General features: G+C 75.1%; 52 protein-coding genes and 1 pseudogene (2 of these 53 running past the window's edge). 21 read left to right on the top strand and 32 right to left on the bottom strand.

Features of this window, described 5'->3' with window-relative positions; all coding sequences use genetic code 11:
- The 3 genes from ACIQUQ_RS03950 to ACIQUQ_RS03940 all read right to left on the bottom strand — a co-directional run.
- A protein-coding gene (locus ACIQUQ_RS03950) for a MurR/RpiR family transcriptional regulator (RefSeq protein WP_403971018.1) crosses the window boundary here: on the bottom strand, positions 1-138 show its 5' portion. The gene continues 777 nt to the left of window position 1, outside the view; 138 of the gene's 915 nt are visible here — the first part of the coding sequence; the start codon lies at positions 136-138; the stop codon falls past the left edge of the window.
- 250 nt (positions 139-388) lie between these two features.
- Positions 389-592, bottom strand: coding sequence for a DUF4287 domain-containing protein (locus ACIQUQ_RS03945; protein WP_403971016.1), 204 nt, complete (start codon positions 590-592; stop codon positions 389-391).
- Positions 593-695: 103 nt separating this feature from the next.
- Positions 696-854 carry a DUF6126 family protein gene (locus tag ACIQUQ_RS03940; RefSeq protein WP_403971014.1) on the bottom strand — a complete coding sequence of 53 codons (159 nt, stop codon included), beginning with the start codon at positions 852-854 and terminating at the stop codon, positions 696-698.
- A gap of 191 nt (positions 855-1,045) precedes the next feature.
- On the opposite strand from ACIQUQ_RS03940, the gene ACIQUQ_RS03935 reads away from it, so the two are divergent.
- Entirely contained in the window at positions 1,046-3,793 is a 2,748-nt protein-coding gene (locus ACIQUQ_RS03935) for a serine hydrolase (RefSeq protein WP_403971012.1), read from the top strand.
- Between the two features lie 291 nt (positions 3,794-4,084).
- Here the strand turns inward: ACIQUQ_RS03935 and ACIQUQ_RS03930 are convergent, their stop codons facing one another.
- Together ACIQUQ_RS03930 and ACIQUQ_RS03925 are read right to left on the bottom strand one after the other, a co-directional pair.
- Positions 4,085-4,741 (bottom strand): hypothetical protein, encoded by a 657-nt coding sequence (locus ACIQUQ_RS03930; protein WP_403971010.1) that lies wholly within the window; start codon positions 4,739-4,741, stop codon positions 4,085-4,087.
- 136 nt (positions 4,742-4,877) lie between these two features.
- Positions 4,878-5,471, bottom strand: coding sequence for an MBL fold metallo-hydrolase (locus ACIQUQ_RS03925; protein WP_403971008.1), 594 nt, complete (start codon positions 5,469-5,471; stop codon positions 4,878-4,880).
- 100 nt (positions 5,472-5,571) lie between these two features.
- Between ACIQUQ_RS03925 and ACIQUQ_RS03920 the strand changes: the two genes are divergently transcribed.
- Positions 5,572-6,528 (top strand): GlxA family transcriptional regulator, encoded by a 957-nt coding sequence (locus ACIQUQ_RS03920; RefSeq protein WP_403971006.1) that lies wholly within the window; start codon positions 5,572-5,574, stop codon positions 6,526-6,528.
- A gap of 512 nt (positions 6,529-7,040) precedes the next feature.
- Here ACIQUQ_RS03920 and ACIQUQ_RS03915 read toward each other — a convergent pair.
- Positions 7,041-7,880 (bottom strand): PP2C family protein-serine/threonine phosphatase, encoded by an 840-nt coding sequence (locus ACIQUQ_RS03915; protein WP_403971004.1) that lies wholly within the window; start codon positions 7,878-7,880, stop codon positions 7,041-7,043.
- Positions 7,881-7,926: 46 nt separating this feature from the next.
- Here ACIQUQ_RS03915 and ACIQUQ_RS03910 point away from each other — a divergent pair, with 46 nt between their 5' ends.
- From ACIQUQ_RS03910 to ACIQUQ_RS03900, 3 genes are all read left to right on the top strand, one after another.
- Positions 7,927-8,142: a hypothetical protein gene (locus tag ACIQUQ_RS03910; RefSeq protein ID WP_403971002.1), complete on the top strand. Its 216-nt coding sequence runs from the start codon at positions 7,927-7,929 to the stop codon at positions 8,140-8,142.
- A 130-nt stretch (positions 8,143-8,272) separates the two neighbouring features.
- Positions 8,273-9,808 carry an SPFH domain-containing protein gene (locus ACIQUQ_RS03905; RefSeq protein ID WP_403971000.1) on the top strand — a complete coding sequence of 512 codons (1,536 nt, stop codon included), beginning with the start codon at positions 8,273-8,275 and terminating at the stop codon, positions 9,806-9,808.
- Between the two features lie 326 nt (positions 9,809-10,134).
- Positions 10,135-11,244, top strand: coding sequence for a hypothetical protein (locus tag ACIQUQ_RS03900; RefSeq protein WP_403970998.1), 1,110 nt, complete (start codon positions 10,135-10,137; stop codon positions 11,242-11,244).
- A gap of 85 nt (positions 11,245-11,329) precedes the next feature.
- On the opposite strand, the gene ACIQUQ_RS03895 is transcribed toward ACIQUQ_RS03900, so the two are convergent.
- A complete protein-coding gene (locus tag ACIQUQ_RS03895; RefSeq protein ID WP_403970996.1) occupies positions 11,330-12,700 on the bottom strand; it encodes a M64 family metallopeptidase in 1,371 nt (456 codons plus the stop codon).
- A gap of 152 nt (positions 12,701-12,852) precedes the next feature.
- On the opposite strand from ACIQUQ_RS03895, the gene ACIQUQ_RS03890 reads away from it, so the two are divergent.
- Complete coding sequence (locus ACIQUQ_RS03890; RefSeq protein ID WP_403970994.1) at positions 12,853-14,193, top strand: tetratricopeptide repeat protein; 1,341 nt, start codon at positions 12,853-12,855, stop codon at positions 14,191-14,193.
- A gap of 151 nt (positions 14,194-14,344) precedes the next feature.
- On the top strand, positions 14,345-15,067 hold the full coding sequence (locus tag ACIQUQ_RS03885; protein WP_403970992.1) for an NUDIX domain-containing protein: 723 nt from the start codon (positions 14,345-14,347) through the stop codon (positions 15,065-15,067).
- Positions 15,068-15,076: 9 nt separating this feature from the next.
- Here ACIQUQ_RS03885 and ACIQUQ_RS03880 read toward each other — a convergent pair whose 3' ends face one another.
- Positions 15,077-15,682 (bottom strand): putative glycolipid-binding domain-containing protein, encoded by a 606-nt coding sequence (locus tag ACIQUQ_RS03880; protein WP_403970990.1) that lies wholly within the window; start codon positions 15,680-15,682, stop codon positions 15,077-15,079.
- Positions 15,683-15,792: 110 nt separating this feature from the next.
- On the opposite strand from ACIQUQ_RS03880, the gene ACIQUQ_RS03875 reads away from it, so the two are divergent.
- From ACIQUQ_RS03875 to ACIQUQ_RS03855, 5 genes and pseudogenes are all read left to right on the top strand, one after another.
- A complete protein-coding gene (locus ACIQUQ_RS03875; protein WP_403970988.1) occupies positions 15,793-16,635 on the top strand; it encodes an alpha/beta fold hydrolase in 843 nt (280 codons plus the stop codon).
- A 266-nt stretch (positions 16,636-16,901) separates the two neighbouring features.
- On the top strand, positions 16,902-17,516 hold the full coding sequence (locus ACIQUQ_RS03870; RefSeq protein ID WP_403970986.1) for a dihydrofolate reductase family protein: 615 nt from the start codon (positions 16,902-16,904) through the stop codon (positions 17,514-17,516).
- A 111-nt stretch (positions 17,517-17,627) separates the two neighbouring features.
- Positions 17,628-18,311 (top strand): annotated as a pseudogene (locus tag ACIQUQ_RS03865) (SPFH domain-containing protein); the annotation flags it as partial.
- Positions 18,312-18,404: 93 nt separating this feature from the next.
- On the top strand, positions 18,405-19,232 hold the full coding sequence (locus ACIQUQ_RS03860; protein ID WP_403971790.1) for a serine/threonine-protein kinase: 828 nt from the start codon (positions 18,405-18,407) through the stop codon (positions 19,230-19,232).
- Positions 19,232-20,938, top strand: a complete 1,707-nt coding sequence (locus ACIQUQ_RS03855) for a GNAT family N-acetyltransferase (protein WP_403970984.1) — start codon at positions 19,232-19,234, stop codon at positions 20,936-20,938. Before ACIQUQ_RS03860 ends, ACIQUQ_RS03855 begins: the two co-directional genes overlap by 1 nt.
- 92 nt (positions 20,939-21,030) lie before the next feature.
- On the opposite strand, the gene ACIQUQ_RS03850 is transcribed toward ACIQUQ_RS03855, so the two are convergent.
- Both ACIQUQ_RS03850 and ACIQUQ_RS03845 read right to left on the bottom strand, forming a co-directional pair.
- Positions 21,031-22,980 carry an AMP-binding protein gene (locus tag ACIQUQ_RS03850; protein WP_403970982.1) on the bottom strand — a complete coding sequence of 650 codons (1,950 nt, stop codon included), beginning with the start codon at positions 22,978-22,980 and terminating at the stop codon, positions 21,031-21,033.
- Between the two features lie 153 nt (positions 22,981-23,133).
- On the bottom strand, positions 23,134-23,925 hold the full coding sequence (locus ACIQUQ_RS03845; protein WP_403970980.1) for an SDR family NAD(P)-dependent oxidoreductase: 792 nt from the start codon (positions 23,923-23,925) through the stop codon (positions 23,134-23,136).
- Between the two features lie 270 nt (positions 23,926-24,195).
- Between ACIQUQ_RS03845 and ACIQUQ_RS03840 the strand changes: the two genes are divergently transcribed.
- Positions 24,196-25,167 (top strand): SMP-30/gluconolactonase/LRE family protein, encoded by a 972-nt coding sequence (locus tag ACIQUQ_RS03840; RefSeq protein WP_403970978.1) that lies wholly within the window; start codon positions 24,196-24,198, stop codon positions 25,165-25,167.
- A 70-nt stretch (positions 25,168-25,237) separates the two neighbouring features.
- On the opposite strand, the gene ACIQUQ_RS03835 is transcribed toward ACIQUQ_RS03840, so the two are convergent.
- The 3 genes from ACIQUQ_RS03835 to ACIQUQ_RS03825 all read right to left on the bottom strand — a co-directional run bounded on the left by ACIQUQ_RS03835 (position 25,238) and on the right by ACIQUQ_RS03825 (position 28,087).
- Complete coding sequence (locus ACIQUQ_RS03835) at positions 25,238-26,044, bottom strand: glutamate ABC transporter substrate-binding protein (RefSeq protein ID WP_403970976.1); 807 nt, start codon at positions 26,042-26,044, stop codon at positions 25,238-25,240.
- 499 nt (positions 26,045-26,543) lie between these two features.
- On the bottom strand, positions 26,544-27,311 hold the full coding sequence (locus tag ACIQUQ_RS03830; protein WP_403970974.1) for a cache domain-containing protein: 768 nt from the start codon (positions 27,309-27,311) through the stop codon (positions 26,544-26,546).
- Positions 27,312-27,337: 26 nt separating this feature from the next.
- Positions 27,338-28,087, bottom strand: a complete 750-nt coding sequence (locus ACIQUQ_RS03825) for a FadR/GntR family transcriptional regulator (protein WP_403970972.1) — start codon at positions 28,085-28,087, stop codon at positions 27,338-27,340.
- 149 nt (positions 28,088-28,236) lie between these two features.
- Between ACIQUQ_RS03825 and ACIQUQ_RS03820 the strand changes: the two genes are divergently transcribed.
- The 5 genes from ACIQUQ_RS03820 (at position 28,237) to ACIQUQ_RS03800 (ending at position 35,281) form a co-directional block, all read left to right on the top strand.
- The gene (locus ACIQUQ_RS03820; protein WP_403970970.1) at positions 28,237-29,340 is read left to right on the top strand and encodes an ABC transporter ATP-binding protein; all 1,104 of its coding nucleotides are present in this window, start codon (positions 28,237-28,239) and stop codon (positions 29,338-29,340) included.
- Between the two features lie 124 nt (positions 29,341-29,464).
- Positions 29,465-30,673 (top strand): ABC transporter substrate-binding protein, encoded by a 1,209-nt coding sequence (locus tag ACIQUQ_RS03815; RefSeq protein WP_403970968.1) that lies wholly within the window; start codon positions 29,465-29,467, stop codon positions 30,671-30,673.
- A gap of 7 nt (positions 30,674-30,680) precedes the next feature.
- The gene (locus ACIQUQ_RS03810) at positions 30,681-31,604 is read left to right on the top strand and encodes an ABC transporter permease (RefSeq protein WP_403970966.1); all 924 of its coding nucleotides are present in this window, start codon (positions 30,681-30,683) and stop codon (positions 31,602-31,604) included.
- A 44-nt stretch (positions 31,605-31,648) separates the two neighbouring features.
- Positions 31,649-32,479 carry an ABC transporter permease gene (locus ACIQUQ_RS03805; protein ID WP_403970964.1) on the top strand — a complete coding sequence of 277 codons (831 nt, stop codon included), beginning with the start codon at positions 31,649-31,651 and terminating at the stop codon, positions 32,477-32,479.
- Between the two features lie 63 nt (positions 32,480-32,542).
- Positions 32,543-35,281: a DNRLRE domain-containing protein gene (locus tag ACIQUQ_RS03800; RefSeq protein WP_403970962.1), complete on the top strand. Its 2,739-nt coding sequence runs from the start codon at positions 32,543-32,545 to the stop codon at positions 35,279-35,281.
- Between the two features lie 150 nt (positions 35,282-35,431).
- On the opposite strand, the gene ACIQUQ_RS03795 is transcribed toward ACIQUQ_RS03800, so the two are convergent.
- Positions 35,432-36,370 (bottom strand): aldo/keto reductase, encoded by a 939-nt coding sequence (locus tag ACIQUQ_RS03795; protein WP_403970960.1) that lies wholly within the window; start codon positions 36,368-36,370, stop codon positions 35,432-35,434.
- Positions 36,371-36,464: 94 nt separating this feature from the next.
- On the bottom strand, positions 36,465-37,268 hold the full coding sequence (locus ACIQUQ_RS03790) for a beta-glucanase (RefSeq protein WP_403970958.1): 804 nt from the start codon (positions 37,266-37,268) through the stop codon (positions 36,465-36,467).
- A gap of 153 nt (positions 37,269-37,421) precedes the next feature.
- Here ACIQUQ_RS03790 and ACIQUQ_RS03785 point away from each other — a divergent pair, with 153 nt between their 5' ends.
- Entirely contained in the window at positions 37,422-38,999 is a 1,578-nt protein-coding gene (locus ACIQUQ_RS03785; protein WP_403970956.1) for an MFS transporter, read from the top strand.
- Positions 39,000-39,016: 17 nt separating this feature from the next.
- Here ACIQUQ_RS03785 and ACIQUQ_RS03780 read toward each other — a convergent pair whose 3' ends face one another.
- The 15 genes from ACIQUQ_RS03780 to ACIQUQ_RS03710 all read right to left on the bottom strand — a co-directional run bounded on the left by ACIQUQ_RS03780 (position 39,017) and on the right by ACIQUQ_RS03710 (position 50,738).
- Positions 39,017-39,676, bottom strand: coding sequence for a phosphoribosyltransferase (locus ACIQUQ_RS03780; RefSeq protein ID WP_399942514.1), 660 nt, complete (start codon positions 39,674-39,676; stop codon positions 39,017-39,019).
- Positions 39,677-39,688: 12 nt separating this feature from the next.
- Positions 39,689-40,351, bottom strand: a complete 663-nt coding sequence (locus tag ACIQUQ_RS03775; protein ID WP_403970954.1) for a dienelactone hydrolase family protein — start codon at positions 40,349-40,351, stop codon at positions 39,689-39,691.
- 75 nt (positions 40,352-40,426) lie between these two features.
- Complete coding sequence (locus ACIQUQ_RS03770; protein ID WP_403970952.1) at positions 40,427-41,431, bottom strand: RNA polymerase sigma-70 factor; 1,005 nt, start codon at positions 41,429-41,431, stop codon at positions 40,427-40,429.
- A 94-nt stretch (positions 41,432-41,525) separates the two neighbouring features.
- Complete coding sequence (locus ACIQUQ_RS03765) at positions 41,526-42,959, bottom strand: serine hydrolase domain-containing protein (protein ID WP_403970950.1); 1,434 nt, start codon at positions 42,957-42,959, stop codon at positions 41,526-41,528.
- A gap of 85 nt (positions 42,960-43,044) precedes the next feature.
- Positions 43,045-43,449 carry a hypothetical protein gene (locus ACIQUQ_RS03760; protein ID WP_403970948.1) on the bottom strand — a complete coding sequence of 135 codons (405 nt, stop codon included), beginning with the start codon at positions 43,447-43,449 and terminating at the stop codon, positions 43,045-43,047.
- A 49-nt stretch (positions 43,450-43,498) separates the two neighbouring features.
- Entirely contained in the window at positions 43,499-43,885 is a 387-nt protein-coding gene (locus ACIQUQ_RS03755) for a VOC family protein (RefSeq protein WP_403970946.1), read from the bottom strand.
- Between the two features lie 164 nt (positions 43,886-44,049).
- Positions 44,050-44,556, bottom strand: a complete 507-nt coding sequence (locus ACIQUQ_RS03750) for a GNAT family N-acetyltransferase (RefSeq protein ID WP_403970944.1) — start codon at positions 44,554-44,556, stop codon at positions 44,050-44,052.
- 70 nt (positions 44,557-44,626) lie between these two features.
- A complete protein-coding gene (locus tag ACIQUQ_RS03745; protein WP_403970942.1) occupies positions 44,627-45,193 on the bottom strand; it encodes a DJ-1/PfpI family protein in 567 nt (188 codons plus the stop codon).
- Positions 45,194-45,320: 127 nt separating this feature from the next.
- On the bottom strand, positions 45,321-45,962 hold the full coding sequence (locus ACIQUQ_RS03740) for a DUF305 domain-containing protein (protein ID WP_403970940.1): 642 nt from the start codon (positions 45,960-45,962) through the stop codon (positions 45,321-45,323).
- Positions 45,963-46,087: 125 nt separating this feature from the next.
- Positions 46,088-47,119: a DUF6153 family protein gene (locus tag ACIQUQ_RS03735; RefSeq protein ID WP_403970938.1), complete on the bottom strand. Its 1,032-nt coding sequence runs from the start codon at positions 47,117-47,119 to the stop codon at positions 46,088-46,090.
- Between the two features lie 535 nt (positions 47,120-47,654).
- The gene (locus ACIQUQ_RS03730; RefSeq protein ID WP_403970936.1) at positions 47,655-48,155 is read right to left on the bottom strand and encodes a GNAT family N-acetyltransferase; all 501 of its coding nucleotides are present in this window, start codon (positions 48,153-48,155) and stop codon (positions 47,655-47,657) included.
- 43 nt (positions 48,156-48,198) lie between these two features.
- On the bottom strand, positions 48,199-48,555 hold the full coding sequence (locus ACIQUQ_RS03725) for a hypothetical protein (protein ID WP_403970934.1): 357 nt from the start codon (positions 48,553-48,555) through the stop codon (positions 48,199-48,201).
- Positions 48,556-48,578: 23 nt separating this feature from the next.
- Entirely contained in the window at positions 48,579-49,475 is an 897-nt protein-coding gene (locus tag ACIQUQ_RS03720) for a DMT family transporter (RefSeq protein WP_403970932.1), read from the bottom strand.
- An 87-nt stretch (positions 49,476-49,562) separates the two neighbouring features.
- A complete protein-coding gene (locus tag ACIQUQ_RS03715) occupies positions 49,563-50,057 on the bottom strand; it encodes a DUF1772 domain-containing protein (protein ID WP_399942481.1) in 495 nt (164 codons plus the stop codon).
- A gap of 120 nt (positions 50,058-50,177) precedes the next feature.
- Positions 50,178-50,738: a dihydrofolate reductase family protein gene (locus ACIQUQ_RS03710; protein WP_403970930.1), complete on the bottom strand. Its 561-nt coding sequence runs from the start codon at positions 50,736-50,738 to the stop codon at positions 50,178-50,180.
- Between the two features lie 101 nt (positions 50,739-50,839).
- Here ACIQUQ_RS03710 and ACIQUQ_RS03705 point away from each other — a divergent pair, with 101 nt between their 5' ends.
- Positions 50,840-53,644: a Helicase associated domain protein gene (locus ACIQUQ_RS03705; RefSeq protein WP_403970928.1), complete on the top strand. Its 2,805-nt coding sequence runs from the start codon at positions 50,840-50,842 to the stop codon at positions 53,642-53,644.
- Between the two features lie 116 nt (positions 53,645-53,760).
- Here the strand turns inward: ACIQUQ_RS03705 and ACIQUQ_RS03700 are convergent, their stop codons facing one another.
- Together ACIQUQ_RS03700 and ACIQUQ_RS03695 are read right to left on the bottom strand one after the other, a co-directional pair.
- Positions 53,761-54,009 carry a helix-turn-helix domain-containing protein gene (locus tag ACIQUQ_RS03700; protein WP_403970926.1) on the bottom strand — a complete coding sequence of 83 codons (249 nt, stop codon included), beginning with the start codon at positions 54,007-54,009 and terminating at the stop codon, positions 53,761-53,763.
- A 404-nt stretch (positions 54,010-54,413) separates the two neighbouring features.
- Complete coding sequence (locus tag ACIQUQ_RS03695) at positions 54,414-54,968, bottom strand: TetR/AcrR family transcriptional regulator (RefSeq protein WP_403970924.1); 555 nt, start codon at positions 54,966-54,968, stop codon at positions 54,414-54,416.
- 155 nt (positions 54,969-55,123) lie between these two features.
- On the opposite strand from ACIQUQ_RS03695, the gene ACIQUQ_RS03690 reads away from it, so the two are divergent.
- Positions 55,124-55,439: the start of a PucR family transcriptional regulator gene (locus ACIQUQ_RS03690; protein WP_403970922.1), read on the top strand. 914 nt of this gene lie beyond the right edge of the window; only the first 316 of its 1,230 coding nucleotides appear in the window; it begins with the start codon at positions 55,124-55,126; its stop codon lies beyond the right edge, outside the window.

The following is a 55,439-nucleotide window of genomic DNA, read 5'->3' as shown; positions in this document are numbered from 1 at the left end:
CCGCCGCTGGCCCGGGGAGAGCCGCCGGCCGTCGAAGAGGCCACGGACGCGATCCGCCGGAGCGCGCTCGACGTCCACGGGCTGCCCGCCGGGAGTGATCGCGGCAGCCTGTGCGCGTTCCTGCTGGCCCGATGCCACCGTCCGCCTCCCTCTCGACCCACTGGGAGTTCAAACATAGCTCACTCACCGTGTCCGGCCGGGCGCGCTCGCGCCGCGCCGAAGGCGCTGACCAGCGGGAGTTGGGGTGGACGTGAAGGGTGCACGAGGGGGCGCGCGGCGGAGGCGTACGTTCCGTCCGGCGGCCGGACGGGGCGCGGGGCCCTGGCGCGGGGCCGGCTGCCGGGCGCGCCGGGGCGCGGGTGGGCCGCCGCCCCGGCGGGGGCGGCCGTCAGCGCTGGGCGAGGGTGTGCGCGACGAGGGCGTTGGCGTGGCCGTGGCCGAGGCCGTGCTCCGTCTTGAGCCAGGCGACCAGTTCCATGTGCCTGGTCAGCGGCGAGGCGTTGATCAGCTCCTGCCACTCGGCGATGGGGCGGCCGTACTTCTTCTCGATGGAGGGGAAGTAGCTCGCGGGGCCCTTGGCGGGTGCGGTCACGGCGGTCTCCTGTCTGCTGCGGCCGCTCGGTGCGGCCGGGTCTTCTCGTCAGGGCAGACCGGCACGGGATCGGGAACTCATCGGGGACCCGGCGTGACGTGCGTCACTTCTGGGCGTGCTGTCCCAGGTGGAAGAGCAGGTAGACGAAGCCGGCGAACAGGTGGGTGCCGAAGACGTAGAAGCCGACGCGGATGGCCACGCCGCGCTCCATCCAGCGTTCTTCGTCCTTCTCCCGCACCGTCTCCACGCGGTCGCTGTCCACGTCTGCCACCTCTCCGTCGTAGCGCCGCGCAAGTCTAGGCGAGCGGGCGGGAGCGGCCCGGCCGCCGGCCGGGATCAAGGCCCTGACCGGCAGGTTTTCCGGACCGGCTGGAGCCGTTCGGGAACCTTTCCGCCCCTTTCGGCCATCTAGTACGACGTACGTGCAGGACGGCGAGCGAGGCGGCGCGACGGATGACAGCGGTACCGGGAGCGAAGGACCCGGCGGGGCGGGGCAAGGACATGCTGCGGGGGCGGGAGCGGGAACGCGAAGGGGAGCCGGACGGCGCGGCCACCGGTGAGGGTGCCGGGGTGCCGGACGGGACGGCGGTACGGCCGGAGGCGGCGGACGGGGCCACCGAAACCGGGTCCGACGGGGTGGCGGCCGCCGGGGAAACGGAACCTGCCGGGAGGGCTTCTGGGCGTACGGGGCGGGAGGCCGGAGCGGAGTCTGCCGGCAGCACCGGCGCGGCCCGGGATGCGGCGCCGGACGCCGGGGAGGGCGACCGGGACGAAGAGGCCGGAACCGGGCCGGAAACCCCGGTGGAAGCCGAGGTGCCGCCCGGTGACCGGGCGGAGGACGGGGCCGCGGAACCCGCCGGAGCAGCGGCCGGGGGCGACGGAGGCGGTGCCGCGCTGCCCGAGTCCGGCGCGGACGACGACCGGGGGGCCGGGAGCGCCGCGGACGCCGAAGCGGAACCGCGGGTCACCGCGGAGGACCACGACGGTGGGGAACGCGCCGCAGCGGAACCCCGGGACGTCGCGGCGGGCGACGACCGGGAGGCCGAGGGCGCCGAGGGCGACGGCACGGAGCCGGCCTCTGCCCCGGTCACGGACCGGCGGTCCGACAGCGGCGACGAGGGCGAAGCGCTGCGGCAGACCGCTGAGGACGACGCTCCTGCAACGGCGCAGCCGTCCGGCGCCGGCAAGGACGACGTGGACGAAGCCCGGCCGGAGGACGCTGCGGGCGACGCCCCGGCGGCGGACCGGCCCTCCGACACCGACGAACGCGTCGAGGACGGGGCCCGGCCGGACACATCTGCAGGCGATGCCGCGGCAGCCGGCCAGCCGTCCGGCGCCGGCACGGACGAATCCGACGGAGCCCGGCCGGAGGCCCCGGAGCGTGACACCCAGGCGGCGGACCGGGCGTCCGACACCGACGTACACGACGGGGACGGCGCCCGGCCGGAGGCCTCGGAGAGCCACACCCCGGCCGCGGACCTGGTGTCTGACACCAACGAAGACGACGCGGACGGAGCCCGGCCGGGGACCACCAAGGGCGACGCCCCGGGTGCCGACGGCGCAGGGCAGGCCTCCGACGGCGGGGCGGCTCGGGTGCCCGCTTGGGCGCGGGGGGATGACGAGAGCGACAACGAGCGGACCAGTACGTTCGTACCCCTGAAGCCGCTGGAGCCCCGGGAGGCCGGGGAACCGCGGGCCGGGAAGGCGCCGGAGGGCCCGGAGCCCGGCCGGGGCGGGGGCGACCAGCGCACCGTCCACCTGCGCACCCCCACACCGCCGGAGGGCGAGGACCCGAAGCCGGAGGCGGGACACGCGCAGGCGCAGCCGAAGGCGCCCCGGCCCAAGGGGTCCCAGGCGGTCCCCGCCGAGCCCGCGCCCACCACCGAGCAGCCCCTGCCGCCGCTCGACCTGCTGGCGCAGCTCACCAACACCCCTCCCCCGCCGGAGACCACCACCCGCACCCTGGTGCGCCGCGTCAAGGTGTGGACGCCCGTCGTCCTGTTGCTGGCCGGCGTCTTCGCGGGCGTACAGGCGCTGCGCCCCGTGCCCGCCGCCACGCTCACCACCGACGGTGCGGCCTCCTCCGCCACCGTCGACGGGCGGCTGGACCTGCCCTGGCCGGCGGCCGGGCAGGGCGCCGTCCGCGTCCAGGGTGCCGGGGACGTCGGCACGTTCGGGATGCAGAAGCCCGTACCGACGGCCAGCGTCGCCAAGGTCATGACGGCGTACGTGATCCTCCGCGACCACCCGCTGAAGAAGAACGAGGACGGTCCGCGGATCGAGGTCGACGCCCAGGCCGTCCAGGACGGCACGGCCGAGCACGAGTCGCGCATCGAAGGCCTCACGGCGGGCAGCACGTTCTCACAGCAGGACATGCTGAAGATGCTGATGATCCCCTCGGGCAACAACGTCGCCCGGCTGCTGGCGCGTTGGGACGGCGGCGGCGACCAGGGCGCCTTCGTGGCCAAGATGAACGCGGCCGCGAAGGAGCTGGGCATGACCAGCACCCGGTACACCGACCCCAGCGGCCTGGACCCCAAGACCGTGAGCACCGCGACCGACCAGCTGAAGCTGGCGGAGGCGGTGATGAAGTTCGACGCGTTCCGGGCGATCGTCGCGCTGCCGAACGCGAGGATCGAGGGCCTGCCGGAGCCGATCAACAACAACAACGACAACCTGCTGCTGTCCGGCCTGAGCATCAAGGGCATCAAGACCGGATCCAGTTCGGCGGCCGGCGGTGCGCTGATGTGGGCGGCGTACAAGACGGTGGGCGACAAGACCCCGCTGATCATCGGCACGTTGATGGACCAGCACGTGGACGGGCCCGACCCGGACGCCATCCGGTCCCTGGGCCTGGTGAAGGACAACAGCAAGAAGATCATCGAGGCGGTGCGGAACGCGCTGACCGCCGCGACGGCCGTGAAGAAGGGCCAGGTCGTCGGGTACGTCGACGACCACCTGGGGACGCGGACGCCGCTGGTCGCCACCCAGGACGTCACGGCGGTGGCCGTGCCGGGCCAGAAGCTGTCCCTCGCCCTCACCGGGAGCGGGGACGGGAAGCTGCCGGCCGAGGCTCCGGCGGGCACCGTGGTCGCCACGCTGACCGTCGGTACGGGCCCCGGGGCGCCCACGGTTCCGGTGGCCGTGCAGCACGATCTGGAGGCGCCGTCCTTCGGTGCGAAGCTGACCCGCCTCGGCTAGCCGGCACGACGGACCGGCCGGGCCCTCCCCCTGAGGGTCCGGCCGGTCCGTCGTCCGGCCCGTCCGTCGTCCGGCCGGTCCGTCGTCCGGGCGGCCGGCTCCGTTCCCGCGGACCGGCCCGACGGCCGGCTAGGCCGTGTCTTTCGGATCAGGCCGGATCAGGGAGCGGGGCCTGGTGCGTGCGATCGCAAGGCGGAGGAGGGAGTCAACGCGGAGCGTTGGCGACCGACGACAACGCGGCGAGCGTGCGTGCCAGGCCCCGCGAGCCCGGCCTGATCCGAAAGACACGGCCTAGCCCTGCCCCTCCGTCAGTTCGTTCACCGGATCTCCCTTCCGCACCTCCACCGGAACCGGCGCGGCCAGGCGCTCCAGCCGCTCCTTGAAGCGCGCCGACGCGGCGCCCTCCGCCGTGGTCCCGATGACGATGGCGGAGGCGTCGGACGACGCCGACCCGTCGTGGACCGGGTGTCCGAGGCCCTCGGACCCGCGCATGACCTTCTCGACGGCCGCGGCCAAGGCCCGTGCCGTGTACCGGGCGAGGTAGAGGTCGGCGCGGTGCGGGTCCACCGCGGGGTCGGCCTGCCGCGCGGCGGCCAGCAGTTGCCGGCCGCGTTCGAGGTCCGTCACGCACAGGGCCACCCGGCCGGCGGGCTGGTCGGTGATGTGGCCGGCGTACACATCGGCGAAGGCGCCGTACCCCTGGTCGCCGATCGCCTGGCCGAGGCGCTGCGCCTCGGGGGTGTTCGCCGGTGTGCCGCCGATGGCCGTCGGCACGGCGGCCGGTCCGGACCCGGTCTCGGCGAGCCCCGGGCAGGGCTCCGCCCCACCGCCCGGCCCGTCCGCCCCCTGCCGCACGGGCCGGTCCGGGACCGCCTGCGTCGTACAGCCGCCGAGCAGCCCGGCGACCAGCAGCGCGGCGGCGGTGACCGGTACGGCGTTCTTCCTCATGGTGTCCCCCGTCAGTGGCGTGCCCGGCGCCGCACGGCGCCGGCGCCCGGACGCCTCGCCGCCCGGGCCCGAGTGGGACGTCGGCGACGCCGGCACGGTTCCGGTACCGCCGAGGGTGCGGCCGGGTGCCGCCGGTCTAGTGGGGCGCGGTGTCGTCGGCCGGGAAGGCCGGGCCGTGGCCGGGGACGATGACGTCCGCGGCGGCCAGCACGCGGAGCCGGGAGGTCTTCAGCACCGTGTGGTCGGGGGCGACCGGGTCGTCCACCGGGCCGTTGGGCCGCCACCACAGGTCGCCCACGAAGGCGACGACCTCCGTCGCCGTGCCGGCCAGCAGCGTGATGTCCTCGCGGCTGTGGCCCGGGGTGCGGATCAGGCGCAGGGACGGGGCGAGTTCGTAGCCCTCCGCGTCGCGGTCGGTCCACTGGTCGTTCTCGTAGATCGCCTTGTGGTCGTGGACGCGGGCGTGGCCGAAGAGGCCGACGTTCATCGTGTTGTCGGGGTGGTGGTGGCTGAGCACGACGTCGGTGATGTCGTCGGGGCCGAGCCCGAGTTCGGCCAGTGGGCCGAGGATCCGGTCGCGGCCGGCGACCATGCCGGGGTCGACGATCACGTGGCGGTCCCCGTCCCGTACGTACGAGACGGTGGCGGCGACCCCGGGGCCGGTGGAGAGGGTGTAGCCGGTGGTCAGGATCGTGTACTCGGCGCTGCGGCCGGTGGGGGCGTCTGTCATGCCCTGAAGTCTTCCGGGGCCCGGAGCGGGCCACGAGTGGCCCTTCTGCCACCGATCGCAGGATTCGTGCCACCGGGCGGAGCCGTGTCAGACTCCCCGCATGCCGCCCTTCGTGACCGTCGCCGCGTACGCCCCGCAGGGCGTCGGCATGCTCGCGGCCGGCATCGTCTCCGAGGTGTTCGCGCCCCGGGGCCAGGGGCTGCCGGCCTTCGAGTTCGCCCTGTGCACCGACCTGCCCGGGCGGGTCCGCACCGATGTGGGACTCCCGGTGGTGGCCGAACACGGCCTGGACCGGCTGGCCGCCGCCGACCTGGTGATCGCCCTTCCCTGGGCGGACTTCCGTACGCCGCCGCAGCCCGCCGTGCTCGACGCGCTGACCGCGGCGCACGCGCGCGGGGCGCTGGTCGCGGGGCACTGCGTCGGCGCCTTCGCCCTCGCCGCCGCCGGGCTGCTCGACGGGCGCCGGGCCACCACCCACTGGCGCTTCGCCGCCCTGCTGGCGGACCGGAACCCGGCCGTGACGGTGGAGCCCGACGCGCTGTACGTCGACCAGGGCCCGGTCATCACGGGCGCGGGCGCCGCGGCCGGCTTCGACCTCTGCCTGCACCTGCTGCGGCGGGAGCACGGCGCCACGACGGCCAACGCCATCGCCCGCGACCTGGTACTGCCCTCCCACCGCGACGGCGGGCAGGCGCAGTACCTGGCCACTCCCGCCCCCGAGGACTGCCAGGACGAGCGGCTGGCCGACGTGCTCGCCTGGGCCCGCGAGAACCTGCACGAGCCGCTTCCCGTCGCCGAGCTGGCCCGGCGGGCCCTGATGAGCCGCCGCTCCTTCGCCCGCCGCTTCGCCGCCGCGACCGGCACCACCCCGCACGCCTGGCTGCTGGGCCTGCGCCTGAACCGCGCCGAGGAACTCCTGGAGACCACCGGCCTTCCGGTCGAGGAGGTGGCCCGCCTCACCGGCTTCGGCAGCGCGGCGGTCCTCCGCACCCAGTTCGTCCGCCGCCGCGGAGTCCCGCCCCGCGCCTACCGCCGCTCCTTCACCCGAACCCCCTGACCCGCACCGGCTGTTCGAGGGCACAGGACGTTCTGGCCGACCGCCACGCCCTGCAGGAGCAGGTGGGGGCCGCGGCCGGGGGATTCGGGCAGGTCCGGCAGGCGTACGACGGGCGGCTCCGCAGGCCCGTCGCCGTCAGGATCGGGCGGCCGCAGAGCCGGGCGCACGCGGACCGCACGGAGCGCGAGGCCGCCTCGCGGGCAACCTGTCGCATTCCGGCATCGTCGCCCTGTCCGACCACGGGGAGTTGGCCGGCCCTGCCGGACACGTGGTGTCGGGAGACGGTCCTCCGGGAGGACCCGTACGCCGACGGCACCGGCCTGCCCACCCTGGTGGCCACCTCCTCGAGGAGCCGGGCGCCGACGACCCGCTGACCGTGGAGGCACGGCGCGACGAGACCCGGGCGGCGGTGAAGAAGTACCGCCGGACGCTCGGCGCCACGTCCGGCGGCCGCTCTTCGGCCGTCGGCGGTGAGGGCGGGGGCGTGCCGGACGGCGCCGCGCCGGCGCCGGTCAGGCTCCCTGAGGCGGCGTGCCGGACCCCGGTGCCGGGAGGAGGAGGACCGTGACGTTGTCCGCGCCGCCGGCCCGCAGGGCGTGGTCGACCAGGGCGCGGGCGCGGGGCAGGGGATCGCCTCCGGCGGGCGGGAGGGCGGCCAGGGCCACCGGGTCGGCCAGGTAGCGGGTGAGGCCGTCCGTGCAGAGCAGGACGGTGCCCGGTTCGCGGGGGCGGTACGAGCGCACGTGGGCCGGGGTGTCCTCCGCGTCCGCGCCCAGCCATGCCGTCAGCGCACCGTCCGCGCCCTGGTCGTCCTCCGTGAGCCGGAACGCGGTGCCCCGGTCCGGCAGCCAGTACGCCCGGCTGTCGCCGAGCCAGCCGCACCAGACGCCCTGCGGTCCGACGGCGGCGGCCACGTAGGTACAGGCCGGGGCTGGGTCGCCCGCCGGGTCCGGGCCGGGGCCGGCCGCCGGGGCGGCCAGGGCCGCGACCGCGCGGCCGGCCCGTCGTGCGGAGGTTTCCAGGGCATCCTCCGGGAGCCGGCCCTCCGTCAGGAGCACCGCCAGCACGCGGGCTCCGACCTCGGCGGCGAGCGTGGCGGCGCGTTCCGCGCGCGGGGTCATCGACACCCCGTCGCACACCGTGCCGACCGTCCATTCCCCCGCGGTGACCAGGGCCATCGCGTCCGCGTTGACGCCCTTGACGCGTCCCCGGTCCGAGACGCCGGCCGCGCCGTGCTGCGACCCGGCCTCCAGGCGGGCGCGGTGGGCGGGGCGGCGGGTGCCGCAGTCCCAGCAGTGGCCGTCGGGTGCGACCGTACCGCCGCAGGCCGTGCAGTTCTCCTCAGCGCTCATCTGCGGGAGATCTTGTCAGACCCGGGGCCCTGGGTACGCTCCGGACATGGACGAGGACATGGTGGGGCGGACCGGCCGGGTGACCGGGACGGTGGGACCGGGCCTGGTCGGCGAGGTGATCGTCCGCGTCCGGGGAGGCGCCGAGCACTTCCTCGCGTACCCGGCCCCGGGAGAGGGCCGGATCGAGACGGGCACGGTGGTGACGGTGGTCGAGTACCTGCCCCCGCGCACGGTGTACGTCATGGCGGCGTACGACAACTGACACCGCGTCCGGCCTCCGCGTATCAAGACGGCGACAAGAAGCGGCGCACGCCTTCTCCCGGGGGCGGGGGCAGGAGCACACTGCCCCTCCAGCGGTGCCGAGCGGCACCGCGCCAAGGGGGTGAACGCCGGTGGCTGTCGGCGTCGTGGCGGGGGCCGTGCTCCTCGCCGTCATGGTTCTGGTCGGCGTGTTCAAGCTCATGTGGCGGGTGGCGGAGCCCAACGAGGCGCTCGTCATCTCCGGCTCCGCGCACAAGACCGAGGGGCTCGGCGAGGGGATGGGGTTCCGGATCGTCACCGGGCGCGGAACCCTCGTCATCCCGGGCGTGCAGGCCGTCCGCAAGCTGTCGCTGGACCTCAACGAGACCCAGCTGTCCGTGGACTGCGTCACCCAGCAGGGCATCCCGCTGCGGGTGAAGGGCGTGGTCATCTTCAAGGTGGGCGACGACTTCGTCTCGATCGCCAACGCCGCGCGCCGCTTCCTGGACCAGCAGAAGATGATGCCGGAGCGGGTGCACATCGTGTTCGCCGGCCATCTGCGCTCGATCGTGGGCGGGTTGACGGTCGAGGACATGATCCGCGACCGCGAGAAGCTGACCGGGCAGACCCGGGCCGCGTGCGGGACGGAGATGGAGAAGCTGGGCCTGATCGTGGATTCCCTCCAGATCCACGAGATCGAGGACCCGACGGGGTACATCAAGAACCTGGCGATGCCGCACGCCGCCGCGGTGCAGCGGGACGCGCGGATCGCGCAGGCCGAGGCCAACCGGCTGGCGACGGAGGCCGAGCAGACCGCGTTCGCGCGGATGGCGGAGGCCACCCGGGACAGCGAGATCCTCCAGGCCGGGTACCAGGCGGAGCGCGACAAGGCGGCCGCCGCCGCCCGGCAGGCCGGGCCGCTGGCCGACGCGGCCGCCCGCCAGGAGGTCGTGGTCCAGGAGACGCGGGTCGCGGAGCTGGAGGCGCACCGGCGCGAGCAGCAGCTCCAGGCCGACGTGCGCAAGCCGGCCGACGCGAAGGCGTACGAGAAGCGGACGCTGGCGGAGGCCGAGCGCGACGCGCGGATCTCGGCGGCCCAGGCGAAGGCGCGGGAGACCGAGCTGGCCGCGGCGGCCGAGGCCACGCGGGTGAAGGCGGCCGCGGCCGCCGAGGCCCAGGCCACGGAGGCGCGCGGCCGCGCGACGGCCACGGCGACCCGGGCCACCGGTGAGGCCGAGGCCGCCGCCACGCAGGCCAAGGGACTCGCGGTCGCCGAGTCCGCGCGGGCCAGGGGCCTGGCGGAGGCGGAGGCCATCAAGGCGCGGGCCGCGGCGCTGGCAGAGAACCAGGAAGCGGTCGTGGCGCAGCAACTGGCCGAGAACTGGCCGGAGATCGTGGCGGCGGGCGCGGGTGCCTTCGGCAACGTGGAGCACATGGTGCTGCTGAACGGCGCGGACGGGATGGGCGACATGTTCGCGAAGGCGCTGACGATGGGCGGCACCGGGCTGGGCCTGGCGCGGCGACTGCTGGCCTCGATGAACGAGCAGCCGGCCGGCGCGCCGCCGGTCCCGTCCCCGGCCGCCGCCCCGGACGCGGAGCGCCCGGTGCGGATCCCGGTGACGGCGGAGCCGGAGCCGGACGCCGCGCGGCCTGCGAAGCCGGTGAAGGCTCCGCCGCGGGAGGGCTGAGGGCTGGGCGGTGGGGGCGGGGGACCTGGTGTGGCTGCCCGTGCCGGACGCCGGCTTCCGTGCCGGGGGCGGATGCCCGGGCCGGGTGCGGCTGTCCGTGCCGGGGGCTGCCCGTGCCGGACGCGGGCTTCCGTGCCGGGGGCGGATGCCCGGGCCGGATGCGGCTGCCCGTGCCGGGGGCTGCCCGTGTCGGACGCGGCTGCCTGTGCCGGGGGCGGCCGTCCGTGCCGGGGCCCGGGTCCCGCCCCCTGCCCCGGCACCCTCCCCCATAAGGGGACGGCGGCATTCCGGCCCGGTGCGGGCGGACCGGCGGCATGATCGGCTGCATGGTGATCGGAGTGGCGTACCTGTTGGTGATGCCGGGCGAGGGCGCGGCACGGGGTGCGGCGGCCGAGTCGGGGCGCCGGGGCTTCCGTTCCGTACGGCTGGAGGCGGGGCCGGGCTTCCCCCGGCTGTCGGCGCTGGCCGCGTACCCGGTGCCGGAGGGCCGCCCGCCGGAGGTGCTGGACGCCCATCTGGCCGGGGAGCGCGGGCGCGTGGCGGCGCTGGCGCGGGAGTACGGAGGCACGCTGGCCGCGTGGTCGCACGGGCCGGCGGCGGTGCCGGACGAGGGGGGCGACCGGCTGCTCCACGTGGCGCCGGACGCGCTGATGGCGCTGCCGGACCCGCTGCCGGAGGCGGAGGCGCGTCCCCGGCGGCGGTGGAAGGGGGATCCCTTCGGCACCGCCGCGCCGGCCGAGGTACGGGCCGCGGTGGAGGTGGCGCGGCGGCTGTACGGGACCCCGGAGGCGGCGCCGGCCGGTCTCGCGCACCTGCTGGATCCCGGGCCGGCCGAGGAGGACCCGTACCCGGACACCCGGTCGTTCTGGGAGGAGCTGACGGTGTGCGTCCAGCACCTGCCGGCGCTCGGTGGCGGAGGGATCCGGGCCGTCGCGTTCCATGCCGAGGTCGCCGCGTCGCCCGTGGTCTCGCCCGGCGGCCGGACGGTGGCGCTGCGCGAACTGCTGGCCGCCGCCGCCGATCTGCACGCCGGTACGGTGCCGGCCGCCCCGGCGGGCCCGGTGCCGGGCGGCTTCGACCGGGCCGGGTACGCGGCGGAGCTGCGGGCCGCCGTGGTCGCGCGGGTGCCCGGGCTCGTACGCACCTGGGACGCACAGCCGCTGCCGGCCCGGTACGCGCTGGCCGCCCTGGCCGCCTTCGTTCCCCCGGCCACCGCCGGGTTCGTCCTGCCCCGGCTCGGGGAGCTGCCGGTCCGGCCGGGCGGTCCCGGCTCCGCCGAGCTGCGGCTGATCACCCTCCTGCTCGGCGGCGAGACGCCCGGCGCCCCCGGCTCAGGCGGCCCCGCCGGCCCGGCCGCCCTCCCCGGCGCCGACGCCGCGCTGCTGTCGGTCGCCGCGGGCGTGGCCGGGGACCTGACCGCCGGGCTCGGGCTGTAGGACGCCGCAACGGCTCGGGCGGGACGGCATCCGTCTGCCGTCCCGCCCGAGCCGGCGTCACGCCGTCCTCACGCCCGCGAGGGCGTCAGCGGCGGACCTTCCACGCCACCGTCCGCTTCAGCGTGTCGGCGATCTTCGGGTCGCGGACCGCCCGCGTGCGGTCGGTGACCGTGACGGTGAGCTTGTGGGTGCGCAGGTCGGCCGCCGAGAGGCCGAGGTCGGAGACCTTCACCTTGGTGTGGCCGTTGAACTGCGGCAGCTGCTTGCCGTCCAGGGACCAGCGGATGAAGAGCTTGCGGCCGTCCGCCGTGACCAGCTTCGGCACGGCGATCCGGGCGGTCGCCCCCGTGCGCAGCGTGCGGTCGGTCGGGGTGAGCGCGGTGGCGATGCGGGCGTGCCGGTAGAAGCCGGCGATCATCTGCTCCACGCCCGGCAGGTTGAACGGCTTGTCCAGCACCCGCATCATCGAGTTGTCGGTGGGCCGGTTGAGGCCCTTCACGTAGTAGCCGCCGCCTTCGTACGCGCCGACCTTGCCGCCGTCGGGCGAGGTCTCGCCGAGCCAGCGGTACCACTTGGCCCGCTTCCGGGCCAGGTCGGCCGCGCTCAGGGTGCTGATGTTGGAGTCGGCCGGCTCGGCGCCGGTGTACTTCTCGTAGCCCGGGTAGTCGGGGTAGAAGTACTCGTCGGCGAGCTTGCCCAGCGAGTGGCCGGTCTCGTGGATGGCGACCTGGCCGGACTTGTCGTTGCCCGCGGAGGCGGTGGCGATGCCCTCGTAGCCGAGGGAGGCGCTGGGCTCGTTGTAGCCGGCGCCGCCGTACTTCTTGCTGTTGGCGAGGACCAGGACGAGGTCGGCGTCGGGAGCCTTGGCGACGTACGAGTCGACCTTCTTCTGGTCGACGCAGAGCAGCCGCTCGATGTCCTCGCACCAGAAGTACGAGCCGAGCGCGGTGTCGCGCCGGGTGGTGGCGTCGGGGTCCCCGGTGACGCCGGACTGCTTCGAAACGGCGTCCACGGCCCAGACGTTGAAGAGGTTGCGGTACGTCGTGTACGGCTCGACGGCGGTGATCTCCGCCCACTTGGCCTGGGCGTCCGTGTGGAACTTGGCGAGTTCGCCGGCCGTGTAGCCGTCGCCGACGACCACGACGTCCAGCCGGTCGGCCGTCCGCCCGTTGTCCACGAGCCGGGTGACCTCGCCGTCGGCGGCCCGGGCGGCCGGGGAGTCGAGGGCGGTGGACTTGTGCGGGGAGGCGGCCGGGACGCGGCGGTGTCCGGAGCCGGCGAGACCGCCGTGCTCCGGGCCGGGTATCTCGACCTCGACGACGGCGCCGCTCGCGTCGGTCGGGGCCGGGGCGGGCTCGGGCTGGGCCGCAGCGATGCCGGGGGCGGTGGCCAGCACCGCGGCGAGGGTGGCCGCGATGCCGGCCGTCGCCACGGCGGTGCGCAGGGTTGCGCGCATGGGGTGTGCTCCTGGGGGGTGGATGGTGGACCGCGATTAAGCAGTGCAGTAAATCTGATGAACTGCTGGCTTAAGCTATGCGGCGGCGCGGGGCGCGCGCAATGGTCTACTTCCTTCACGCAGCGGGGAGTTGGCGACACAGGAGGAATCCGATGGACGAACCGGCCGCGATCGGGCGCCGGGTGCAGCGGCTACGGGGCGAACGCGGCCTGACACAGCGGCAGTTGGCGGAGCCCGCCTACACGCCCGCGTACGTCTCGACGCTGGAGTCCGGCAAGGTGCGCCCCTCGGAGACGGCCCTGCGCTTCCTCGCGGAACGGCTCGGCACCTCGTACGAGGAGCTGGCGACCGGCCGCCCGCCCCGGCTCGGCACCGAGCTGCGGCTGGCGCTGACCGACGCCCAGCGCGAACTGGCCACCGGGGCCGCGGACGAGGCCGCGGTGCTGTTCCGCCGGGCGCTGACGGACGCCGAGCACCTGGAGCTCGCGCCGGAGCGGGCCGAGGCACTGCTGGGGCTCGGGGAGTGCGCCCTGGAGTGCGGTGAACTCCCGGATGCGCAAAGGCACTTCGAGGAGGCCGAGAAGCTGCTGGCGGACGAGCCGCTGCCGCGCCGGGCCCGGGCGGTGCGGGGACGGGCCATCGCACACCTGCTGGCGGGCGAACTCCGGTACGCGTGCTACCTGCTGGAGTCCGCCATCGACGCGCTGGGGGCGGGCGGCCTGGCCGACCCCGACGCGCTGCTGCTCCTGTACGCGGCGGTGATCAGCCCGTACATGGACATGGGCGCCCACGCGCGAGCCGCGCACGCCGCGGAACTCGCCCTGGCGCTGGCCCCCTCGGCCACCGATCCGGCGCTGGTGGCCGGCATGCACCGGCAGGTGGCCCGGACCTTCCTGGCCGAGGGGCGGACCGCGGACGCGGACGCCTCGCTGGCCAAGGCCCAGGCGATCTACGGGCAGCTGCGGCTGCGCACCGATCTCGCGCACTGCCACTGGATGCGCGGCTACGTGCAGGCGCAGAACGGCGAACTCGTCGCGGCGGAACGCGAGCTGCGCACGGCCCGGGACATGCTCACGGCCAAGCGGGCCGCGCTGTTCGCCGCGCAGGTGGAGGTGGAGCTGGCCGACGTGCTGCGCCGGCTGGGCCGGCACGAGGAGGCCGCCGGGCTGCTGTCGGCGCTGCTGGACCTGGACGCCCGGCACGGCGCGGTGCACGCGGGCGGTGCGCACCGGCTGCTGGGCCTGATCGCGGAGGAGCGCGGGGACACCGACGCGGCCGAGGAGCACTACGTACGGGCGCTGGCCCTGCTGGAGCGGAGCGGCGCCAGCGGCGACCTCGCGGACCTGTGCCGCCTGCTGGGCGACCTGCTGCGCCGCACCGGCCGCATCGAGGCGGCCCTGGACGCGTACCGCACGGGCCTCTCCCACCGCGCGGCCCCGGGCACCACCACCCTGGGCCCGGCCCCTTCGACCCCGCCCCTCCCGAGACCCTGACCGGCCGCGCCCTGCAGGAGCCACGGGCACGGGCCGCTCCCGGCCCCCCTCGCGCCGCTGCCGGCGCCCGACGGGGGGTGCCGGCCACCAGGGCCTCGGGGGCGCGTCCGGCGCCTCGACCGGCTGCGGGCGGGCGGGCTACGCTCGGCGGATGCGTGAGGCTGGGTCGGTGGTCGGTGAAACGCCTTTCGTCCACGTGCGGTTCGATGACGGGCGGCTCGTGCTGGAGCGCGTGCGTGACGGTGCCGCGTCGTGCTGGGTGCTGCCCGGCGGTGCGGGGCACGCGGGCGACGGGCGGTTGTCGCTGGAGGAGGCCTTGCACGCCTCCATCCGTCCCGTCGGGACGGCGGAGACGGTCTTGCGGGGCTGGGTGCGCGGCGCGCCGCCGGCCGGGCTGCTGCCGGCCGACGACCCGACGGTGCGCGAGCCCGTCCGGGTGCGGGCCGGGGCCATCGTCATCCGGGAGGGGCACGCCCTGCTGATCGGTTTCGAGCGGGCCGGGGTCTGGCACTACGAGATCCCGGGCGGGGGCGTCGAGGCCGGCGAGACGCCTGAGCAGGCCGCGGTCCGCGAGCTGCGGGAGGAGACGGGGCTGCGCGGCACGGTGGTCTCGGAAGCCGCGCGCGTCTGGAAGGACGGCCGCCGGGAGCACTACTTCGCGGTGCGGGCCGAGGGCCGGATCCTGCCCGCCGGGGAACTGGACAACTACGGCGGCACGCCCACCTGGGTGCCGGTGGCCGACCTGCCGGGCACCCCGCTCTGGCCCCGCCGGCTGTCCTGGCGGATCGCGCACTGGCACGCCGCGGGCTTCCCCGCCCACCCGATCGAACTGGCCGACTCCATCGGCGACCTGCGGCCGCCCTGCGCCTGGTGAGGGCCGCGGTCAGCGGGTGAGGGCGATGGCCAGGCCCGCGTAGTCGAGGACCAGGCCGTGGTCGTCGAGGTCCAGGTCGGCCGTGAAGTCACCGGAGGCGTAGCGGACGCGGGCGCCGTGCTCGGCACGGGCCAGGTGCGTGTACGTCTGGCGCACCGGGCTCACCGCCAGGTCCGGTACGGAGACCCAGGCCGTCACGAACTCGTGCGGGCCGTCGCCCGGGTGCCGGTGCAGGCCGTGCCGGAGCACCGGCATCGTGTTGGTCAGCGGGCACAGGCCGAGGTCGCAGTCCAGGGCACCGTCGAGGTCGGGCCGGTGCGTGCCGTCCAGGGTCCAGCGGCCACCCTCATCTGCCCCGCCGCCGTCCTCGCGGCGCAGGTCGAGCGTCCGGGTGCCGGCCGCGGTCTCCACGGTGACGTGCAGGCGACGGGTCACGAAGCCCTCCCCCGTCTCCAGCTCGTACGCCACCCAGTACGGCTCCGGCGCGAGCCCGACCGCCCGCCCGCGCGCCGAGAGGGCCGTCTCCCCGAGGTCGATCCAGGAGGTCTCGTACCCACGACTGGGCACGACCTCCCAGGTGCGGACGAAGGGGGCGACAACGGACTCACGGGTCATATCCGGCACCCTACCCGCCGGTGTCCCGCCGGGCACGCTCCGCGCACAGCCGGGGGCGGGAGCGGATAACGGCTGTTCACCGGGGTGGAGCCGGGCCTACGATCCGCCGCATGATTCTTTCTCATGATCTTGAAGGTGCCGGGCCCGTCGTCGTACTCCTGCACTCCGGCGTGTGCGACCGCCGCATGTGGGAGCCGCAGGCCGCGGCCCTCGTCGCGGCCGGGCACCGGGTGCTGCGGCCCGATCTCCGCGGGTACGGACAGACGCCGGCGGATTCCGGCCCGTACGGCGACGCCGACGACGTGCTGGCGCTGCTGGACTCCCTCGGGATCGGGGAGGCGGCCTTCGTGGGGGCCTCCTTCGGCGGGCGCGTCGCGCTGGAGCTGGCCGCCGGGGCGCCGGAGCGCGTACGGGCCCTGGCCCTGCTCTGCCCGGCCCGTGCGGGGTTCGAACCGGGGGCCGAGCTGACCGCTCTCTGGGAGCGCGAGGACGCCCTGCTGGAGGCGGGCGACGTCGAGGCGGCCGTGGCCCTGAACGTGGAGCACTGGGTGGGCCCGGAGGCCACCGCCGAGGCACGGGCGCTGGTGGCCGTGATGCAGCGCCGGGCGTTCGAGCTCCAGCTCGCGGCGCTCGCGCAGGACGGGCAGGCGGACGGGGAAGGTGCGGTCACCGAGGGTGGCGCGGACGCCGCCGAAGGCACCGAGGCCGGCGCTCCGGCCCTCGCGGACGGGCTGGCGCGCGTCGACGCCCCCGCCCTGGTCGTGGGCGGCGCCCACGACTTCGCCGACTTCCGGGGCATCGCGGCGGAGGTAGCGGCCCTGCTCCCCCGGGCCCGGCACGTCGAGCTGGACTGGGCGGGCCACCTCCCGGCCGTGGAACGGCCGGCGGACACCTCGGCCCTGCTGGTGGAGTTCCTGGCCGCCCACCCCGCGGAGCCGGCGCCCGCGGCCTGACGCCCGGCGGGTGCGCGTACGGTCCCGGAGGGGGCGCGTACGGTCCCGGCGGGTGACCGCGTACGGTCCCGGCGGGTGACCGCGTACGTCGCGGGCCCGGGCCGGCGTCGCCACGTACCGGCACCCGCGTCGCGACCGACCGGCGCCCCTGTCGCGGCGTACGCACGCCCGCCCGCGATGCGCGGGCGCCGGGCCGCGATGTGCGCGCGCCCGGCCGATGGCGTCTGCTGGAGGGGAGGGGGATCCCCGGAGGACTGGAGAGAGCCATGGCCGAGCTGACCCTCACCACGTTCGTCACCCTCGACGGAGTCATGCAGGCGCCCGGCGGGCCCAAGGAGGACACCACGGGCGGGTTCCGCCACGGCGGCTGGACCGTGCCGTACTGGGACGCCGACTTCGGCCGGCTGGTGGACGAGCGCTTCCGTCCGGTGACCGGCTTCCTCCTCGGCCGCCGCACGTACGAGATCTTCGCCGGCTACTGGCCGCACCAGAAGGACCCGGACAACGTCGTCGCCGCCCGGCTCAACGGCTGCCCGAAGTGGGTCGTGTCGACCACCCTCACCCCGGAACAGGCCGACTGGCCGGGGACCACGGTGATCTCCTCCGACGTGCCGGACGCCGTCGCCGGGCTCAAGGCGGACGTCGCGGGCGAGATCCAGATCCACGGCAGCGGCCGGCTCGCGCAGAGCCTGATGGCGGAGGGCCTGATCGACGAGTACCGGCTGTACGTCTTCCCCGTGGTCATCGGCGACGGCCGCCGCCTCTTCGCCGAGGGGGCGGTGCCGACCGGGTTCCAGCTCGTCGGCACCGAGACCACCTCCAAGGACGTGGTCCTGCACACCTACCGGCCGGCCGGACCGGCCGCGTTCGGCTCCTACTGAGCGGGCGGATCTTCGCCCCGAATCCTTCAAACCCTGTGCGGATCAAGGGGGTTCTGCGAAACTGCGCTTCCGGGGAGCGGGCACACGGGGGGTTCGGTGGACGTCGGGGCGCTGATCGGCTGGTCCGTGGCGGCCGTGGTGGGGCTGGTCCTGCTGTGGCTCGTCATCCGCACGGTGCAGGTCATCCCGCAGGCGAGCGCGGCCATCGTCGAGCGCTACGGGCGGTTCACGCGCGTGCTGGGCGCCGGCTTCCACCTGGTCGTCCCGTTCGTCGACACGATCCGCAACCGGATCGACCTGCGGGAGCAGGTGGTCCCGTTCCCGCCGCAGCCGGTCATCACCCGGGACAACCTGGTCGCCAACATCGACACCGTCATCTACTACCAGGTGACCGACGCCCGCGCCGCGACCTACGAAGTGGCCAGCTACATCCAGGCCATCGAGCAGCTCACCGTGACGACCCTCCGCAAGATCTTCAGCGGGATGGACCTGGAACAAGCCCTTGCCTCCCGTCCGCAGATCGACGCCGCCCTGTTCCGCGCCCTCGACGAGGCCACCGGCAAGTGGGGCGTCCACGTCAACCGCGTCGAGCTCAAGGCCATCGAACCCCCCGTCTCCATCCAGGACTCGATGGAGAAGCAGATGCGCGCCGACCGCGACAAGCGCGCCGCCATCCTCCATGCCGAAGGCGTCCGCCAGTCCGAGATCCTGCGCGCCGACGGCGAGAAGCAGGCCGCGCTGCTCCGCGCCCAGGGCGAGATCGAGATCGCCCGGCTCCGCAGGGCCGCCGAGGCCGACGACGCCGCAGCGGCCGTCGTACGCCACCCCGCCCCGCCCGCCCCCGAGCCCGTCCGGCACCCGCCCCTGCGCCGGGACGACCCCGCCCACGTGGGCCGGTACCGGCTGACCGCCCGGCTCGGCGAGGGCGGCATGGGCACCGTCTACCTCGGCGTGTCGCCCGGCGCCCGCCGGGTCGCCGTCAAGGTGGTGCGGGAGGAGCTGGCCCAGGACCCCTCCTTCCGCCGCCGCTTCGCCCGCGAGGTGGACGCCGTACGGCGGGTCGGCGGCTTCCACACCGCGCCCGTGGTCGACGCCGGAACGGACGACGCCCGGCCCTGGCTGGTGACCGAGTACATCCCCGGGCCGTCCCTGCACGAGGTGCTGCGCAGCCACGGCGCCCTCCCCGCCACGACCGTACGGACGCTTGCGCTCGGCCTGGCGGAGGCGCTGGAGGGCATCCACGCCTGCGGGATCATCCACCGGGACCTCAAGCCGAGCAACGTCGTGGTCTCCGACGCGGGCCCCCGCGTCATCGACTTCGGGATCGCGCGGGCCGCCGACGGCACGGCCCTCACGCGCACGGACTTCGTGGTCGGCACCCGCGGTTTCCTCGCCCCGGAGCAGCTGACCGGCGGGCCGCTCACCCCGGCCGTGGACGCGTACGCCTTCGGCATGGTGCTCTGCCACGCCGGCGGTGCCGCGCCCTTCCCGGAGGGCACCGTCCTGGAGGAGGCGCTGCGCACCCTGCCCGCCGACCTGTCCGCCGTGGTCGGCGACTGCCTGCGGCAGGATCCGGCCGGACGGCCGACACCGGCCGAGATCCTGCAACGGCTCTCCCGCTCCGGGGAGAAGGCCCCCGGGGACTGGCTGCCCGGAGCCGTACGCACGCTGGTGGCCCGCCACCAGGCCGCCACCGTCCCCGCGCCGGGGGCCTGATGCCCGGCACGGACGTCCTCCTGCGCGCCGCCCGCCCCGAGGAGGCGGCGGCCCTGAGCGGACTGATGCTGCGGTCCAAGGCGCACTGGGGGTACGACGACGCGTTCCTCAAGTCCTGCGTCCCCGAACTCACCCTCCTGGCCGGTGAGGTGACGCGGCGGCGGATCGTCGTCGCCGAGCGGCGCGGGGAAGTGCTGGGGCTGGCCTCGCTGGAGGGCGAGGCGCCCGTGGTGCGGCTGGGGCTGCTGTTCGTGGAGCCCCGGGCGGTCCGCCAGGGGGTCGGCGGAGCCCTGTACCGGGACGCGCTGGCCCGGGCGCGGCGGCTGGGGGCCGGGCGGCTGCTGGTCGAGGCCGATCCGCACGCGGTGCCGTTCTACACGGCGGTCGGCGCGCGGCCGGTCCCCGGAGCACCGCGCGGGCTGCCGTGCTTCGAGGTGGAGCTGGCCGGTACGCCGGCCTGGGTGCGGGCCTGGACCGGGGGGCGGCGCGCCGTACACCTCGGCAACGTGGCCGAGTACAACCGGCAGTTCGCGGACCCGACCCTGGACGAGGCGCAGGAGCCCGCCCACCACTACTCCTGTCTCGCCGCCTTCTACAGCCCCCACCCGGCCGCCCTGGTGCTGCCGCTGACCGTGCCGGAGGGCTGGCTGGCCACGGTGTCGCGGCAGCTGGGCTGGGGGGAGGTCGAGCTGTACGACGGGCTGGCGGAGGGCACGTCCGGGCGCGGCGGGGTACGGTCCGGGCTCGCGGCCCGGCCCGCGCTGGCCGCGCGGCTGCGGGAGACGGGCCTGCCGATGGTGTCCTGGGGGGAGACCGGGGCGGCCGCCCTGCGGTACGAGTCCAAGTCGGCCGCCAACGCCCTGTTCCGGCGACTGACGGAGACCGGTCGCCATCCGGGGATCCGGGTGCCGGAGCAGACGTACGCCGCCGCCCGGTGGCGGGCCGCGCGGCTGCTGCGGGCCCGCGCGCGGGCGGGCGAGACCGCGGTGCTGAAGACCGAGCACGGCGTCGGCGGCTCCGGCACCGCCGTGGTGGCGCCGGGCGCGGCGCGCGCGGTGCTGCGGCGGCTGCCGCGCGGCCCGCTGCTGGTGGAGGAGTACGTCGAGGGCGTGCCGGAGGGCGGCGACCTGACGTACGACGGACTGGTGGACGCCACCGGGCGGGTGCACGACGTGGGCGCGGCGGTCATGGAGGTGGCGGGCACGGCGTACCGCGGGGCGACGGTGGGCCCCGGGGTGGTCCCCGCCGTGCTGGAGGAGGCGGCGCTGGCCTTCGGGCACGCGGTGGGCCGGGAGCTGGCGGCGGACGGCTACCGGGGCTGGTTCGACGTGGACTTCGTCGCGGACCGGGCGGGCCGACTCGCCCCGACGGAGACCAACCTGCGGCTGACCGGGCCGTCCGTCGCGTTCATGGTGGGGGCACGGCTGGACGAACTGCGCGGCGCCGGGCACCTGGTGCGGATCGTGGACCGGGTGCCGCTGGGGGCCCGGCTGCCGGACGCCGGCCTGGCGGAGCACGTCGCAGCGCTCACCGCCGGGTGCGCGGAGCTGGGCGTGCTGCTGCTCCCGGCCGTCCCCACGGCCGCGTTCGCCCCCTCCCCGTACCTCGGCGTACTCCTCGCCTCCCACAGCCGCCCGTCCCTGGACGCGGCGGACGCCCTGGTCCGCCGCGCCTCGTCGGCCCTCGCGACGATGTTCACCGGCTGACCGGCTTCCAGGGGACCGGGGGCGCGCATCCCGGGACCGTTGGCACGGCGCGCATCCCGGGACCGGGGCGCGGCGCGCGCCCCGGATCCGGGTCAGTCGGCGTCGTACGTGTCCTTCGGGCGGCGGGTGACGTAGACGGCGACGATCGCGGCGGCCACCATCAGGGGGATGTTGAACGTGTAGACCAACAGGGCCTGTTGGGGCCAGTCGGTCTTGGCGGCCATCCGGTACGCGTTGTCCTGCGGCCACCACGAGGCCAGCAGGTACACCACCGCCAGGTGGGCGGCCCGGGTGAGGCCCGGGGAGCGGCGCGCGCGCAGCATCCGCGGGAGGCCGGTGAAGAGGAACGCCATGCCCGCGCCGAAGGCCAGGCACTCCGCCGCGTACAGGCCGAAGAAGAAGCCCGCCCAGGGGCCGGGGACGCCGGACAGGTCGGTGGAGCCGGTCCAGAGGAAGTCCGTCAGGGCCATGGCGAGGAGGGCCACGATGAGCGTGGTGCAGCCGGTGGCGCACCCGGAGGGCTCGGGCGAACCGGGTTGCGCCGCGCCGTACTTGGTGCCCGTGGCGTGGCCCGACGGGGGGTGCGGGAGGGCCGCTCGGTCCTCCTGGCCGGCCCGGTTGCGGGGCAGGGCGCGCAGCCGCACGACCACCTTGGGCATGTCCTCCTTGGGGACCCGGCCCTCCAGGTGGCGCCGCAGCTCGATCGAGCCCGGTGCCGGCCGGCCCGGAGCCCGGTCGCCCTCGTCGGGGCTCGGTTCGACGTACACCGCCAGGGTACGGAGCAGCACCCCCTCGTCCATCCGGGCGACGATGGCGCCGCCCACGCCCTCGTGGGAGCGGAGTTCGGACTCCACGCGGTACGCGTCCACGGTGTGGCCGTCGGACACGACGACGTCCCGGGTCCGGCCGCCGAACTCCAGCAGGCCGTCCTCGCGGAGCCGGCCGCGGTCGCCGGTGGGCACGGCATCGCCGCCCTCGGGCGGGCCGAGGCGGATCTCCCCGTCCTGGACCTCGACCCGGCAGCCGGGGAAGGGCTCGCCGAGGAGGGAGACGGACTCGGAGCGGGCCACCGGGCGGGACAGGCGGGCCAGTTCGAAAAAGGTGCCCACGCCCGCGGTCTCCGTGACGCCGTACACGTTGAGCAGGCGCACGCCGGGACTGAGCCGCCGCTGGAGGGTGGCCTGCTGGTCGACGTAGAGGCGGTCCCCGGTGACCGTGACCAGCCGAAGGGAGTCCGGGGCCGCGGCGCGCCGAGGGCCGAAGAGGTGGACGGCCCAGCCGGGGTCGGTGTGCAGGACGGTCACGCGCTCCTCGGCGAGGACGCGGCGCAGGTCGCCGCCGCGCTCGCGGGCCGGTCCGGGCAGCACCAGCGCCCCGCCGTCGCACAGGGCCCGGGTCCAGCCGGCCGCGAACGCGGTGACGTCGAGCCGGGCGGTGACCAGGTGCCGGTCGCCGGGGGTCGTGCCGGCCACCTCGGCCCAGGACGCGTGGGCCGCGAGGAGGCGTTCGTGGCTGACGCCGACGGCGCGGGTGCCGTCGGCGCCGGTGAAGAGGACCGCGGCGGTCCCGCCCGGCTCGGCGCCGGGGTCGTCGGCCGGCTGCGCCGCGACGGCCTCCCGCTCGTCCTCCAGGAGGATCACGCGGCGGTCGCCCTTGTCCGCGCCCAGGGTGTGGCGCGTGCGCGAGTCGGTGAGCAGGGCGTACGGGGCGGCGGCCGCGAGCTGCTTCTGGGCGGTCCCCGGTGCGCCGGGGGCGAGGAGCGCGTACGCGCCGCCGGCCTTCAGCACGGCCAGCAGCGCCACGACCGTGTCCGCCTCCTCGCTCAGGGCGACGGCGACGGTGACGCCCTGCGGGAGCCGGGAGGCGAGGAGCCGGTGGGCGAGCCGGTTGGCGCGGCCGTCCAGCTCGGCGTACGAGAGGGTGCCCGAGACGGCGATCAGGGCGGGGGCGTCGGGGGTGTCCCGGACCCTGGCGGCGAAGAGGCGGGTGACGGTGCCCGCGGTGCGGGGACCGGTGGCTGCGGACTCTGATGCCTGCGTCATTCCCGCATGATGGCACCGGGCACCGACAGCCGGTCCGGTCTGTGACAGAACATCAACCTTCGGTACGAAGACGGGAGTTCGGCGAAACCGTCACTGACCCGCCTGCGCCCACCACCGGCCCGGCCGTCACCGGCCCGCCCGCCACCGGCCCGGTCAGCGGCCGCCCGAGACGCGCAGCACGGTGCCGGTGGTGTACGAGGCGTCCGGGGAGAGCAGCCAGGCGACCGCGCCCGCGACCTCGTCGGGGTGTCCTGGCCGGCGCAGCGGGATGCCTGCGGCGGCCTTGGCGGGGCGGTCGGGGTCGCCCATCGTCGCGTGCATGCCGGTGGTGATGATGCCGGGGGCCACGGCGTTGACGCGGATGCCCTGGGGGCCGAGTTCCTTGGCCAGGCCGATGGTCAGGGTGTCGGTGGCCGCCTTGGTGGCCGCGTAGTGCACGTAGTCGCCGGGGCTGCCGAGGGTCGCGGCGGCGGAGGAGATGTTGACGATCGCGCCGCCGTCCGGCAGGTCGCGGGCGGCGCGCCGGCAGCACAGCAGGTAGCCGAGGAGGTTGACCTCGACCACGCGCCGCAGGTCGTCGGTGCGGGCGTCCGCGAGCCGGCCGAGGGGGCCGGTGACGCCGGCGTTGTTGACCAGTCCCGTGACCGGCCCGAGGGCGTCGCGGGCGGTGTCGAAGAGTCGGTCCACGTCGGCCTCGACGGAGGTGTCGGCGCGTACGGTGACGCAGCGCGCGCCGGCGGCGCGGACGTCCGCGGCCACCCGCTCGGCCGCCCCGGCGTTGCTCACGTACGCGAGGGCGAGGTCGTGGCCCCCGGCCGCCAGCCGCCGGCACACCGCGGCGCCGATGCCGCGGCTGCCGCCGGTCACCACCGTGACGCGGCGGGCCCCGGCGCCGCTCGCCGCGGCGCTCCCGGCCGCCGTGGTCCGTTCCGCGTTCCCCGTCATGGCACCGCACCGCCCTCTCGAAGCTCGCGATCAAGGTACCCGGCCGGCGGGGCGGCACAGGGCCCGGGCCCACCGGCGGCGAGGGCGGCGCGGGGCACGGGCGCCCGCGGGGCACGGGCGGCCGCGGGGTCCGGGCGGCCGCGGGCTGAAGGGGAACGTCCCCATTCCCTTGTGAAGCGTCCCCGTAGACCGTCCCCGTCACGGGAGTGGTGTGCTGAGGTGGATGCGTCGAACACCCTTGCTCCACCGTCGACTCGGAAGGACCAGACAGTGGCAGGCTCCCTCGCACGGCGCGGCTTCCTCGGTGCCGCCGCGGCCCTCGCCGGTTCCGCCCTGGCGGGCCCGCTCGCCCCGGCCGCGTCGGCCGCCGGCACCGGGACCACCGCGGACCGGCCCACCACCCTCGCCACCCCGCCGGGCTTCCAGCCCGAGGGCATCACGGTCTCCCGCGGGGGCGTGGCCTACACCGGGTCCCTCATCGACGGCTCCCTCTACCGGGTCGACCTCGTGACCGGCACGGGCCGGATCGTCACCCAGGGCACCGGACCCATGTCGGTGGGCCTCAAGCTGGACCCGTACGGACGTCTGCTCGTCGCGGGCGGCGACAGCGGACAGGTCCGGGTGGTGCACGCCGGCAGCGGGCGGGTGCTGGCCACCCACCAGGCCGTGACGGGCACCGCGTTCGTCAACGACGTGGTGGTCGCCTGCGGCGGCGCCTGGTTCACCGACTCGTTCAACGACGTTCTGTACCACCTGCCGCTGGGCACGGCAGGCGTGCCCGGGGCGGCCGTCCGCGCACTGTCGCTCGGCGGCGAGTGGACGCCGACGCCGCCGGGCGGCGCGTACTGGGGCTCCAACGGCATCGAGCGGACCCCGGACGGGCGGGCCCTGCTCGTCGTGAACGACAACGTCTCCGCCCTGTTCCGGGTCGACCCGCGCACCGGCGCGGCGACGCGCACCGTGCTGGAGGGCGAAGGTTCGGTGGGGTACGGAGACGGTCTCGCCGTCCGTGGCCGCACACTGTACGTCGTACGCAACTGGGCCTACGCGGTCGACGTGTTCACCCTCAGCGACGACGGTACGCGCGGCCGCTTCGTACGGCGGATCACCGACGCCCGCTTCGACGAGCCGACGACGGCGGCGGTGTGGGGCGGGCGGCTCTACGTGGTGAACGCGGCGTTCGACGCGGACTGGAGCGACCCCGCGACGGCGTCCTCGATCGTCTCCGTGCCGCTCGGCTGACCCGTGCCCCCGGCCGCCCACCACGCGTTCGCACCGCCGCCGGCGCAGGCCGGCGGCGGTGCGGCTCGCGTCACTTGCCTTCGGTGATGGCCGGCGCCGGCTCGCTGCGGTACTCGTCGCCGAAGTTGGCCTTCACGAAGCGCGACCAGGAGCCGTCCTTGACCATCTTGCGCAGGGCGGCGTTGATCTGGGTCTGGAGCTCCGTTTCGCCCTTGCGGACGCCGATGCCGTAGTACTCGTCGCTCATGTTCAGACCGGCCAGCTTGAACTTGCCCTGGTTCGACTTCTGCGCGGCGTACCCGGCCAGGATGGAGTTGTCCGTGGTCATGGCGTCGAGGACGTCGTCCTGGAGGGCGACCACGCACTCGGAGTAGCCGCCGAGCTCCAGCAGGTCGGCCTTCTTCGCCAGCTTGTCCTTGACGTTCTGGGCCGAGGTGGAGCCGGTCACGGAGCAGAGCCGCTTGCTGTTGAGGTCCTGGGCCTTCTTGATCTCGGTCTCGTCGGAGCGGATCATCAGGTCCTGGTGGGCCAGGAAGTACGGGCCCGCGAAGTCCACCTTCGCCTTGCGCTTCTCGCTGATCGAGTAGCTGGCGACGACGAACTTGACCTCCTTGTACTGGAGCAGCAGCTCGCGGTCGGAGCTGTAGACCTGCTTGAACTCGATCTGGTCCTCGCCGTAGCCGAGCTCCTTGGCGACGTACTTCGCGACGTCCACGTCGAAGCCGGAGAACGCGCCGTCCTCACGAAGGCCCAGGCCGGGCTGGTCGAACTTGATGCCGATCGAGATCGTGGACTTCTCCTCGGAGCCGCCGCACGAGGTGGCGGTCAGGGAGAGTGCGAGGACCGCGACGACGGCACCGGCCTTGGAAACCTTCATGCTCTGAACATCCTTCGAATCAATGATCTTGACGCAGGCGTCGGTGGTGCGGGAGCTTCGACAGGAGGTCCGCGGCACGGCCGCTGCTCGGGCCGACACACAGGCTGCCCGAGCAGGAAGCTAGAGACGCCACGAGCGGGGAGTCACTAGATCTGAGGAAGATTTGAGGATAACGATCCGGCTCTGCCGGAGATCCTCCGAAGGGACCCCACAACGGCCGAAGATCGTCGATCACGGCCGTCCGGCCTCGGTCTTCACATCCGCAAGTCCGCGACGAGAACGGGAGGCCGGGCGGAGCCCGGAGTGCCGCCACTAACCGGAATGCGGGATTCCCGATCGCGCACGCACCGGAATCCGGACACACCCCAGATGTGGCTCAACCCATAGATGCAGGTATGGGCGATTGGCCGGGATTGCCCTTGACCGCCGCCCGACCCGGGCCGGCTCAAGAACCTCAAGAACCTCAAACAGCTCAAGAGCTTCAAGAGCCTCAGGCGCCTCAGCCCGCAGCCGCCGGCGTGACGAGAACCAGCGGGATCCCCTCGCAGGGCGTCAGCGTCAGCCCGGCGTGGGTGACGGGGTGCGGGGAGGCCAGCGCCCGGGCGAGGTCCGGGCCCTTGAGCAGCGCGCCCGCGAGGTGGCGGGGGTCGGTGGAGGCGGCCACCCGGCCGCGCGCGTTCACCAGGCTCGCCCGGTACGGCAGCCCCTGGAGCAGCGGCATCACCTCGGCCTCGAAGTGCCGCAGGTACACGTCGGCGGCGGCGACCCCCGCGAAGCGCCCGGCCACCCGCACCGGGGCCGCCAGGGTCAGGCTGTACTCCTCCGAGCAGAGGTAGTCGACGTACGGGCCCGCGACCGTGCGCGCCCCGGTGTCGCGGGGCAGGGCGTACCAGTCCCAGTGCGTGTAGTCGGAGTAGGCGGAGGTGCCGGGGTCCAGGTCGAGCAGCAGCGGGCGGACGGCCCCCTCGGGGGCGGACTGCCACCACTCCAGCCACGCCGGTACGTCGGCCAGCAGGCCGGGAGCGGCGACGAAGCCGATGCCCGAGACCAGCCCCGCCTCGCCCAGCCGGCGGTGCAGTGCGGGGCGCAGTGCCGCCAGGTCGGCGGTGACCGGCCCGCGGCTTCCCGGTGACGGGACGGCGGCGGCCAGCAGGCGCGCGGCCTCCTCGGCGGTGCTCGCGACCGCCTCGAAGACGCCCTCCAGCGTGGCTCTGACGCGGGCGGTCACAGCGGCCGTGCCGGCCGTGGCCTCCAGGGTGCGGGGCATCGTGTCTACCTCCGGGCGGCCACCGCCTAGGAGCGGAGGCGGAGTTCGATGAGGGGGTCCATCGAGTCCTGTACGCAGTGCTCGGCCAGGGCTCTGGCGGCCTCGGCGTCCCCCTCCGCCAGGGCGGCGAGGAGCGCGCGGAGCCGTCCGAGGACGCGCTGGCAGTGTGCTTCCTCGGCGAGCGCGAGACACAGTAGCGCTCCGACCTGCGTCTGGAAACCGACCATTTCCCTGGTGAGACGGGCCGATTGGGCGGCGGCCGCGAGTTCCACGTGGAACCTGCCGTGGAGGCGGCTGCGGGCCGCGGGGTCCGCGGTTCCGGCGAGCTCCTCGGCGGAGCGGCGGAGCGGCGCGAGATCGTCCGGTTCCGTGCGGCCGGCGGCCAGACGCGCGGCCGCCCCGGCGATGGCGGCCCAGTGGTCGGCGAGGTCGCGGAGTTCCTCGGGGCTCCAGGCGGTGAGCCGTGCGGTGAGGCGGGCGGCCGGCGGCCCCTCGGGGACGGTGACGAAGCTGCCGCCGCCCCGGCCGCGCCGGGTGGTCACCAGGCCCTGCTGGCGCAGGGCCACCAGGGCTTCCCGCAGGGTCACGGTGGACACGCCGAGCTGGGTGGCGAGGTCGGTCTCGCCGGGCAGCTGCTCGCCGTCGGCCAGCAGGCCGAGCTCGATGGCGTCACCCAGCCGCCGGATGACGGCGTCGACCCGGGCGAGGGTGTCGACGGGAGTGAAGACGGCCGTGCGGGCCCCGTCCCCCGCGCGGCGCACGCCGGTTCGGCTCATGATCACCACCTTGTGCATGACGGAAGCTTTACCTTATCGGGCTCTTGAAGTTTGACCTATGGGTTCATAGGTTTACGCCGCAGCGGAGGCCCGGCACGCCGGAACCGCCCCCGCCCGCACCCCCGTCGGCCCCCCGAAAGGTCCCCTCCATGGCGGCGAACGCCACCGGGGCTCCCCGCCCCCACGCCATCCGGCTGCGCGGCCTGCGCAAGTCCTTCGGCCGGACGGACGCCGTCACCGGCATCGACCTCGACATCGCGGACGGCGAGTTCTTCTCGGTCCTCGGCCCCTCCGGCTCGGGCAAGACCACCGTCCTCCGCATGGTCGCCGGCTTCGAGGCCCCCACCGGCGGCACCATCGAGCTGGCCGGCCGGGACGTCACCCGTGCCGCACCGTACGAGCGCGACGTGCACACCGTGTTCCAGGACTACGCCCTGTTCCCGCACATGACGCTGGAGCAGAACGTCGCCTACGGGCTGAAGGTGCGCGGCGTGCCCCGGGCCGAGCGGCTCGACCGCGCCCGCACCGCCCTCGCCCGGGTCCGCCTGGAGGGGTACGGGGCACGGCGCCCCGCCCAGCTCTCCGGCGGCCAGCGCCAGCGCGTGGCCCTGGCCCGGGCCCTGGTGAACCGGCCCGCCGTCCTGCTGCTCGACGAACCCCTCGGCGCCCTCGACCTCAAGCTCCGCGAGGAGATGCAGGTCGAGCTGAAGGCGCTCCAGCGCGAGGTGGGCATCACCTTCGTCCTGGTCACCCACGACCAGGAGGAAGCCCTGACGCTCAGCGACCGGATCGCGGTGATGAACGGCGGCCGGATCGAGCAGACCGGCACGCCGGCCGAGATCTACGAGCGCCCCGCCACCGCCTTCGTCGCGGGCTTCGTCGGCACCTCGAACCTGCTCACCGGACCGGCCGCCGAACGGCTCACCGGCACCGGGGGCACGTACAGCATCCGGCCCGAGAAGATCCGCGTCCTGCACGGCGACCCGGCCGCCGCGCCCGGTCCGGACGCCGCGGACGGCGCGGACGGCCCGGACGCCGGACGCGGGTTCTGCACCGCCGCGGGCACCGTCGCCGAGGTGGTCTACCTCGGCGGGGCCACCCGCTTCCTGGTGGACCTCGACGCGGGCGGCCGGCTCACCGCCGTCCAGCAGAACCTGGAGACCTCCTCCGCCGACGTCGCCGCCTACCGCGGCGCGCGCGTCCGGCTCCGGTGGGACCGGCGCCACAACTTCCCCGTCGGCGCCCCCGCCTGACCCGGGCCCGTTTCCGGGCGGCTTCCCGCTCCCCCGTCACACCCGACGCTCCCGACCCGTCCTCACCGCCGCACCCCCGTCCCCCTCCCGTCCCGCCATCCCGGCACCTTCCCCTGGAGACACCGTGCGCCTCACCCGTACCCTCGCGGCCGCGGCCGCCCTCGGCACCCTCACCCTCACCACCGCGTGCGGCGGCTCCGCCGACGGCGGCGGGGCCGGGGCACCCGGCGGCAGCGGGTTCACCCCGCCCAAGCTCTCCGCCCTCGAATCCCTCGGCGCCGGCGAGGGCCAGGTCAACCTGATCGCCTGGGCCGGCTACACCGAGGACGGCTCGAACGACCCGAAGACCGACTGGGTCACACCCTTCGAGAAGAAGACCGGCTGCCAGGTCAACACCAAGACCGCCGGGACCTCCGACGAGATGGTCAGCCTGATGAAGACCGGCCAGTACGACGCCGTGTCCGCCTCCGGCGACGCCTCGCTCCGCCTCATCGCCTCCGGCGACGCCGCCCCCGTCAACACCTCACTGGTCCCCAGCTACGCCGACGTGTTCCCGAGCCTGAAGAACCAGCCCTGGAACTCGGTCAAGGGCGTCGCGTACGGCGTCCCCCACGGGCGCGGCGCCAACCTGCTGATGTACCGCACCGACAAGGTCTCCCCCGCCCCCGACTCCTGGTCGGCCGTCTTCGACCAGGGCGCCGCGCACCAGGGCAAGGTGACCGCGTACGACTCCCCGATCTACCTCGCCGACGCGGCGCTCTACCTCGCGGCCACCAAGCCGGACCTCGGCATCAAGAACCCGTACGCACTGGACCGCAGGCAGTTCGACGCGGCCGTGGACCTGCTGAAGCAGCAGAACCGGAACATCGGCGAGTACTGGAGCGACTATCTCAAGGAGATCTCCGCCTTCAAGAGCGGCGACTCGGTGGTCGGCACCACCTGGCAGGTCATCGTGAACGCGGCCAAGGCCGAGAAGGCCCCCGTGGAGGCGGTCCTGCCGAAGGAGGGCGCCACCGGCTGGTCCGACACCTGGATGGTCTCCGCGAAGGCCAAGAACCCCAACTGCGCGTACAAGTGGCTCGACTGGATCATCTCGCCCGAGGTCAACGCCCAGGTCGCCGAGTACTTCGGCGAGGCCCCCTCCAACGCCAAGTCCTGCGACAAGACCGCCGACAAGGGCCACTGCGCCACCTACCACGCCGCCGACGAGCCGTACTGGAAGCGCGTGCACTTCTGGACCACGCCCATCCCGCAGTGCGTGGACGGCCGCACGGACACCACCTGCGTGCCGTACTCGGAGTGGGTGCAGGCCTGGACCGAGATCAAGGGCTGACCTGCCGATGACCTCCGCCCCGCCCGCGCCCGCCGCCGCACCGGCGGCGCGGGCCGCCGCACCGGCCGCCGGACCCGTCCGGCGGCTGGCCGGGGGCCTGCACCGGCGCCCCCGGCTCCGCCTCGCCCTGCTGCTCTCCGCCCCGCTCACCTGGCTCGTGCTGGCCTACCTCGGCTCGCTGGCCGCGCTGTTCCTGTCCGCCTTCTGGTCGACGGACCCCTTCACCTCCGACGTGGTCCGCACCTGGACCGGCCGCAACTTCCGGGCGCTGGTCACCTCCGGGGTGTACGGGCAGGTCGCGCTGCGCAGCGTCGGGGTGGCCCTCGCGGTGACCGTGCTGTGCGCGGTGACCGCCTTCCCCGTGGCCTTCTACACCGCCCGCGTGGCCCGGCCCCGGTGGCGTCCGCTGCTGGTGGTCGGGCTGCTGATGCCGCTGTGGGCCAGTTACCTGGTCAAGGCGTACGCCTGGCGCATCATCCTGGCCGAGGGCGGGCTGCTGGACTCCGTGCTGGCGCCGCTGGGCCTGGACGGCCCCGGGTACGGGCTGCCGGCCGTGGTGATCGTCCTGACGTACCTGTGGCTGCCGTACATGGTGCTGCCGCTGCACGCGGCGCTGGAGCAGCTGCCGGACAACCTGCTCGACGCCTCCGCGGACCTGGGTGCGCGGACCTGGCGCACCTTCCGGTCCGTGGTCCTGCCGATGGTGCTGCCGGCCGTGGCGGCCGGGTCGGTCTTCACCTTCTCCCTGAGCCTGGGCGACTACATCGCCGTACAGATCGTGGGCGGCAAGACCCAGCTGATCGGCAACCTGATCGCCGCGAACATCACGCTGGACCCGCCGCTGGCCGCCGCGCTGGGCACCCTGCCCGTGGCCGCGATCGTGCTGTACCTGCTGGCGGTGCGCCGGACCGGCGCGCTCGGCAGCCTCTAGAGCCATCGACCGGGCGGCCCCGGGGCCGTCCCAGGAGACACGCCATGAACCTCTCACGTCCGGCGCGGATCGCGCTGCGGCTGGCCGCGGTGCTCGGTTTCGCGGTGATCTACGTGCCGCTGCTGCTGGTGCTGGTGAATTCGGTGAACCCGGACCGCAGTGCGGGCTGGCCGCCCAGCGGCTTCACGCTGCGCTGGTGGGCCGACGCCTGGGGCAGCGAGGGGGCCCGGGCAGCGCTGTGGACCTCCGTGAAGGCGGGGCTCGGGGCCACCGTCATCGCGCTCGTCCTCGGCACGCTGACCGCCTTCGCCGTGCACCGGCACCGGTTCTTCGGCCGCGAGACGGTGTCGTTCGTGGTGGTGCTGCCGATCGCGCTGCCGGGCATCGTCACGGGCGTGGCGCTCAACTCCGCGTTCCGTACGGTCCTGGAGCCGCTGGGCGTGGGGCTGGGGCTGTTCACGGTGGTGGTCGGCCACGCCACGTTCTGCGTGGTGGTGGTGTTCAACAACGTGCTGGCCCGGCTGCGGCGGCTGCCGGGTTCGTACGAGGAGGCGGCGATGGACCTGGGCGCGGACGGCTTCCGCGCCTTCCGGGACGTCTCGTTCCCGCTGGTCCGGTCGGCCCTGGCGGCGGGCGGGCTGCTGGCCTTCGCGCTGTCCTTCGACGAGATCGTGGTGACCACCTTCACCGCGGGCCCGGGCGTGCAGACGCTCCCGGTGTGGATCTTCTCGAACATGGCGCGGCCGCAGCAGGCTCCGGTGGTCAGCGTGGTCGCCGCCGTGCTGGTGGTGCTCTCGGTGGTCCCGGTGTTCCTCGCCCAGCGGCTGTCGTCCGGCACCGTTTCGGTCAATCGGGGTGTGGCCGAAAGGAAATGACCCTATTGTGCGCCCGTAGCGCGCCGGGTCCTCCGGCGCGGAGCCGGGTTCTCTGGGGGGTTCATGGACAGGTCGACACGGAGGAGATACCGGGCGCTGGCCGGTGCGCTGGTGCTGGGACTGGCCGGCGCCGGGCTGGCCGGGGCGCTCGTGCCGCAGGCGTCGGCGATCACCCCGCCGGTCGCGTTCACCGCCGACGACCTGCCGACCTGGCAGACCAACGGCGTGGTGTGGTCCCTGGCGGCGGCCGGGAGCACGGTGTTCGCCGGCGGTACGTTCTCGGCCGTGCGGCCGCCCGCCGGCGGTGCGGGCACCGAGCAGCAGGCGGTGAACTTCGTCGCCCTCGACGCCGCGACCGGCGCCCCCACCTCGTGCAAGCTCTCCTTCACCGTGGGATCCGGCACCGCCACCGTGCGGGCACTGGCGCTGTCCGCGGACAAGTCCACGCTGTACGCGGGCGGTTACTTCGGTGCGGTCAACGGGCTCGCGGTGAGCAGCCTGGCCGCGATCGACGTGGCGACCTGCACGCCGAAGAACACCTTCCGGCCCAGCTTCCCCGCGACGGTCCGCGCGCTCGCCGTCACCGGCGACACCGTCTACGTCGGCGGCGACTTCGGGACCGTGGCCGGTCAGACCCGGCAGCGGTTCGCCGCGGTCGACGCCGGCACCGGCGCGCTGAAGCCGTTCACCGCCAACGCCGACGAGCCCGGGCGCGCCCTGGAGGTCACCCCGGACGGCAAGAACGTGATCCTGGGCGGTGACTTCTTCACCGTCAACGGCACCGCCACGCACGCCCTCGCGGTGGTCGACGCGACGACCGGGGCGCTCACCAAGGCGTATCCGGCCGGGTTCATCCAGAACCAGTCGGTGGTCAAGGACCTCACCTCCGACGCCACCGGCTTCTACACGGCCAACGAGGGCACCGGCGGGTTCGACGGCCGGATCGCGCTGAACCTCTCCGACTTCAACCAGAAGTGGCGGGACAGCTGCCTGGGCGCCACCCAGGCCGTCCTGCACCACCAGGGCGTGCTGTACAGCGCCTCGCACGCCCACGACTGCTCCAGCGTGGGCGAGTTCCCCGACGGCCAGCGCCACCACCTGCTGGCGCAGCCGGTCACCGGCACCGGCAAGCTGGGCTGGGCGCCCGACACCAACGACGGCATCGGCGAGGGCATCGGACCGCGCGTGCTGGCCGTGGGCGCCAAGAACGGCGTCGACTACCTGTGGGTCGGCGGCGAGCAGACCACCGTCAACGGACACGCCCAGCAGGGCCTGACCCGCTTCGCGTCCACCGGCGACACCGGCGTGCCCACCACCCCGGTGGCCAGCGCCGGCTCCGTCAGGCCCGGCGAGGTGCAGGTGCGCTGGCGCACCAGCCTGGACCTGGACGACAGCCGGCTGACGTACCGGATCTACCGCAACGGCGGGGCCTCCCCGGTGCACACGACCACCGCGGACTCGCTGTTCTTCCTCCGCCCGCAGGCCTCCTGGACCGACACCGCGGTGACGGCCGGCCAGACGTACACCTACCGGGTGACGGCCACGGACGCGGCCGGCAACACCAGCGCCCTGTCGGCGACGGCGAGCGTGACCGTGCCGACCGCCGTGCAGTCGTACCCGGACCGGGTCCGCTCGGACGGCGCGACGCTGTACTGGCGGTACGACGACCCGGTCCTCCCGTACGTGGCGGACTCCTCGGTGTCCGGGAACACCTCGGGTCTGCACGTCAACGGCCCCGCACTGCGGCAGGGTCCGGGCGCGATCAGCGGCCCGAGCACCGCGATCGGCTTCGACGGCGCCGTCCAGAAGGTGCACAGCGACCGGCGCCAGACGGTGACCCCCAGCTACAGCCTGGAGACCTGGTTCCGCACCTCCACCACCCGCGGCGGCAAGCTGCTGGGCTTCGGCAACAACACCACCCGGAACAGTTCCGCGTTCGACAAGCACCTCTACATGACGAACGACGGCCGGATCGTCTTCGGCATCTACAACGGCGCCACCCGCACCATCACCACCGCGGCCGCGTTCAACGACAACCAGTGGCACCACGTGGTCGCGACCCAGGGCCCGGGCGGCATGGTGCTCTGGGTGGACGGCCAGAACCGCGGCACGCTGCCGCACACCACGAACCAGGCCTACGGCGGCTACTGGCACGTGGGCGGCGACAACCTCAACAACTGGCCCAACCGCCCCACCAGCAACTACTTCGCCGGGCAGATCGACGAGACGGCCGTCTACCCGTCAGTGCTGACCGCGGCCCAGGTCCAGAACCACTTCACCCTGGCCAAGGCACCCTCGGACTCGGTGGCGCTGGTCACCGCGAGCGAGGACACGTACGTCAACCAGGGCGCCCCGGACACCAACTACGGCGCGTCCGGCTCCCTGGCCGTGCGCGGCAGCAGCCTCTACCAGAGCTACCTGCGCTTCAGCCTGCCGGCGGCCCCCGCGGGCACGGTGCTGAAGTCCGCCACCCTCAGCGTCAAGACCAGCACGATGAGCGGGGCGGGCACGGCCGACACGGTCTCGGTGGTGCCGGTCACCGGGGCCTGGACCGAGGCGGGCACGACGTACAACACCCGTCCGGCACTGGGCGGGGCGGTCCTGGGCACGCTGCCGGGCGTCGCGGACGGCTCCGCGGTGGCCTCGGTGCAGCTCGACCGGGCCTCGGTGGCGGCGGCACTGGGCGGCGGCTACAGCCTGGCACTCACCGGGCCCGGTACGGACGCCCTGTGGCTCTGGTCCTCCGAGGCCACGGCCAACGAGGGCACGCCGCAGCTGTCGCTGACCTTCGGCCCGGCCTGAGGAACGGCCTGACGGCCGGCCCGGCCGGCCCGGGAGGGCCTGAAGGTACCCGGGGAAAGGGGGCGCGGACCTGGTCCGCGCCCCCTTTCCCATGCCCCGTGCCCGGACGGAACCTGAAGCCCGGGCGAAGCCGTCTCCGCCCGGGCCCCGTCAGCGCGGTGCCGCGGCGTCGGCCTCGGCCAGCACCCCGGCGTCCGGGATCCAGTCCGCGGTGGCCGCGTTGGCCCGCACCTGCTCGGGGCTGGTCGCCCCGGCGATGACCGAGGCGCAGCCCGGCTGGGCGCCGAGCCAGCCCATGGCCAGCTCCAGCAGGCTCCGGCCGTGCTTCCCGGCCACCGCGGCCAGGGCCTCCACGCGGTCGAGCCGCTCCGCGACGTACGCGTCCCGGCCCGCCAGCCGCGAGCCGGCCGGCACGTCGGCACCGCGCCGCACCTTGCCCGTCAGCAGCCCGTTGGCGAGCGGGAAGTAGGGCAGCACCCCGACGCCGTAGTGCACGGCGGCCGGCACCAGTTCGTACTCGGCGTGGCGGGCCAGCAGCGACCAGTGGTTCTGGGCCGAGACGAAGTGGGCGGTGCCCAGCTCGCGGGCCGTGTGCTCGGCCTCGGCGAGCTGCCAGCCGCTGAGGTTGGAGTGCCCGATGTAGCGGACCTTGCCCTCGGCGACCAGCTCGGTCAGGGCGGCGAGGGTCTCGGCCACCGGGGTGGTGGGGTCGGGGCTGTGCAACTGGTACAGGTCGATGTGGTCGGTGTCCAGGCGGCGCAGCGAGGCCTCGACGGCACGGCGGACGTAGCCGCGCCCGCCGCGGCCGCCGGCGGCGGGCCCGTAGCCCATGTCGACGCCGTCGAAGCCGAACTTGGTGGCGAGCACCACCTGGTCGCGGCGGCCCTTGAGGGCCTTGCCCAGGAACTCCTCGGAACCGCCGCGGTTGCCGTAGATGTCGGCCGTGTCGAACAGGGTGATGCCGGCGTCCAGGGCCGCGTCGACGACAGCCCGGGTCTGCCCGGCGTCGAGCCGGCCCCCGAAGTTGTTGCAGCCGAGGCCGACGGCGGAGACCCGCAGACCGCTGCTGCCGAGGGGGACGTAGCGCATGGACGGGACTCCGTTCGCTCGGGTGTACGGGCCGGAGGGGCCGCGGCCGATCGATCCTACGCGGCCCCTCCGGGACCCTGCGGCTCCGCCCCGGTCACCGGCGGTGGACGCGCAGGTGCGCCACCTCGTACGACATCTCGTCGACGCCCGGCTCCGGCGCCGGGTGGTAACGGCCCGCGCAGACCGACAGGTTCACGATCAGGTACGCGTGCCAGCGGCGGCCCACCCCGGCCCGGTCGGCGAACACCCGGCGGCCGTTGACCCACCAGACCACCGACCGGGAGCCGAACTCCACCGCCAGGTCCACCCAGGCGCCCGGCGCGATGGCCGGGTCCCGGTGGTAGGACTGGGCGCCCTTCACGTGGTTGGTCAGCTCCAGCAGGTCGGGGTTGTCGGGGTGGTACTCGAAGACGTCGATCTCCTGCCCGCCGTCGCGCCAGGTCCAGATCGCGGGCCAGGCGCCGAGTTCGCGCGGCAGCCGCACCCGGGTCTCCAGCACGTCCCCGGTGCGCAGCATGAACCCCTCGTCGCTGCCCTCGGTGGTGAGCAGGCCCGCGTCCCAGTCGCCGTCCGGGCGGCGCGTGGCGCGGAACAGCCCGGTGCGGCTGTAGGCGGGGTCGGCGGTGAGGTGGTCGAGCTTGTTGTCGCGGTGGTTGGTGGGCCCGCCGTCCGGATACGCCCAGGAGCGGCCGGCGACCCATTGGGAGGTCGAGCTGAAGTCGGCGGTGAAGGCGGGGGTGGTGGAGGGCCCGGGACCGGGTGGCGGGGCGGGCGTCGGGCCGGGGACCTGCGGCCCGGGACCGGGCGCGGGGGGTTCGGGGCGGGGGCCCCTGCGGCGGCGCAGCAGGCGGTCCAGCCAGTCGGGGAGGTCGGCGGGGAGTCCGGCGGTGGGGGGCATGGTGACCACTCCTCGGGTGCGGTCGGGCAGGGGTCGCCCTGACCGTGCCCCACCTGCATGCGGCATATGCCGGTTCATCGCGGAGAGTAATCAGTTCGTTACCCCTGGCGATGCCCGCTGGCCCCACGGCGGAACGGTCACCACTCTGGAGGCATGGCAGACGCGGAGCGGCACACGGGCCCCGGCGACTCCCGGGGCGGCACCCCCGGCGCCGGCCCGGCGGACGGTTCCGGCGGAGGCGGGGGTCCCGGCCGCGGCTCCCCCGGCGAAGGCGACGGCGGCGTACGGCTCGCCAGCCCCCGGGGCCGCCGGGTCCTGCTCGTCACCGTCCTCGGCTCGACCATGGCGCTGCTCGACTCGACCGTGGTCAACGTGGCGCTGCCCCGCATCGGCGCCGACCTGGGCACCGACATGGCCGCGCTCCAGTGGACGGTCAACGCCTACCTGCTCACGCTCGCCGGGCTGATCCTGGTCGGCGGGGCGCTCGGCGACCGGTTCGGCCGGCGCCGCGTGTTCGTCCTCGGGGTGGCCTGGTTCGCCGCGGGCTCGCTGCTGTGCGGTCTGGCGCCCAACGCCCCGGTGCTGATCGCCGCCCGGGCCCTCCAGGGGATCGGCGGCGCCCTGTTGACCCCGGGCTCGCTGGCCCTGATCCAGGCCTCCCTGCACCCGGACGACCGGGCGCGGGCGGTGGGCCTGTGGTCGGGCTTCGGCGGCATCGGTGCGGCCGTCGGCCCGTTCCTCGGCGGCTGGCTGGTGGACGGGCCGGGCTGGCGCTGGGTGTTCCTGCTGAACGTGCCGCTCGCCGCGCTCTGCGTGCCGGTCGCGCTGCGCCACGTACCGGAGTCGCGGGACCCGGCGGCGCACGGCCGGTTCGACGTGCTGGGCGCGGTGCTCGGGGCGCTGGCGCTGGCGCTGGTGACGTACGCGCTGATCGAGGCCGGGACGGCGGGCCCCGTGGTGGTGGCGGCCGGGGTCGCGGGCGTGCTGGCGGGGGTGGCGTTCGTGCTGGTGGAGCGGCGGCGCGCCGACCCGATGGTGCCGCCCGAGGTCTTCGCCTCGCGGCAGTTCACGGCCCTGAACGTGGTGACGCTGTTCGTCTACGCGGCGTTCGGCGGGTTCTTCTTCCTGGCCGTGCTGCAGCTCCAGGTCGTCTCCGGGTACTCGGCGCTGGGTGCGGGCGCGGCGATGCTGCCGACCACGGTCGTGATGCTGCTGCTGTCGGCGCGCTCCGGGGAGCTGGGCCAGAAGATCGGCCCCCGGATCCCGCTCACCGTCGGGCCTCTGCTGTGTGCGGCGGGCATGCTGCTGATGCTGCGGGTGGGGCCCGACGCGTCGTACTGGGGTGACGTGCTGCCCGCGATGCTGGTGCTCGGGCTCGGCATGGCCGCGCTGGTGGCGCCGCTGACCTCGGCGGTGCTGGCGTCGGTGGATCCCGGCCGGGCGGGGCTGGCCAGCGGTATCAACAACGCCGCGGCGCGGGTGGCCGGTCTGCTGGCGGTGGCGTCCCTGCCCCTGCTCGCCGGGATGGGCCCGGAGGCGTACCGGTCCCCGGACGAGTTCGACGCCGCGTTCGGCCCGGCCATGGTCTGGTGTGCCGGGCTGCTGGTGGCGGGGGCGGTGCTGGCCTGGACGACGGTGCGGTCGCAGGCGCCGGCCGGCTGCCATCCGCAGTGCCACACCCACTGCGCGGTGTCCGCGCCGCCCCTGGAGCCCCCGGCGGAGGGCCCGTAGGCCACCCCGCCCCCGGGTCAGTGGGTCACCGGCTGGCGGCCCAGCAGGGCGGTCACCTCGCGGTCCGTGGTCTGCTCGAAGTCCTCGTACCAGAGGCCGACGGCGTGGAAGGGCTGCGGCCGGCTCAGGCAGATCACCTCGTCCGTCTCCGCGGAGAGGGCCACCAGGGCCTCGGGCGCGGCGACCGGTACGGCCAGCACGAGCCGTGCGGGATCGCGGCCCCGCAGGTGGCGCAGGGCGGCCCGGGCGGTGACCCCGGTGGCCAGCCCGTCGTCGACCAGGACGACCGTACGGCCGCGCACCTCGGGCGGGACGCGGATGCCACGGTACAGGGCCTCGCGGCGGCGCAGTTCGATGCGCTCGCGGGCGACGTCGAAGGCCAGCTCGTCCTCGGTGAGGCCGAGGTACTCCAGGGAGCGGGGGTCGAAGAGGGGCGGGTCGTCGTCGACGATCGCCCCGATGCCGAGTTCGGAGTGGCCGGGCGCGCCGATCTTGCGGGCCACCAGGACGTCGAGGGGCGCGTGCAGGGCCTCCGCGACCTCGGCGCCCACGGGCACCCCGCCGCGCGGCAGGGCGAGGACCAGGGGCCGCTTCCAGCGCTGCTCCGCCGCGACGGCCGCGACCCTCTCGGCCAGCTGCCGGCCGGCCTGCTGTCGGTTGGTGAAGCGCGTGGCCATCGTCGTTCCTCCTCACGGCGGGCCGTCCACCGCGCGCAGGAACCACGCGCGGGCGGCCTCGGCGACCTGTTCCAGTGCCCCCGGTTCCGGAAAGAGGTGCGTGGCGCCGGGTACGACGGTCAGCTCGCAGGGGGCGGTGAGCCGCTCGGCGGCCTCCCGGTTGAGCCGCAGCACCTCGGTGTCCCGGCCTCCCACGATCAGCAGGACGGGGGCCCGTACGCGGCCCAGTGCGGCCCCGGCCAGGTCCGGGCGCCCGCCCCGCGACACCACGCAGCGCACCCGGTCCGGCCGGTCCGCCGCGGCGACCAGGGCCGCTGCGGCGCCCGTACTGGCCCCGAACAGGCCGACCGGCAGCCCGGCGGTGTCCGCGCGGCCGGCCAGCCAGTCCACGGCCGCGACCAGCCGGGAGCCGAGCAGCGGGACGTCGAAGCGGTGCTCGCCCGTCAGCGTGTCCACGGCCTCCTCACGCGGGGTGAGCAGGTCGAGCAGCAGGGTGCCCAGCGGGCCCTCGCGCAGGTCGCGGGCCACGGCCTGGTTGCGGGTGCTGTGGCGGGAGCTGCCGCTGCCGTGGGCGAAGACGACCACCTGCCGGGCCCCGGACGGCACGGCGAGGTCGCCGTCGACGGCGGAGCCGTCCACGGGGACCTCGACCTGTTCGATGCGATGCGCGGCCACCACGCTCTCCTCGGAACACCCCGCGCCTACCCGGCCCCGGGCGCCCGAAACGGGCGGGTGCAGTCGAGGTCTCGGTTACGGGGCGTCACCGCCGTCGGTCCCGGCGGCCGACCGGGCTTCCGGCCCGCCGTCCGGCCCGGCGGCAGGCTCCGTGTCCGGCTCCGTGTCCGGCTCCGTGTCCGGCCCGCCCTCCTCCGCCGCCGGGTTGAAGTGGCGCAGCTTCTCGGGGTTGGCCTGCAGGCGCACGTTCAGCATCACGCCGTCGAGCACGTCGTAGGTGAGCACCCCCAGGACGTGGTCACCGGCCGAGAAGACCAGGCCCTCCTCGCCGTTGACCACCTCGTGCCGGGCGACGACGCCCGCGTTCTCCGGCTTGGCCAGCACGCCGAGGATCCAGCGCGCCACCTTGTCCGGTCCGTGCAGGGGCCGCAGGGCCGCCCTGACGATGCCGCCGCCGTCGGACCAGGCGGTCACGTCGGGGGCCATCAGCTCCATCACGGCCTTCAGGTCGCCGCCCGCGCAGGCGGCCAGGAAGCGCTCGGTGATCTCGTGGCGGCGCTGGGTGTCCGTGTCGAAGCGGTGGCGGCGGGCCTGGACGTGCGACCGGGCGCGGTGGGCGGTCTGGCGCACGGTGGCCTCGGTGCGGTCGAGCACCGTGGCGATCTCCGCGTACGCGTACCCGAAGACCTCCCTGAGGACGAACACGGCGCGTTCGAGCGGGCTCAGGCTCTCCAGGACCACCAGCATCGCGGTGGACACCGAGTCGGCCCGCTCCGCCTCCTCCGCCACGTCGGGCTGCGTGAGCATCGGCTCCGGCAGCCAGGGGCCGACGTAGGCCTCCCGCTTGGCGCGGGCGGAGGTGAGCCGGTTGAGGGAGAGGTTGGTGACCGTACGGACCAGGTAGGCCTTCGGGTTCTCGACGGAACTCCGGTCGTCCTGCGCCCACTTCAGCCAGGCGTCCTGGAGGACGTCCTCGGCGTCGGCGACACTGCCGAGCATCCGGTAGGCGGTGGCGAAGAGCAGCCGCCGGTGCTCGGCGAACGGACCCAGGACATCGGCTTCGGCAGGAGAGTCGATCACCACAGCACCCTCTCAGCCCCGCCCCCCGCCCGCAAGGGCGGGGGGCGGGGCCTGCCCGCCGGCTGGTGACAGGGCCGCCGGCGCCGCGACGGGACTAGCGGGGGCAGAACTCGGCCGCCAGGATGCCGTTGAGGCTGTACATCTCCCACAGGGGCCAGTCGCCGTTGTAGTTCAGCGCGATGGCGTGCGAGCCGTCCTGGGTGGCGTACAGGTAGCTGAAGGAGCCGAAGGCCGCGCCGTTGTGCCCGTACAGGACCACCGTGCTGTCGTCGGCGCAGGTGAGGGTCCGGCGCGTGAGCCCGAGCCCCACGTCGGCCTGTGCGGACTTCCAGGGCCGGGCGGCGTACCAGTGCCCGGGCGTGGCCGCGTCGCCGGAACTGACCGTGCTGATCGCCGGGTTGACGATGCACTCCGGCCAGGTGAGTGCGGGGTCGCACGGGATGCCCGGCAGGCCCGGGCCCGGGGTGCCGACGCGGTTCGGGTTGAGCTGCGTGCGCATGGCGGTGAGCTGCTCGGCGGGCAGCAGGCGACCTCCGAGGAGGGCCCGGATGAAGGTGATCAGGTCCCCGGTGGTGGAGACGATGGCGCCGGCGGCCCCGCCGATCGAGGGGTTCCAGTCGGCGGCCGGCCGCGAGAGGTGCCCGAACACGCCGCGGGGGCGCAGGTAGTTGGTGTAGAACGCGTCGTGCGGGCCGGGCAGCACCGGGTCCGAGCCGGGGAGCACGGTGTGGGCGAGGCCGAGGGGCCGGATGATGCGCCGGTCGACTTCCTCGGCCCAGGGGCGTCCGGTCACCTTCTCGATGATCATCCCGAGCAGGATGAGGTTGGTGTTGCCGTACGCCATGCTCGTGCCCGGCGCGAACTGCGGCCCGTGGTTGGCGCCTTCGTCGACCAGCTGCTGCGCCGAGTGGTCGGGCAGGCCCGGGAAGCTCGCGCCGGCCGTGGCCAGGAAGCTCAGGTCGGCCAGGTAGTTGAAGACGCCGCTGGAGTGGGACAGCAGGTCCTTGACGGTGATGGGCGGCTTCCCGGGGCCGGGCGGGTCGAAGCAGGTCCAGGTGGCGGGGTTGCACCCCTGCGTGGCGTTGGTCTTCAGCACCGGCCCGAGCAGCCCGAACACGTCGTCGGTGAGCCGCAGCCGGCCCTCGCCGACCAGCTGGAGCGTGGTGGTGGCGACGAAGAGCTTGGTGATGGACCCGGCCCGGTAGGGCCGGTCGGGATCCCGGTCGGGCACCCCGGTGTCGCTGCGGGCCGTGCCGGTCCAGTCGGTGCCGTCGCGGTGCACGCGGGCGATGATCCCGGGGATGCCGTCCCCGCCGGCGGCCGTGCCGGCCTCCGCCCGCATCGCCGCGAGCAGCGCCTCGTGGGCGGCCGCGGTACCGGTGGCCGTGCCGGTCACGGTGCCCGTTCCGGCCTCCGTCTGTGCCACCGCCGCCGTGCCGGGCAGCCCCAGTGCCAGCACCAGCGCGGCGGTTCCGCCCGCCAGCAGCCGCCGCAGGCCGCTCCCCCGTACCGTCCCCGTGGTCCTCACGCGTCCCCCTCGTGGTCACCCCCGCACCCGGTGCACGGCGGCGCGCGCAATGTACGGAGTGGACGGGCAGAGGGGAAGGGGGCGTCTAGGCGGCCGGGCGGGGGCGGTGGCGGCCCTGGTGCGAGACCATACGGCGCAGGACCCTGCGGTACGAGCGCCGCAGCAGGCGCAGCGGGTGCGGGCGGCCCGTCGGCCGGGCCCCACCCGGCGCGACGAGGGGCACGCGCGGCATCAGGAAGCGGTCGCCCTCGACGTCCAGCTCGCAGAGGAAGTCGCCGCCCAGGTTGCCGAGGGTCACGGCGACCGGCCGGGGCGGCTGCCCGGGCAGCTCGGCCCGCAGGACGGTCACGCCCTGCTTGGGCACCCGTCCCTGCCGTACGACCTTCCCGTCGACCAGCACCTCGACGTGCCCGCCCGCGCGCCCCAGCACGACGCTGACCGAATGTCCGTCCTGGTCCAGGTGGAAGCGCGTACGCGGGGTCCTGCCCATGCCTCCAGCGTAAGCGGGGACGGCGGCGGCCGCCGTCCCCGCGGGCCCGCTAGCCCTCGAAGCCGTACGGGCGGGTGATGATCTCCATCCCGTGCCCGGCGGGGTCCTTGAAGTACAGGCCGCGGCCACCGTGGTGGTGGTTGATCTCGCCGGGCTGCTTCAGGAAGGGGTCGGCGTAGTACGTGATCTCCCGCTCGCGGATCCGGGCGAAGGCCGCGTCGAACTCGTCGTCGGAGACGAGGAAGGCGTAGTGCTGCGGCACGATCGACCCGGCGGGGATGGCGGCGAAGTCGAGGGTGACGCCGTTCGCGGTGTCGACGGGTACGAACGGCCCCCAGGCGGTGCCCACTTCGAGTCCGAGGACGTGGGCGAGGAACTCGGCGGACGCGCGGTTGTCCAGCGCGTGGACGATGGTGTGGTTCAGCTCGACTGACATGTGTGGAGTGCTCCGTAGGGCATTCTCACGGGCACCTCCATGCCTCACCCGGTCGGTGACCGACACGCGATGCCGTCCTTCGACCCTAGGCGCTCGCCCCGGCGGGGGCGAGCGCTTTTGCGCCCCCGGCGCACGCACCGGGCCGGCTCGGCGCCGGTGCCGTGTCACACGTCGCGCCGCATGAAGACGCGCGGCCACCTGTCCAGGCCGTGCTCCGCCTCCCGCGCCAGGACGTCCCGCTGCCCGGGGCCGAGCGCGGCGGCGTCCACCGGCCGGAAGCCGCAGCGGGCGTAGTAGGGGGCGTTCCACGGCACGTCGGCGAAGGTCGTGAGGGTCAGGGCGGGCACGCCGTCCGCCGCCGCCCGCCCGGCCAGGTGCTCCAGCAGGGACCTCCCGATGCCGCGGCGTGCGCTGTCGGGGTGCACCGACACCTGCTCGACGTGCAGGTTGCCGTCGACGCGGTCGGCGATCAGGTACGCCACGGGCGCGCCGGGCCCGTCGACGGCCACCCAGGCCAGCCCGGCCCGCCGGTACCGGTCGAGTTCGCCGAGCGGCAGCGGCTCGTCGTCCGCTATCTCGGGCATGCCGACGTCACGGAAGCACCGTCCCGCCGCCCTCTCGATGTCCTGGAGCAGGGGCAGTTCGCCGGCCCGGGCCTCTCGGATGCGCATGGCTCCATTGTCCCGGGCCGGCGGGACGGCCGCGAAGGATTTCCGGTCCTCGCGGCCGCCCGCCGGGGCGTCAGGTCAGGGGCGCCTTGCCGCGCAGCACGGTGAGGAACTCCCGCATCCAGACCGGGTGGTCGGGCCAGGCTCGGGAGGAGACGAGGGTGCCGTCGACGATCGCCGCACCGTCCTCGAAGACGGCGCCCGCCGCGCTCATGTCCAGCTCCAGCGCGGGGTACGCGGTGACCCGCCGCCCGTCGAGGGCGCCGCTCGCGGCGCTGATCAGCGGGCCGTGGCAGATCTGGGCCACGGGCTTGTCGCCGGTGGCGAACGCGGACACGATCCGCCGGACTTCGGGGTCGTTGCGCAGGTACTCGGGTGCGCGGCCGCCGGGCAGCACGAGCGCGACGTACTGCGCCGGGTCGACCTCGGCGAAGGCCAGGTCGGCGGGCCAGGTGTAGCCGGGCTTCTCGGTGTAGGTGTCGAAGCCGTCCTCGAAGTCGTGCACGACGAAGCGGAGCTTCTTGCGCGACGGTGCCGCGATGTGGACCTCGTACCCCTCCTCCAGCAGCCGCTGGTAGGGGTAGAGGACCTCGAGCGACTCCGCCGCGTCGCCGGTCACGATGAGGATCTTCGCTGCCATGGGCTGCTCCCGCTGCTGGGGCGACGACGAGGGACCGCCCCCACGGTGCCCCCACCCGGAACCTTTGCCAAGAGGGCCTCTGACTGGGCCCGGCACGACCGCCGGGGGTCGTGCCGGGCAGGGTGGGTCAGGAGGAGGGGGCGAGCAGCTTCTTCATGCGGGCGATCTCGGCGGACTGGGTGGTGATGACGGCCTCGGCGAGCTTCTTCGCCTCGGGGTGCCTGCCCTGGGCCTTCTCCGTCCGGGCCATCTCGACCGCGCCCTCGTGGTGCTTGACCATCAGCTCCAGGAAGGCCTTGTCGAAGGCGGCGCCGGAGGACTTCTCCAGGTTCGCCATCTCCCCGGGGGTCATCATCCCGGCCATGCCGTGGCCGGCGTGCTCCATGGCGGCGCCCTCCTGCGGCACCGGCTCGCCCCAGGCCCGCAGCCAGCCGGTCATGGTGGCGATCTCCGGGTCCTGGGCCTTCTTGATCTCTCCGGCGAGGGTCTTGACCTCCGGGGAGGCGGCGCGCGTCCCGGCGAGTTCCGCCATCACGACGGCCTGGCGGTGGTGCGGGATCATGCCGGCCGCGAAGACGGCGTCGGCGTCGTTGTGCTGCCCGGTGGCCGCCGGAGCGGCCGGGGCGGAGGCGGAGGGGGTGGTGCTGCCGTGGCCCGTGTGGCCCCCGGCGGTGGAGCCGTCGCTGCCGCAGGCGGCGAGGAGCAGGGCGGCCGCGGTGGTGGCGGCGGCCAGGGCGGTGCGGCGGACGGTGGAACGGTTGCTGGTCATGGTGGTACGGCTCCTGTGCGTGTGCGCGGGCCCGGGCGTGCCGGGGCGGCCCCGCGCGTGGGTGATGGGCGTCGGAGCGGGCGCCGACGCCGGGGTTCGGGGTGCCGGGCGCGCCGCGGGGACGCCTATATGCGCAGGAGCTGTAGTTCGCTGAGGGAGGGCGGGGCCCGTCCGCCGCGGTCGGCGCACGCCCCGCCGAGGGGCCCGCCGCCGGGTCCGGCGCCGGTGGGCGCGAGGCGTACGGGCACGAGTGCCGGCAGCGCGGGGCCGTGGCTGGTCCCGGCCGCCGCACAGGTGGCGTCGGCGTGCGCCATGTGGCTCCCGCCGTGCCCGTGCCCGGCCCGGGCACACGCCTCGCCCCCACGAGTTGCGTCGGCCCGGTGGCCGCGCGGCGCGGCGGCGGCCGGTACGGCACGGTCGCCGTCCGTCGCAGCCACCCCGTGCCCGGAAGACCGGACCGCCGCGCCGTTGTCCGCGTGGTCCGCCGCGGCAGCGGATACGCCGCCGCCGGACGGGCCCTGGGCCTGGGCCCGCACCGCACTCCCTGCGACACCCGCGGCAGCGTGGGCGGACTTCCCGTACGAGGCGGCGGCAGGCACGACGGGCGGGCCCGGGGCCCCGACCGCCGGCCCGTGCCCGGCCTCGGCATACGAGGTGGCGGTCGGCAGGAGGGCCCGGACCGCGAAGGCGACCGCACGCCGGGGAACACCTGGGGCGGCGGGAGCGGCCTCCCCGTGAGACGTGGTGACGGACACATCGGACGGTCCCGGGGGCCGGACCGATGTGCCCGCGGCGACGTGGGCGGCTTCCCCGTGCGTCGCCGCAGGAACGGCGCCGACGAGATCGCCGGTGCGCTCCTGCCCTCCCGCGAGCGGGCCGCCGGGGACTGAGGAAGCGGCTCTGCCGGCCTCCGCACCCGTGACTCCGGTGACGTGACCGCACGGGGGCACCGCGCCGAACGACCGGCCCGCGCCACCGGAACCGGTGGCGACGGGAGCATGGACAGTGGCCGCAGCGGTGGCGGGGTGGGCGTGCGCCCGGACCGGCACCTGCGGCAGGGCGTGCATCGCGAAGACCCCGGCGAGCACCGCCAGCACGAGCAGCACGACGCGGGACCCAACGGGGGTCCTGGTCGGGCGGCTCGGCGCGATGATCACGTCGGCCATCGTAGGCGGCCTCCCGGATCGCCGCGTGACCGGCACCGCCGTACGTCACGTCGCCCCGCCGGGACCTCCGCCCCGGCCCGGACGCACGACGCGTGCGGACGTCGCCGCAGGGGGTCCGAGCGTGCCGGACAGCCCCCGGCTCCGGCACTGGGGCAGCACCCGGCGGCCGGTGGGCGCCATACGGGCGGCCGTGCCCGGTGCCGCCGGCCGGAGCCGGTGGCGCGGCGCCCGGGAAGGGGCGCGGAGCCGAGGCCGGGGCCGGGGCCAACCCGAAGCCGGGGCCGGCGCGGAGGCAGCGCGGAGCCGAGGCCGGGGCCAACCCGAAGCCGGGGCCGGGGGGCCAGTCCGGAACCGGGGCCAGCCCGAAGCCGGGGCCGGGGCGTGCGCGGAGCCGGGGCCGGGGCCAGCCCGGGGCCGGGGGGCCAGTCCGGAACCGGGGCCGGCGCGGAGCCGGCGCTGGCGCGGAGCCGGCGCTGGTCAGGAGACGGCTGCCCTCCCCGTGGCCGTCAGCGCACGGCCGCCACCCTCACACCGCGCGTTCCATGCAGACGAGCCGGTCCCGCTCGTCCCACGACTCGGTGACGGTGAATCCGAGCCGCTCGTACAGGGCGATCGCGCCCGTCCGCCACTGCCAGACCGACAGCCGCACCGCGCTGACGCCGCTTTCCGCGGCGTGCTCCAGCGCGGCGCCGACCAGGCCCGCCGCGACGCCCCGTCCCCGGAAGGCCGGGTCCGTCCAGAGCCTCTTGACCTCGGCCCGCCCGTCGGCGGAGGCGGTGACGACCAGGCAGCCCACGGCGGTGTCCCCGGTCAGCGCCAGCAGCACCACGTCGTCGGCGAACGCGGCCCGCGGATCCGCGATCTCCGCCCGGTAGCGGTCCGGCAGGCCGTCCACGCCGGCGACGGTCTCGCCCTTCTCCGCCTGCGTCTGCAGGTGGTAGGCCGCCAGCAGCTCCGCCGGACCGTCCTGGCCCGAAGGTGCCCGGTCCGGCCAGCGGACGATGGAAACCTCGCGTTGATCCGTCATGGCGTGAGCATCGCACGGCGCGTCCGGTCGACCGCCACGACGGTCAGCGGGCGCCCAGGCGCGAGCGGCGGGGGTTGCTGACGCTGCGGCGGGGGGCCGGGAGGGCTTCGGTGCCGGAGAGGAGTTCCGGCGTCCGCAGGCCCAGGCGGCGGCGGAGTTCGCCGAGCGCCGCGTGGAGCGGGGCCAGCACCGCCTCGGCGTCGGGGTGCGCGGAGCCCAGCGCGAGGGCGGTGGTCTCGACGGCCTCGATGGCGTCCTCGGCCGCTTCGCCGCCCCACGCCGCCGCACCCACCGCGTCGTGCAGGTGGCACGCCGCCTCGGCCAGCACTCCGGCCCATTCCCCGGTCCCGGCACCGGTCCGTCTCGCCAGCACGTCCATACCGGTGTCAACGACCGACACCCGCCCGGGGAACGGCCGGCGGGTCACCCCTCCTCGGCCCGCTCCCCCCGTTCCCCGCCGCGCAGGGCGCCCAGGTAGACGCCCAGGAGGATCAGCGGGGTGCCGAGGAGCAGGGAGGCGCTCAGCGGCTCGTCGTCCAGCCAGGCGGAGGCCAGGATCGTGACGGGCGGGATGACGACGAACACGTACGCGGCGCGGGACGGGCCCCAGTGGTCGATCACGATCAGGTAGCAGACGAAGGTCAGCACGGAGCCCGCCAGCACCATGTAGGCGATGGCCCACCAGGTCGCGGCCCGCTCGGGCAGCACCCAGTTCTCGTCCGCGGCCAGCGAGCCGGCGAACAGCAGCAGCGCGCCCGCCGACATGCCCACGGCGTTCATGGTCACGGGGTGCACCCGGGGCACCCGGTTGACGAGCACCGCCGCCTCGGCGAACGACAGCACGGACCCGAAGACGGCGAGCAGGGAGAGCACCGGTACGGACGCCTGGAGCGGCGCCCGGGAGATCACCGCCACCCCGACGGCGGCCAGGACGGTGCCGACGCCGGCCGCCACCCGGAAGCGTTCCTGCCGCTGCACCACGGCGAGCAGCAGCGTCACGAGCGGCACCAGGGCGAGGATGGTCTGGCCCAGGCCGGCGTGGATGTGGACGAGGGCGTAGTAGGCGAGGGCGAAGGTGACCCCGAAGTTCAGCGCGCCGAACAGCGCCGCCCCTGCGAGGGCCCGCCCGCGCGGGAACCCCAGCCGCATCACCGCCATCGCGGCGACGAGGACCAGGGCGGCGGCACCGAAACGCAGAGCCGCGCCCCAGAGGGGGTCGAGCTCACGATTGCTGAAGCGCACGCCGACCGCGTTCCCGCCGCCCAGCAGGCAGCACCCGGCGAACGCGGCGAGCGCCACCCGGTCTCCGCCACGCAGCACCCGGTCACGGTAGACGGCCCGCGGGCACGGTCACATGTGACACTCCGCAGTGACATGTGACCGTGCACCACACGGGCGCTCCCCCGCCTACCCGCGCCGGCCGGACGTGAGCGCGACGATGAAGAACGCGGAGGAGGCCAGGGAGGCCAGGGTGCGGACGTGGTTTCCCGCGGTCCAGACGCTCAGGTAGTCCCGCCAGGCCGCCGCGCTGGCGGGGGCGTCGGGGTCGAGCAGGGCGAGGGCGTCGTTGCGCGGGATGTGGAAGGCGACGGTCCAGACGAACGAGCCGATCAGGTAGACGAGAGCGCCCGCGAGGAGCCAGCCGGAACCGGCGGCCTTCCAGTGCGTGACGGCGTAGATCCCGGAAGCGACCGAGAGCCCGGCGGCGCCCATGAAGGCGCCGAGGAACCAGGGGTTGATGACCGCGACGTTGACCGACTGCATCGCGGCGATCCCCTGGTTCGGCGGCAGGGCGCCGAGGGCGCGCATCACGCCGGTGGAGAAGGCGTAGAAGACTCCGGCGACGACGCCCGACGCCAGGGCCGAGGCGAGTACCAGCGAGAACGAGAACCTGTTGTCCATGGGGTCCATGACATCGGGCGGGACACGCGGAAGAAATGGTTCAGACACTCGGATCCGTACGCGAGGCGCTCTCCCCGGGAAGGCCCGGCCCTCCGGGAGGCCGTCCCCTGCCCCGGCCGGTCAGGCCCGGGTGTACGACAGGCGCACCACGCCGTTGCCGAAGGTCTGGGTGTCCACCAGCCGCAGCGCGGTGAGCGTGTCCGTGTCGGGGAACGGCGACCGGCCGCGGCCGATCAGCACGGGGTGGACGTAGATGTCGTACGCGTCGATCAGCCCGAGCCGGGAGAAGGTGGCGGCCACGTCCGCTCCGCCGAGGACCAGGTCGCCGTCCGCCCGGGCCTTGAGCTCCGCCACCTCGGCGGGCACCACGTCCCGCCTCACGGTGGTGTTCCAGTCGGCCCGTTCCAGCGTCCGCGAGTACACCGTCTTGGGCATGTCCCGCCAGATGCCGGCGAATTCCGCGACCGTCGCGGGTGCGTCCGGATCGGCGTCGGCGGCCGGCCAGAAGTCGGCCATCAGCTCGTACGTGACGCGTCCGCTGAGGAATCCGCCCATGCCGCGCAGCCGTTGGTTGAAGTAGCCGTGCAGCTCCTCGTCGACGCGGTGCCAGTCGATCTCGCGGTTCGGGCCCTCGAAGTAGCCGTCGAGCGATACCGACATCATCATGATGATCTTCCGCATGGGGACCTCCCGGGAATCCCCCCGCCGCTGCCGTGGCCGCACACGATACCCGTGGCACCCGGGTGAGAATGGGAAGGTCCGGGCGAGGGAGGCGGGGTCGGATGCCGAGGAAGGACCTGCGGCCGCACCAGCGGGAGGCCGTCGACGCGGTGCTGCGGGCCCTGGAGCCCGGGCCCGGCGCCCGGCTGCCCGCGCGGGGGCTGCGCACCCAGGTGGTGATGGCCACCGGTTCCGGCAAGACCCTGGTGGCCGCGCGTGCCGCGGAGGAACTCCGGGCGCGCCGCACCCTGGTGCTCGTGCCCTCGCTCGACCTGCTGACGCAGACGGCCGCGGCGTGGCGCGAGGCGGGGCGGCGCGGTCCGGTGCTCGGCGTGTCGTCGCTGCGCGAGCGGGAGGTGGGGTTCCGGAACACCACCTCCGCCGAGGAACTGGCCGCCTGGGCGGTGCGGCACGAGAAGGCCACCGTGTTCGCCACGTACGCGTCGCTGGGGCTGGGCACGATCGAGCGCGCCCACCGGGCCGGGCTGCCGGCGTGGGACCTGGTCGTGGTCGACGAGGCGCACCGTACGTCGGGGCGGATCGGCAAGGCCTGGGCCGTGGTGCACGACAACGCGCGCGTCCCGGCCGCGCGCCGGCTGTACATGACGGCGACCCCGCGGCTGTGGCAGGCCGGGGAGGACGAGGGCGGCGCTGGGGAGACGCCTCCGGAAGGGCCACCGCACCGGGGCGAGTTGGTCGCGTCGATGGCCGACGACCCCGAGGGGCCGTTCGGCGCGGTGTGCCACCGGCTGACGCTCTCGGAGGCGATCGACCGCGGGATCGTGGCCCCGTACCAGGTGGTGTGCGTGGACGTCACCGATCCGGCGTTCCAGGCGGCGTTGCTGCTGGGGGCGGACGCGCGGTCGGACGCGGTGCGCGGGGCGCGGCTCGCCGCGCTGCAGACGGCGGCGGTGAAGGCCGCCGCGGAGGAGGGACTGAGCCGGACGCTGGTCTTCCACCACCTGACCAAGGAGGCGGAGGCGTTCGCCGCCGGGCTCCCCCGGGTCGCGGGACGGCTGCGCGCCGCGGGCGGCGGCGAGGAGGCGCGCGGCGGACGGAAGGGGCGCGGCGGGCGGGCTGCGGCCGGCCGTCGGGCGGCCGCCGGGCCGTCGTACCCGCGGGAGGTGTGGGCGGACTGGCTGTGCGGCGAGCACAGGCCGCTGCACCGGCAGCGGGTGCTGCGCGAGTTCTCGGGTGCGGGGAACGCCTTCCTCAGTTCCGTGCGCGTCCTCGGCGAGGGCGTCGACACGCGGGCGTGCGACTCGGTGTTCTGGGCGGACCTGCGCGGCTCGATGCCGGACCTGGTCCAGGCGGTGGGCCGGGCGCTGCGGATCCGGCCGGGCGAGGGCAAGGTCGCCTCGCTGGTCGTGCCGGTGCTGCTGGGTCCCGGTGAAACCCCGGACACGATGCTGACCTCGAAGGCGTACGGGGACCTCGCGCGGCTGCTGGAGGCGCTGCGGGCCCATGACGCGCGGGTGGTGGAGGGACTGGCGCAGCCCCAGGCGCCGGGGGCGTACCAGCCGACCGGGCGCGGGGCGGGCGAGGGCGGCCGCGGTGGGGTGAGCGGTCCGGCGCGGGAGCTGCTGAGGTTTTCGACCCCGCGGGATCCGGCGGCGCTGGCCGCGTTCATCAGCCTGCGCGTCCTGAGCCCGGAGCGTTCGCACTGGACGCGCGGGATGGAGGCGGCCGGGTGGTACGCCCGGCTGGCCGGCGACCTGCGGGTGCCGTTCGGCTTCCGGGTGCCGGGGCGGGTTGAGGAGCGGGGCGTTCAGGAGCGGGGGGTCCGGGAGCGGGCGGGGGCGACGGGTGCGGCCGGTGTCGCACCGGTCGGCGCGGAGGGTCGGGGTGTGCCCGGGGAAGGGAGCGGCGCGGCCGCGGTGACCGGGGTGGCCGGGGTGGCCGGGGCGAGCGCGGTGGCCGGGGCGGGCGCAGTGGCCGGTGTGACCGGCCTGGCCGGCGTGGCCGAAGCGGCCTCGGCGACCGGCGCGACCCCGAGGGCCGAGGATGCCGACGCGGCCTCGGTGTACGACGCTTCCGCGTGGCCCGCCCCGCTGGCCGGGTTCCCGTTGGGCCAGTGGATCGCCGACGCCCGGCGGGCCCGTAAGAAGGGGGCGCTGTCCGCGGACCGGGCCGCCCGGCTCGACGCGCTGGGCATGGTGTGGTCGCACTTCGACGTGGCCTTCGAGGAGGGCCTATCGGCCGCGCGGGGCTGGGCGGCCGAGCACGGGCACCTCCTCGCACCGGCGGACGCCACCTGGCAGGGCCACCCCCTCGGCGTGTGGCTCAAGAACAACAGGGCGGCGGCGCGCCGGGCGCCCGGGTCCCCCGGGGCGCTGCCGGAGGAGCGCGTCGAGGCGCTGGAGGAGATCGACCCGGCCTGGTGCCCGGCGTGGTCGGTGGCGTGGCAGCGGTGCTTCCGGCTGGCCCGGCTGCACGTGGAGGCGGGCGGTGAACTCCCGGCGGAACCGGGCGCGCTGGTGGTCCAGGGCGAGGACCTGGGCGCCTGGCTGCGGTCGCAGCGGCTGGCCTGGGAGCGGCTGTCGATGGCGCAGCGGTGGATGCTGGAGCACGTGCTGGGGGCCGGGCCCCTGCGGCCGGAGGAGCGGCCCCGTGAGCGGACGCCGCAGGCCCTGAAGTGGGCCGCGAACCTCGCCGCCGCCCGGCAGTTCCACCACCGTGAGCGGCACCTGAACGTCCCGCGGGGCCATGTGGAGACCGTCGCCGGGGTCCCGTACCGGCTGGGGGCGTGGGTGGCGAACGCCCGGAGCCGTGCGGCGCGGCTGACGCCGGAGCGGGTGGCCCAGCTGGAGTCCCTCGGCATGCGGTGGGCCGGGGAGCCGGCCGGGACGCCGGTGCGCCGCGGCTGACAGCGGCCGCGTGGCCGGGCCCGAGTGGCCGTGCCTGCCGGGGCTCCGGGAACCGTGCCCGCCAGGGCTCTGGGAGCCGTGCGTGCCGGGGGTCAGGGAGCCCTGCGTGCCGGGGGTCAGGAGGCCATGCGCATCCGGAGGGGGACGTCGTCCGCCAGCCGGAAGGCGCCGTCCTCGCGGTGCACGTAGCCCTCGTGGGAGAGGGTGCGCAGCAGGTGGTAGGTGGTCGGGAGCGGGATGCCGGTCATCCGGGACAGGCGTTTGGCGGTGGCTGACCCCTCGGTGTGCATGGCCTCGACGAGGCGCAGGGCGCGCTGGACGGAACCGATGAGGGTGCCGTCCTTCGGGGTGTGGGCGGTGTCCATGTGTGCTCCCCCAGATCGTGTGCGAAGCGGACCCGGGGTCCTCCGGGCACCACATGCGTCTCTGTGCGGTCAAGGCGGGTCATATGGCGGCCGACCCGCCGTAAATAGGACCCTACGATCATCGGGCACCCGATCCTCCGGAAGCCCAGCCGTCTTGGCGGGGATCATGCCGCGTCAGAACCGTCCGAAACCCGAACCCCGTCGCCCAAAGTGACGGTCTGATACACGACCGATACACACCGTGTCCATTCATGGCCATGGCTTCACGGTCTGTTGACCATGGCCGGAAAGGGCACCCGGCGTGGAATCGGACACGTTTTTGACAGGTCCCCCCATGCGCGAGGCCGGTCCCGGCCTGCGGGACCGGCCACGGGCGCGGTCGGGGTGCCCTGGGCGGCGCGGACTCAGTCCACCGTGAGCAGCCGGGCCACCATGGTGTCGATCAGCTGCTCCGAGGGGAACTCGGCGAGGATGTCGGGGGCGGTGAGGTCGTCCACGATCAGGCCGAGCATGGCCAGGTAGAGCAGGACGACGCCGATCCGGTCGCCGGGCAGTCCGGAGTCCAGGTGGAAGCCGATGTTGCCCTGGAGCTGGGCGCCGAGGAACCGGGTGAGTTCGGTCCCGAGTTCGGGACGCCGGGTGGCCTCCAGACGCAGTTCGAGCATGGCGATGTGCACGCTCCGCTCGCGCCGCATGCGGGCGAGGAGCTGACGGAGCAGCACCCCGGTGTCGAGCGGGCCCTGGAGGTCGGCCTCCTCGGGGAGGAGTCGTTCGTGCGTGCGGACCAGCACCTGGCCCAGCAGCTGGGCGCGGTTGGCGAAGTAGTTGGACGCGGTGCCGACCGGTACGCCCGCCTCGGCGTCCACGGCGCGCAGGGTCAGGCCGCGCGAGCCCTCCCGGGCGAGGACCTCGATGGCTCCGTCGAGCAGCGCGGCACGGCGGGCCGGGTTCTGGCGCATGGTTCCTCACGGCGGGGTCGGGCGAGCGGGGCGGTGCCGGGCCGGGCGGCCCGTAGCACTGCATGTGCAGTGATCAGCCGACACGGTAACCCATGCGCTCCCCGGGCGCCGCCCCGCCCCTCCCGCTCCCCCGCCGGCCGTGACACGCTGCGCGGATGGAAAGGATCATCGAGGAGATACGCGGTGAACTGGCGGGCCGGGTGGCCAGGACCGCCGACGAGCTCGCCGCCCGGCTGCTCGCCGAGGACCCCGCGTACGCCGCGCTGCTGGACCACGAGGAGCTGTTCGAGCGGATCCACCGCAACCTCCGCCAGGCCCTGGAGGGCATGGAGCTGGTGGCGCGCGGGCTGCCGCCGGTGGTGTCCGACGCGGCGGCCACCGGCACCCTCCGGGCCCGGCAGGGGCTGCCGCTGGCCTCGTTGCTCAACAGTTACCGGCGGGGCGGCCGGATGCTGTGGGGTGCCCTCACCG

The sequence above is a fragment of the Streptomyces sp. NPDC101118 genome, assembly GCF_044759445.1.
Lineage (GTDB): Bacteria > Actinomycetota > Actinomycetes > Streptomycetales > Streptomycetaceae > Streptomyces.
Note: the sequence above shows the minus strand (reverse complement) of the source record. Positions and strands in the feature narration are given on the sequence as shown.

Coding starts and splice junctions, on each gene's coding strand:
- ACIQUQ_RS03935 (WP_403971012.1), top strand. CDS start 1,046: ATGACAGCGGTACCGGGAGCGAAGGACCCGGCGGGGCGGGGCAAGGAC.
- ACIQUQ_RS03930 (WP_403971010.1), bottom strand. CDS start 4,741: ATGAGGAAGAACGCCGTACCGGTCACCGCCGCCGCGCTGCTGGTCGCC.
- ACIQUQ_RS03925 (WP_403971008.1), bottom strand. CDS start 5,471: ATGACAGACGCCCCCACCGGCCGCAGCGCCGAGTACACGATCCTGACC.
- ACIQUQ_RS03920 (WP_403971006.1), top strand. CDS start 5,572: ATGCCGCCCTTCGTGACCGTCGCCGCGTACGCCCCGCAGGGCGTCGGC.
- ACIQUQ_RS03915 (WP_403971004.1), bottom strand. CDS start 7,880: ATGAGCGCTGAGGAGAACTGCACGGCCTGCGGCGGTACGGTCGCACCC.
- ACIQUQ_RS03910 (WP_403971002.1), top strand. CDS start 7,927: ATGGACGAGGACATGGTGGGGCGGACCGGCCGGGTGACCGGGACGGTG.
- ACIQUQ_RS03900 (WP_403970998.1), top strand. CDS start 10,135: ATGGTGATCGGAGTGGCGTACCTGTTGGTGATGCCGGGCGAGGGCGCG.
- ACIQUQ_RS03895 (WP_403970996.1), bottom strand. CDS start 12,700: ATGCGCGCAACCCTGCGCACCGCCGTGGCGACGGCCGGCATCGCGGCC.
- ACIQUQ_RS03890 (WP_403970994.1), top strand. CDS start 12,853: ATGGACGAACCGGCCGCGATCGGGCGCCGGGTGCAGCGGCTACGGGGC.
- ACIQUQ_RS03885 (WP_403970992.1), top strand. CDS start 14,345: ATGCGTGAGGCTGGGTCGGTGGTCGGTGAAACGCCTTTCGTCCACGTG.
- ACIQUQ_RS03880 (WP_403970990.1), bottom strand. CDS start 15,682: ATGACCCGTGAGTCCGTTGTCGCCCCCTTCGTCCGCACCTGGGAGGTC.
- ACIQUQ_RS03875 (WP_403970988.1), top strand. CDS start 15,793: ATGATTCTTTCTCATGATCTTGAAGGTGCCGGGCCCGTCGTCGTACTC.
- ACIQUQ_RS03870 (WP_403970986.1), top strand. CDS start 16,902: ATGGCCGAGCTGACCCTCACCACGTTCGTCACCCTCGACGGAGTCATG.
- ACIQUQ_RS03855 (WP_403970984.1), top strand. CDS start 19,232: ATGCCCGGCACGGACGTCCTCCTGCGCGCCGCCCGCCCCGAGGAGGCG.
- ACIQUQ_RS03850 (WP_403970982.1), bottom strand. CDS start 22,980: ATGACGCAGGCATCAGAGTCCGCAGCCACCGGTCCCCGCACCGCGGGC.
- ACIQUQ_RS03845 (WP_403970980.1), bottom strand. CDS start 23,925: ATGACGGGGAACGCGGAACGGACCACGGCGGCCGGGAGCGCCGCGGCG.
- ACIQUQ_RS03835 (WP_403970976.1), bottom strand. CDS start 26,044: ATGAAGGTTTCCAAGGCCGGTGCCGTCGTCGCGGTCCTCGCACTCTCC.
- ACIQUQ_RS03830 (WP_403970974.1), bottom strand. CDS start 27,311: ATGCCCCGCACCCTGGAGGCCACGGCCGGCACGGCCGCTGTGACCGCC.
- ACIQUQ_RS03825 (WP_403970972.1), bottom strand. CDS start 28,087: ATGAGCCGAACCGGCGTGCGCCGCGCGGGGGACGGGGCCCGCACGGCC.
- ACIQUQ_RS03820 (WP_403970970.1), top strand. CDS start 28,237: ATGGCGGCGAACGCCACCGGGGCTCCCCGCCCCCACGCCATCCGGCTG.
- ACIQUQ_RS03810 (WP_403970966.1), top strand. CDS start 30,681: ATGACCTCCGCCCCGCCCGCGCCCGCCGCCGCACCGGCGGCGCGGGCC.
- ACIQUQ_RS03805 (WP_403970964.1), top strand. CDS start 31,649: ATGAACCTCTCACGTCCGGCGCGGATCGCGCTGCGGCTGGCCGCGGTG.
- ACIQUQ_RS03800 (WP_403970962.1), top strand. CDS start 32,543: ATGGACAGGTCGACACGGAGGAGATACCGGGCGCTGGCCGGTGCGCTG.
- ACIQUQ_RS03795 (WP_403970960.1), bottom strand. CDS start 36,370: ATGCGCTACGTCCCCCTCGGCAGCAGCGGTCTGCGGGTCTCCGCCGTC.
- ACIQUQ_RS03790 (WP_403970958.1), bottom strand. CDS start 37,268: ATGCCCCCCACCGCCGGACTCCCCGCCGACCTCCCCGACTGGCTGGAC.
- ACIQUQ_RS03785 (WP_403970956.1), top strand. CDS start 37,422: ATGGCAGACGCGGAGCGGCACACGGGCCCCGGCGACTCCCGGGGCGGC.
- ACIQUQ_RS03780 (WP_399942514.1), bottom strand. CDS start 39,676: ATGGCCACGCGCTTCACCAACCGACAGCAGGCCGGCCGGCAGCTGGCC.
- ACIQUQ_RS03760 (WP_403970948.1), bottom strand. CDS start 43,449: ATGGGCAGGACCCCGCGTACGCGCTTCCACCTGGACCAGGACGGACAT.
- ACIQUQ_RS03755 (WP_403970946.1), bottom strand. CDS start 43,885: ATGTCAGTCGAGCTGAACCACACCATCGTCCACGCGCTGGACAACCGC.
- ACIQUQ_RS03750 (WP_403970944.1), bottom strand. CDS start 44,556: ATGCGCATCCGAGAGGCCCGGGCCGGCGAACTGCCCCTGCTCCAGGAC.
- ACIQUQ_RS03745 (WP_403970942.1), bottom strand. CDS start 45,193: ATGGCAGCGAAGATCCTCATCGTGACCGGCGACGCGGCGGAGTCGCTC.
- ACIQUQ_RS03740 (WP_403970940.1), bottom strand. CDS start 45,962: ATGACCAGCAACCGTTCCACCGTCCGCCGCACCGCCCTGGCCGCCGCC.
- ACIQUQ_RS03730 (WP_403970936.1), bottom strand. CDS start 48,155: ATGACGGATCAACGCGAGGTTTCCATCGTCCGCTGGCCGGACCGGGCA.
- ACIQUQ_RS03715 (WP_399942481.1), bottom strand. CDS start 50,057: ATGGACAACAGGTTCTCGTTCTCGCTGGTACTCGCCTCGGCCCTGGCG.
- ACIQUQ_RS03710 (WP_403970930.1), bottom strand. CDS start 50,738: ATGCGGAAGATCATCATGATGATGTCGGTATCGCTCGACGGCTACTTC.
- ACIQUQ_RS03705 (WP_403970928.1), top strand. CDS start 50,840: ATGCCGAGGAAGGACCTGCGGCCGCACCAGCGGGAGGCCGTCGACGCG.
- ACIQUQ_RS03700 (WP_403970926.1), bottom strand. CDS start 54,009: ATGGACACCGCCCACACCCCGAAGGACGGCACCCTCATCGGTTCCGTC.
- ACIQUQ_RS03695 (WP_403970924.1), bottom strand. CDS start 54,968: ATGCGCCAGAACCCGGCCCGCCGTGCCGCGCTGCTCGACGGAGCCATC.